General features: G+C 60.2%; 52 protein-coding genes, 7 pseudogenes and 1 riboswitch (2 of these 60 only partly in view). Of the genes and pseudogenes, 42 read left to right on the forward strand and 17 right to left on the reverse strand.

All coding sequences use genetic code 11. From position 1 onward, the window contains the following. The 6 genes in view from bioB to panD are tightly spaced (at most 58 nt apart) and all read left to right on the forward strand, a layout consistent with a single transcriptional unit that may run on beyond the window. On the forward strand, window positions 1-284 hold the 3' portion of the coding sequence (bioB, locus tag JN302_RS34360; RefSeq protein ID WP_202330565.1) for a biotin synthase BioB. 712 nt of this gene lie to the left of the window's left edge; the window shows 284 of its 996 coding nt (coding positions 713-996); the start codon falls outside the window, past its left edge; the stop codon is at window positions 282-284. After that, the gene (locus tag JN302_RS34365) at window positions 281-1,420 is read left to right on the forward strand and encodes an 8-amino-7-oxononanoate synthase (protein WP_202330566.1); all 1,140 of its coding nucleotides are present in this window, start codon (window positions 281-283) and stop codon (window positions 1,418-1,420) included. The genes bioB and JN302_RS34365 overlap by 4 nt, the downstream gene beginning before the upstream one ends. Further along, window positions 1,417-2,052, forward strand: coding sequence for a dethiobiotin synthase (gene bioD, locus JN302_RS34370; protein ID WP_202308801.1), 636 nt, complete (start codon window positions 1,417-1,419; stop codon window positions 2,050-2,052). The genes JN302_RS34365 and bioD overlap by 4 nt, the downstream gene beginning before the upstream one ends. Next, window positions 2,052-3,317 carry an adenosylmethionine--8-amino-7-oxononanoate transaminase gene (locus tag JN302_RS34375; RefSeq protein WP_202308802.1) on the forward strand — a complete coding sequence of 422 codons (1,266 nt, stop codon included), beginning with the start codon at window positions 2,052-2,054 and terminating at the stop codon, window positions 3,315-3,317. The genes bioD and JN302_RS34375 overlap by 1 nt, the downstream gene beginning before the upstream one ends. Beyond that, window positions 3,314-4,297 carry a beta-ketoacyl-ACP synthase III gene (locus JN302_RS34380; RefSeq protein ID WP_202308803.1) on the forward strand — a complete coding sequence of 328 codons (984 nt, stop codon included), beginning with the start codon at window positions 3,314-3,316 and terminating at the stop codon, window positions 4,295-4,297. Before JN302_RS34375 ends, JN302_RS34380 begins: the two co-directional genes overlap by 4 nt. A gap of 58 nt (window positions 4,298-4,355) precedes the next feature. Continuing rightward, a complete protein-coding gene (gene panD / locus JN302_RS34385; RefSeq protein ID WP_010913542.1) occupies window positions 4,356-4,808 on the forward strand; it encodes an aspartate 1-decarboxylase in 453 nt (150 codons plus the stop codon). A gap of 941 nt (window positions 4,809-5,749) precedes the next feature. Here panD and JN302_RS34390 read toward each other — a convergent pair. From JN302_RS34390 to JN302_RS34410, 5 genes and pseudogenes are all read right to left on the reverse strand, one after another. Then, window positions 5,750-5,914 (reverse strand): annotated as a pseudogene (locus tag JN302_RS34390) (SDR family NAD(P)-dependent oxidoreductase); the annotation flags it as partial. Window positions 5,915-6,206: 292 nt separating this feature from the next. Beyond that, window positions 6,207-7,417, reverse strand: a pseudogene (locus JN302_RS34395) (beta-ketoacyl-[acyl-carrier-protein] synthase family protein). Then, window positions 7,418-7,713, reverse strand: a pseudogene (locus JN302_RS34400) (acyl carrier protein). It lies immediately after the preceding pseudogene. 290 nt (window positions 7,714-8,003) lie between these two features. Beyond that, complete coding sequence (locus JN302_RS34405; protein WP_244742538.1) at window positions 8,004-9,521, reverse strand: radical SAM family RiPP maturation amino acid epimerase; 1,518 nt, start codon at window positions 9,519-9,521, stop codon at window positions 8,004-8,006. Window positions 9,522-9,562: 41 nt separating this feature from the next. Next, window positions 9,563-9,940, reverse strand: coding sequence for a hypothetical protein (locus JN302_RS34410; protein WP_199201475.1), 378 nt, complete (start codon window positions 9,938-9,940; stop codon window positions 9,563-9,565). A gap of 104 nt (window positions 9,941-10,044) precedes the next feature. Here JN302_RS34410 and JN302_RS34415 point away from each other — a divergent pair. Continuing rightward, a pseudogene (locus JN302_RS34415) lies at window positions 10,045-10,304 on the forward strand (MFS transporter); the annotation flags it as partial. A 65-nt stretch (window positions 10,305-10,369) separates the two neighbouring features. Here JN302_RS34415 and JN302_RS39455 read toward each other — a convergent pair. Further along, window positions 10,370-10,555 (reverse strand): hypothetical protein, encoded by a 186-nt coding sequence (locus tag JN302_RS39455; RefSeq protein WP_202362419.1) that lies wholly within the window; start codon window positions 10,553-10,555, stop codon window positions 10,370-10,372. Between JN302_RS39455 and JN302_RS39460 the strand changes: the two genes are divergently transcribed. From JN302_RS39460 to JN302_RS34455, 7 genes and pseudogenes are all read left to right on the forward strand, one after another. Next, the gene (locus tag JN302_RS39460) at window positions 10,524-10,985 is read left to right on the forward strand and encodes a hypothetical protein (RefSeq protein ID WP_244743673.1); all 462 of its coding nucleotides are present in this window, start codon (window positions 10,524-10,526) and stop codon (window positions 10,983-10,985) included. The two genes, JN302_RS39455 and JN302_RS39460, sit on opposite strands and share 32 nt — an antisense overlap. A 274-nt stretch (window positions 10,986-11,259) precedes the next feature. Further along, window positions 11,260-12,579 (forward strand): oxygen-independent coproporphyrinogen III oxidase, encoded by a 1,320-nt coding sequence (gene hemN, locus JN302_RS34425; RefSeq protein ID WP_010913532.1) that lies wholly within the window; start codon window positions 11,260-11,262, stop codon window positions 12,577-12,579. A gap of 325 nt (window positions 12,580-12,904) precedes the next feature. Beyond that, on the forward strand, window positions 12,905-13,717 hold the full coding sequence (locus JN302_RS34430) for an arylamine N-acetyltransferase family protein (RefSeq protein ID WP_010913531.1): 813 nt from the start codon (window positions 12,905-12,907) through the stop codon (window positions 13,715-13,717). A gap of 268 nt (window positions 13,718-13,985) precedes the next feature. Next, window positions 13,986-14,477: pseudogene (locus JN302_RS34435) on the forward strand (Tn3 family transposase); the annotation flags it as partial. Window positions 14,478-14,841: 364 nt separating this feature from the next. Next, window positions 14,842-15,138, forward strand: a complete 297-nt coding sequence (gene groES, locus JN302_RS34440) for a co-chaperone GroES (RefSeq protein ID WP_010913529.1) — start codon at window positions 14,842-14,844, stop codon at window positions 15,136-15,138. 65 nt (window positions 15,139-15,203) lie between these two features. Then, window positions 15,204-16,862 (forward strand): chaperonin GroEL, encoded by a 1,659-nt coding sequence (gene groL, locus JN302_RS34445; protein ID WP_096453558.1) that lies wholly within the window; start codon window positions 15,204-15,206, stop codon window positions 16,860-16,862. Between the two features lie 551 nt (window positions 16,863-17,413). Further along, the gene (locus JN302_RS34455) at window positions 17,414-18,907 is read left to right on the forward strand and encodes an NAD-dependent succinate-semialdehyde dehydrogenase (protein ID WP_010913527.1); all 1,494 of its coding nucleotides are present in this window, start codon (window positions 17,414-17,416) and stop codon (window positions 18,905-18,907) included. A 306-nt stretch (window positions 18,908-19,213) separates the two neighbouring features. Here the strand turns inward: JN302_RS34455 and JN302_RS34460 are convergent, their stop codons facing one another. Further along, the gene (locus JN302_RS34460) at window positions 19,214-19,897 is read right to left on the reverse strand and encodes a transposase (protein WP_244742543.1); all 684 of its coding nucleotides are present in this window, start codon (window positions 19,895-19,897) and stop codon (window positions 19,214-19,216) included. Between the two features lie 626 nt (window positions 19,898-20,523). Further along, window positions 20,524-21,609, reverse strand: coding sequence for a cytochrome-c peroxidase (locus JN302_RS34465; RefSeq protein ID WP_096453556.1), 1,086 nt, complete (start codon window positions 21,607-21,609; stop codon window positions 20,524-20,526). 677 nt (window positions 21,610-22,286) lie between these two features. On the opposite strand from JN302_RS34465, the gene JN302_RS34470 reads away from it, so the two are divergent. Continuing rightward, window positions 22,287-22,658 (forward strand): transcriptional regulator, encoded by a 372-nt coding sequence (locus tag JN302_RS34470; RefSeq protein WP_244734336.1) that lies wholly within the window; start codon window positions 22,287-22,289, stop codon window positions 22,656-22,658. Between the two features lie 1,020 nt (window positions 22,659-23,678). Here the strand turns inward: JN302_RS34470 and JN302_RS34480 are convergent. From JN302_RS34480 to JN302_RS39845, 3 genes are all read right to left on the reverse strand, one after another. Then, window positions 23,679-25,094: a mannose-1-phosphate guanylyltransferase/mannose-6-phosphate isomerase gene (locus tag JN302_RS34480; protein WP_010913522.1), complete on the reverse strand. Its 1,416-nt coding sequence runs from the start codon at window positions 25,092-25,094 to the stop codon at window positions 23,679-23,681. After that, window positions 25,094-26,527 carry a phosphomannomutase gene (locus tag JN302_RS34485; protein ID WP_202296399.1) on the reverse strand — a complete coding sequence of 478 codons (1,434 nt, stop codon included), beginning with the start codon at window positions 26,525-26,527 and terminating at the stop codon, window positions 25,094-25,096. Before JN302_RS34485 ends, JN302_RS34480 begins: the two co-directional genes overlap by 1 nt. Before the next feature lie 470 nt (window positions 26,528-26,997). Beyond that, complete coding sequence (locus JN302_RS39845) at window positions 26,998-27,213, reverse strand: hypothetical protein (protein ID WP_052292096.1); 216 nt, start codon at window positions 27,211-27,213, stop codon at window positions 26,998-27,000. Here JN302_RS39845 and JN302_RS39850 point away from each other — a divergent pair. The 11 genes from JN302_RS39850 to JN302_RS34535 all read left to right on the forward strand — a co-directional run bounded on the left by JN302_RS39850 (window position 27,121) and on the right by JN302_RS34535 (window position 35,460). Beyond that, window positions 27,121-27,363: a Fic family protein gene (locus JN302_RS39850; protein ID WP_244673241.1), complete on the forward strand. Its 243-nt coding sequence runs from the start codon at window positions 27,121-27,123 to the stop codon at window positions 27,361-27,363. The two genes, JN302_RS39845 and JN302_RS39850, sit on opposite strands and share 93 nt — an antisense overlap. Next, complete coding sequence (locus JN302_RS39855) at window positions 27,285-27,617, forward strand: hypothetical protein (RefSeq protein ID WP_342216000.1); 333 nt, start codon at window positions 27,285-27,287, stop codon at window positions 27,615-27,617. The genes JN302_RS39850 and JN302_RS39855 overlap by 79 nt, the downstream gene beginning before the upstream one ends. A 413-nt stretch (window positions 27,618-28,030) precedes the next feature. Next, window positions 28,031-28,729, forward strand: coding sequence for a 7-cyano-7-deazaguanine synthase QueC (gene queC, locus JN302_RS34495; RefSeq protein WP_096453546.1), 699 nt, complete (start codon window positions 28,031-28,033; stop codon window positions 28,727-28,729). Further along, complete coding sequence (queD, locus tag JN302_RS34500) at window positions 28,729-29,085, forward strand: 6-carboxytetrahydropterin synthase QueD (RefSeq protein WP_044548957.1); 357 nt, start codon at window positions 28,729-28,731, stop codon at window positions 29,083-29,085. The genes queC and queD overlap by 1 nt, the downstream gene beginning before the upstream one ends. After that, window positions 29,082-29,819 (forward strand): 7-carboxy-7-deazaguanine synthase QueE, encoded by a 738-nt coding sequence (gene queE, locus JN302_RS34505; protein ID WP_202296411.1) that lies wholly within the window; start codon window positions 29,082-29,084, stop codon window positions 29,817-29,819. The genes queD and queE overlap by 4 nt, the downstream gene beginning before the upstream one ends. 281 nt (window positions 29,820-30,100) lie before the next feature. After that, window positions 30,101-30,217, forward strand: a riboswitch (TPP riboswitch). Between the two features lie 103 nt (window positions 30,218-30,320). Next, the gene (gene thiC, locus JN302_RS34510; RefSeq protein ID WP_202330567.1) at window positions 30,321-32,156 is read left to right on the forward strand and encodes a phosphomethylpyrimidine synthase ThiC; all 1,836 of its coding nucleotides are present in this window, start codon (window positions 30,321-30,323) and stop codon (window positions 32,154-32,156) included. Further along, a complete protein-coding gene (gene thiO / locus JN302_RS34515) occupies window positions 32,153-33,154 on the forward strand; it encodes a glycine oxidase ThiO (RefSeq protein ID WP_202324443.1) in 1,002 nt (333 codons plus the stop codon). The genes thiC and thiO overlap by 4 nt, the downstream gene beginning before the upstream one ends. Continuing rightward, the gene (gene thiS, locus JN302_RS34520) at window positions 33,123-33,320 is read left to right on the forward strand and encodes a sulfur carrier protein ThiS (protein WP_202296417.1); all 198 of its coding nucleotides are present in this window, start codon (window positions 33,123-33,125) and stop codon (window positions 33,318-33,320) included. Before thiO ends, thiS begins: the two co-directional genes overlap by 32 nt. A 3-nt stretch (window positions 33,321-33,323) precedes the next feature. Beyond that, window positions 33,324-34,097 carry a thiazole synthase gene (locus tag JN302_RS34525; RefSeq protein ID WP_202308812.1) on the forward strand — a complete coding sequence of 258 codons (774 nt, stop codon included), beginning with the start codon at window positions 33,324-33,326 and terminating at the stop codon, window positions 34,095-34,097. Continuing rightward, window positions 34,094-34,699: a thiamine phosphate synthase gene (locus tag JN302_RS34530; protein ID WP_202308813.1), complete on the forward strand. Its 606-nt coding sequence runs from the start codon at window positions 34,094-34,096 to the stop codon at window positions 34,697-34,699. The genes JN302_RS34525 and JN302_RS34530 overlap by 4 nt, the downstream gene beginning before the upstream one ends. After that, entirely contained in the window at window positions 34,690-35,460 is a 771-nt protein-coding gene (locus JN302_RS34535; RefSeq protein WP_202315244.1) for a hydroxymethylpyrimidine/phosphomethylpyrimidine kinase, read from the forward strand. Before JN302_RS34530 ends, JN302_RS34535 begins: the two co-directional genes overlap by 10 nt. 255 nt (window positions 35,461-35,715) lie before the next feature. Here JN302_RS34535 and JN302_RS34540 read toward each other — a convergent pair whose 3' ends face one another. The 3 genes and pseudogenes from JN302_RS34540 to JN302_RS34550 all read right to left on the reverse strand — a co-directional run. Then, the gene (locus JN302_RS34540) at window positions 35,716-36,744 is read right to left on the reverse strand and encodes an LLM class flavin-dependent oxidoreductase (protein WP_069091003.1); all 1,029 of its coding nucleotides are present in this window, start codon (window positions 36,742-36,744) and stop codon (window positions 35,716-35,718) included. A gap of 126 nt (window positions 36,745-36,870) precedes the next feature. Beyond that, complete coding sequence (gene hisC / locus JN302_RS34545; protein ID WP_202330568.1) at window positions 36,871-37,980, reverse strand: histidinol-phosphate transaminase; 1,110 nt, start codon at window positions 37,978-37,980, stop codon at window positions 36,871-36,873. Between the two features lie 615 nt (window positions 37,981-38,595). Continuing rightward, window positions 38,596-38,838, reverse strand: a pseudogene (locus tag JN302_RS34550) (GAF domain-containing protein); the annotation flags it as partial. Window positions 38,839-38,944: 106 nt separating this feature from the next. On the opposite strand from JN302_RS34550, the gene JN302_RS34555 reads away from it, so the two are divergent. From JN302_RS34555 to JN302_RS34565, 3 genes are all read left to right on the forward strand, one after another. Further along, window positions 38,945-39,292 carry a hypothetical protein gene (locus tag JN302_RS34555; protein ID WP_202330569.1) on the forward strand — a complete coding sequence of 116 codons (348 nt, stop codon included), beginning with the start codon at window positions 38,945-38,947 and terminating at the stop codon, window positions 39,290-39,292. Window positions 39,293-39,447: 155 nt separating this feature from the next. Continuing rightward, window positions 39,448-40,551: an IS5 family transposase gene (locus JN302_RS34560; protein ID WP_202330570.1), complete on the forward strand. Its 1,104-nt coding sequence runs from the start codon at window positions 39,448-39,450 to the stop codon at window positions 40,549-40,551. Further along, window positions 40,548-40,892, forward strand: a complete 345-nt coding sequence (locus JN302_RS34565) for a hypothetical protein (protein WP_202330571.1) — start codon at window positions 40,548-40,550, stop codon at window positions 40,890-40,892. The genes JN302_RS34560 and JN302_RS34565 overlap by 4 nt, the downstream gene beginning before the upstream one ends. Before the next feature lie 416 nt (window positions 40,893-41,308). On the opposite strand, the gene JN302_RS34570 is transcribed toward JN302_RS34565, so the two are convergent. Continuing rightward, the gene (locus tag JN302_RS34570) at window positions 41,309-41,467 is read right to left on the reverse strand and encodes a hypothetical protein (RefSeq protein ID WP_167434506.1); all 159 of its coding nucleotides are present in this window, start codon (window positions 41,465-41,467) and stop codon (window positions 41,309-41,311) included. Window positions 41,468-41,846: 379 nt separating this feature from the next. Between JN302_RS34570 and JN302_RS34575 the strand changes: the two genes are divergently transcribed. Beyond that, window positions 41,847-42,815: an IS5 family transposase gene (locus JN302_RS34575; RefSeq protein WP_202328731.1), complete on the forward strand. Its 969-nt coding sequence runs from the start codon at window positions 41,847-41,849 to the stop codon at window positions 42,813-42,815. Between the two features lie 385 nt (window positions 42,816-43,200). On the opposite strand, the gene JN302_RS34580 is transcribed toward JN302_RS34575, so the two are convergent. Then, complete coding sequence (locus JN302_RS34580; protein WP_165779807.1) at window positions 43,201-44,139, reverse strand: XRE family transcriptional regulator; 939 nt, start codon at window positions 44,137-44,139, stop codon at window positions 43,201-43,203. A gap of 91 nt (window positions 44,140-44,230) precedes the next feature. Here JN302_RS34580 and JN302_RS34585 point away from each other — a divergent pair, with 91 nt between their 5' ends. The 3 genes from JN302_RS34585 to JN302_RS34595 all read left to right on the forward strand — a co-directional run bounded on the left by JN302_RS34585 (window position 44,231) and on the right by JN302_RS34595 (window position 47,276). Then, on the forward strand, window positions 44,231-45,196 hold the full coding sequence (locus JN302_RS34585; RefSeq protein WP_161633534.1) for an SEC-C domain-containing protein: 966 nt from the start codon (window positions 44,231-44,233) through the stop codon (window positions 45,194-45,196). Between the two features lie 908 nt (window positions 45,197-46,104). Then, window positions 46,105-46,491, forward strand: coding sequence for a hypothetical protein (locus JN302_RS34590; RefSeq protein WP_031260607.1), 387 nt, complete (start codon window positions 46,105-46,107; stop codon window positions 46,489-46,491). A gap of 110 nt (window positions 46,492-46,601) precedes the next feature. After that, window positions 46,602-47,276, forward strand: coding sequence for an excalibur calcium-binding domain-containing protein (locus JN302_RS34595; RefSeq protein ID WP_244846096.1), 675 nt, complete (start codon window positions 46,602-46,604; stop codon window positions 47,274-47,276). Window positions 47,277-47,996: 720 nt separating this feature from the next. On the opposite strand, the gene JN302_RS34600 is transcribed toward JN302_RS34595, so the two are convergent. Next, window positions 47,997-49,730, reverse strand: a complete 1,734-nt coding sequence (locus tag JN302_RS34600; protein ID WP_202330572.1) for a tetratricopeptide repeat protein — start codon at window positions 49,728-49,730, stop codon at window positions 47,997-47,999. Between the two features lie 133 nt (window positions 49,731-49,863). On the opposite strand from JN302_RS34600, the gene JN302_RS34605 reads away from it, so the two are divergent. From JN302_RS34605 to JN302_RS34640, 9 genes and pseudogenes are all read left to right on the forward strand, one after another. Next, window positions 49,864-50,430, forward strand: coding sequence for a YybH family protein (locus JN302_RS34605; protein ID WP_202330573.1), 567 nt, complete (start codon window positions 49,864-49,866; stop codon window positions 50,428-50,430). Between the two features lie 432 nt (window positions 50,431-50,862). Then, window positions 50,863-51,267 (forward strand): annotated as a pseudogene (locus JN302_RS40105) (GAF domain-containing protein); the annotation flags it as partial. 132 nt (window positions 51,268-51,399) lie between these two features. Next, window positions 51,400-52,146, forward strand: coding sequence for an adenylate/guanylate cyclase domain-containing protein (locus JN302_RS39470; RefSeq protein WP_244846097.1), 747 nt, complete (start codon window positions 51,400-51,402; stop codon window positions 52,144-52,146). Window positions 52,147-52,415: 269 nt separating this feature from the next. Further along, complete coding sequence (locus JN302_RS34615) at window positions 52,416-52,574, forward strand: hypothetical protein (protein WP_202330575.1); 159 nt, start codon at window positions 52,416-52,418, stop codon at window positions 52,572-52,574. Between the two features lie 319 nt (window positions 52,575-52,893). Then, window positions 52,894-53,730 carry an IclR family transcriptional regulator gene (locus tag JN302_RS34620; protein WP_202308819.1) on the forward strand — a complete coding sequence of 279 codons (837 nt, stop codon included), beginning with the start codon at window positions 52,894-52,896 and terminating at the stop codon, window positions 53,728-53,730. A gap of 9 nt (window positions 53,731-53,739) precedes the next feature. Further along, entirely contained in the window at window positions 53,740-54,498 is a 759-nt protein-coding gene (locus JN302_RS34625) for an ABC transporter permease (protein ID WP_202330576.1), read from the forward strand. Window positions 54,499-54,577: 79 nt separating this feature from the next. Then, a complete protein-coding gene (locus JN302_RS34630) occupies window positions 54,578-55,576 on the forward strand; it encodes an ABC transporter substrate-binding protein (RefSeq protein ID WP_202330577.1) in 999 nt (332 codons plus the stop codon). 131 nt (window positions 55,577-55,707) lie between these two features. After that, a complete protein-coding gene (locus JN302_RS34635; protein WP_210382573.1) occupies window positions 55,708-56,472 on the forward strand; it encodes an ABC transporter permease in 765 nt (254 codons plus the stop codon). A gap of 53 nt (window positions 56,473-56,525) precedes the next feature. Next, window positions 56,526-57,046, forward strand: the 5' portion of a protein-coding gene (locus JN302_RS34640) for an ABC transporter ATP-binding protein (RefSeq protein WP_244846098.1). Its footprint extends 301 nt past the window's final position; 521 of the gene's 822 nt are visible here — the first part of the coding sequence; it begins with the start codon at window positions 56,526-56,528; its stop codon lies off the right edge, out of view.

A 57,046-nucleotide genomic window follows, 5' to 3' on the forward strand; every position in this document is an offset into this window, starting at 1 on the left:
TCCCGATCGAGGGCACTCCGCTGGCCGAGGCCAAACCCATCGAGCCGATCGAATTCGTGCGCGTGATCGCGCTGGCCCGCATCATGATGCCGAAATCGCATGTCCGGCTTTCGGCCGGCCGCACCGCCATGACCGACGAGATGCAGGCGCTGTGCTTCTTTGCCGGCGCCAACTCGATCTTCGTCGGCGACACACTGCTGACGGCGAACAATCCCGGCGAGGACAAGGATAGCCTTCTCTTCCGCCGTCTCGGCATCGAGCCGATGGAACTCGAGGCGCAATGAACGGGGCACCGCTTGCCCGCTATGACGCGACCTTGCAGGGACTGGCGCGCAAGGACCGGTTGCGGATACTGGCGCCGCGCGCCGGCCTCGATTTCTCATCGAACGACTATCTCGGGCTCGCCGCCTCGAGAAGGCTTGGCGACGCGGTTGCGGCGGCGATCGCGCAGGGCACGCCGGTCGGCGCCACCGGGTCGCGGCTGTTGCGCGGCAACGCGCCTGAGCACGAGGCCCTGGAGGCTGACGCGGCGGTGTTCTTCGGAGCTGACCGCGCGCTGTTCTTCGGTAGCGGCTATGTTGCCAACTTCGCCCTGCTGACCGCCCTGCCCCAGAAGGGCGACTTTTTGGTCCTCGACGAGCTCGCCCATGCCAGCATGCATGAGGGGGCCCGCGCTGGCCGTGCCGAGTTCAAGCTCGCCGCGCACAACGACGTCGATGCCTTCGAGGATGCGATCACGCGCTGGCGCGCCGAGGGTGGCACCGGACGCGTCTGGATCGTGGTCGAAAGCCTTTACAGCATGGATGGCGACCGCGCGCCGATGGAAAGCCTGGTCGCGCTTGCCGATCGGCACGAGGCATTCATCGTCGTCGACGAGGCGCATGCCACCGGCGTCTGGGGACCGGAGGGCCGAGGCCTTGCCGCTGCTTTCGAGGGCCGCGACAACATCATTGCGCTCCATACATGCGGCAAGGCGCTCGGTGCGTCCGGTGCGCTGGTTACCGGGCCGGGACTGCTGTGCGATTATCTCGTCAACCGCTGCCGGCCATTCATCTACTCCACCGCGCCATCGCCGCTGATGGCCGTGGCAGCGCGCGAGGCGATTGCCATGCTGTCCGATGAGCCTCAACGCCGTGTCCAGTTGCGGGCGCGCGTTGCCTTCGCGGGCCGCCAATTGGCCGAGCGCTGCGGCGTGGCACCCAGCGGCTCGCAGATCCAGCCCTTTGTCATCGGCGACAACAGGCGCACCATGGCCGTGGCGGCGGCGCTGCAGGCACGCGGTTTCGACATACGCGGCATTCGTCCGCCGACGGTGCCCGAGGGCACGTCGCGGTTGCGCATCTCGCTGACGCTCAATGTCGACGAAGCCGACATTTGCGCCATGGTCGAGGCGCTCGTCGAGGTGTTGGCCACGGCATGACCAAGCGCATCGTTATCACCGGAACGGATACCGGCATCGGCAAGACGGTGTTTTCGGCCGGGCTCACCGGCCTGCTCGACGGCTTCTACTGGAAGCCGGTGCAATCGGGGCTCGACGAGGAGACTGACAGCCAGGTCGTGGAACGGCTCGCCGGCCTGCCGATGGGGCGGATCCTGCCCGAAGTGTATCGCCTGAAGGAGCCGCTGTCGCCGCATCGTTCAGCTGAACTCGACGGCGTCGCGATCGACGTCGCAGAGCTCTCGCTTCCGGACTTGCCGGGTCCGATCGTCATCGAAGGTGCCGGGGGACTGATGGTGCCGCTCAACCGGCGCACCAAGTTCATCGACATATTCGCTCAGTGGCGGGTGCCGGTCATCCTGTGCGCCCGTACCAAGCTCGGCACCATCAATCACACCTTGTTGTCGATCGAGGCGCTCAGGGCTCGTTCCATCCCGCTCATCGGCATTGCCTTCATCGGCGATGAGGTGGCCGATACGCAGAGAACAATCGTGGAATTCAGCGGCGTGCGCCAGCTTGGCAGGCTGCCGCTGCTCGATCCGCTGACGAGCGGGACGCTGCGGGAAGCGATGGTTGCCGGCTTCGACCTCACAGCGATCGCAGGAGGCGAATGATGTCGCAGTCTCAAGTCTGGCATCCGTTCACCCAGCACGCGCTCGAGCAGGCGATCCCTGAAATCGTCCGGACGGAAGGCGCCTACCTCCACAAGGCCGACGGCACGCGCATCCTGGATGCCATTTCCTCCTGGTGGGTCGTCACCCACGGCCACCGCCATCCCCGCATCATCAAGGCCATCGAGACGACCGCAGCGAGCCTCGACCAGATCATCTTCGCCGGCTTCACCCACGAGCCGGCCGAGCGCCTGGCCAAGGCGCTTGTCGGTCTCGCTCCGCCCGGCCTCGACTGGGTGTTCTACTCCGACAGCGGCTCGACCTCGGTCGAGGTCGCGCTGAAGATGGCGCTTGGCTATTTCCGCAACATCGGTGCGCCGCGCTCGCGCATCGTCGTCATGGAGCACAGCTATCATGGCGACACGATCGGCACGATGAGCGTCGGCGCCCGCGGCGTGTTCAACGCTGCCTACGAGCCGCTGCTGTTCGAAGTCGACACCATCCCCTTCCCTGCCGCCGGGCGCGAGCAGGACACGCTGGACCGGTTCGAGGCCGTCTCCCGCGACCGGCACGCCGCCGCGCTGATCGTCGAGCCGCTGGTGCTTGGCGCCGGCGGCATGCTGATGTATCCGGCCTGGGTTCTCACCGAGTTGAAGAAGATCGCCGAGGCCTCTGGCACGCTGCTGATCGCCGACGAGGTTATGACCGGCTGGGGCCGTACCGGAGCCATGTTCGCCTGCGAGCAGGCAGCAATCTCTCCGGATATCCTGTGCACCTCAAAGGGCCTGACCGGCGGCGTGATCCCGCTGGCGGCCACGCTTGCGACCGATGCCATCTTCCAGGCCCATTATTCGACGGACCGGAAGAAGACGTTTTTCCACTCGAGCTCCTACACCGCCAATCCGATGGCCTGTGCGGCGGCGCTCGCCAATGTCGAGATCTGGCGTGACGAGCCGGTGGCCGAGCGTATCGCGGCGCTGAGCGGAATGCAGACCGCTGGGCTGCAACGCTTTCGGGACAATCCGTATTTTACCGACTGCCGCGCCACGGGCACGATCGCAGCCCTCGATCTGCGCACCGGCTCCGCCGGCTATCTGGCCGAGATCGGACCGAAGCTGCGCGCATTCTTCCTCGAGCGCGGGCTGCTGGTGCGCCCGCTCGGCAATGTCCTCTATCTCATGCCGCCCTATTGCATCACCGGCGACGCGCTCGACGGACTCTACAACGCCATCGAGGAGGCCGGCGAACGCTTCGGCGCCAAGCCGTGAGCAAATCGGCGCGCCTTCTCGGGTTCGGCCATCATGCGCCGGCACGCAAGGTCGAGAACCCGGAAATCGAAAACAGTCTCGGGCTAGAACCCGGCTGGATCGAGCGGCGCACCGGGATACAGTCGCGCTTCTGGGCCACGGACGAAGACACGCTGTCGGGCCTTGCCGCGCAAGCCGGCGACATGGCGCTGGCGAGCGCCGGTATCGACCGTGGCGACATCGGTCTTTTGTTGCTCGCCACCTCGACGCCCGATCACCTTCTGCCGCCCAGTGCACCCTTGGTCGCGCACAAGCTCGGCCTTGGCCGCGCAGGCGCGGTCGATCTGACCGGCGCCTGCGCCGGCTTCGTCTATGCGCTGATGTTCGCGGACGGGTTCACCCGCCTGCACGGCAAACCAGCGCTGGTCATCGCCGCCAACATCCTCAGCCGCCGCATCAATCCAGCCGAGCGCGCGAGCTCAGTCCTTTTCGCCGATGCCGCCGGCGCCCTGGTGATCGGTCCTTGCGAGGATCCCTATCAGGGTATTCTCGGCGCTTCGGTGGATTCCGACGGCTCGCGCTACGGGCTGATCCAGATCCCGGCAGGCGGAAGCAACACCCCGTTCCATGGCGAGCTCGATCTCGAGCAGACCCGCATGACGATCACCGACGGCCGCGAAGTGTTCGCCAAGGCGGTTGAGATGATGACTGCCTGCTCGCAGGACGCACTCGCGGCGGCCCGGATGCGGCCGCAGGACATCGATCGGTTCGTACCGCACCAGGCCAATGCCCGCATTTTCGATGCGGTCGGGCGAAACCTCGGCATCGCCGATGAAGCGATCGTCAAGACGATCGCCGAGTATGGCAACTCTTCCGCCGCGACGATCCCGCTCTCGCTGTCGCTCGCCCATCGGGCGGCGCCGTTCCGGCCGGGGGAGAAGGTTCTTCTGGCGGCCGCGGGTGCGGGTCTTAGCGGCGGTGCGCTCGTCGTTGGAATTTAGCCGCGCGAACCGAACTGCCAAGACTGACCTTGAACGATGAATACAGGGACAACGACCAATGCGAAAACTAGTCGCCGGCAAGCTGCACGGCATCCACGTCACAGAAGCGAACCTCAACTACCATGGTTCGATAACGCTCGACCCCGACCACTGCGAGGCAGCCGGGATCCTGCCGATGGAATTCGTGGAGATATGGAACAAGAATTCCGGTGCGCGGATTTCGACCTATGTCATCCTCGGCGAGCGCGGCTCACGGTGCTGCATCCTCAACGGAGCGGCGGCTCGCACCTGTCAGCCCGACGACCCGATTATCGTCTGCAACTCCATCTACCTGGACGAAGCGCATATCACTTCGCTGAAGCCGCGCATCGTCACGTTCGACCAGGATAACCACATACTCGACCGCCTGAGCTACTCCGTCGATATTGACACAGACGGCCGTTACAGTTTCGCCATTCTTGACGAGGCGGATGAGCCTTTGGTCATTCCTGCCCTGGTCTCCGGGGCGTGAGCCGCGCTCCACAGATGTGCGAGCCTCGGCACTGAAGAGCGTCTGGTCCAAGACTCGACGAAGTTGCTGATGCTCAGCTTCGAAAGGCTGATGCCCACCACGCCTTGGGCACCGTGGGCCTTCGTGGGATGGCGCAATGTCTCGCAGCTGCTGATCCGCGAACAGCGGTTTGCATGTCTGACCCTTGTCTCAGGTTACTTGCGGTGGCGGCTTGCAAATTCTTGCTGCTTTCTCAAGCGCCGCGGCCGGGTCCTTGACGACCTGGCTTTTCATGATCTTTGCCGCCGTGTCGATCAAGCAGGCTACCGTCTTCCGCATCGGCAGCGGTGCCAACCATCATCGCGAATATGGCTAGCCGAACGGCCGCAAGCAGCATTGAGGTGGGCCTTCGGCAAGTGTTTCCCGCCGGCGCCAAGGCTCACCAGCCATCCGACGCCTGATCCGGTTACATATCAGGTTCGTCGATCGGTGGCTTGGCAGCAAGACCGAGCCTGGCTCGTTGGCCATCGGCGTAATTTTCGGCGGGAAACTGTGTCTTGAACCGAAGAACTGTCAGTTTGCCGTCCTCGACAATATGAACAACCCATCCCCCACCACAACGCTTGACGCGCACGTCATTAGGTTCGCCAGCCACCATTGCTGCCCCTCATTTTCGTCGCCCTTGGGCTGAGACTGGAAGTCGTTCCTGCACATCGGAAAACATAGGACCTTACGTAACGTCAAGCCCCGATTTTGGGATAGCCGATGCCTTGTCGATTTCAGGGTGACGGCGATTCTGGTCCGCAACGTCCGTGAGTGCTCAAATCGATTTAGATGCGCAGATTTTGCATGTTAATTCAGCCTTGTTATCCACAGCTAACGTGAATGGGAACGCGTATTCAGTCCGAGTACCTCTGCAAAAAATCTGCCGCTCTGGTGCCTCAGCGCGATCACCCGGCAATCGCCGGAAACAGTCTTGTCCGCCCGCCAAGCTCGGCAGCCAACATCTCGAGCTTTTCGACACGCGTGCCGTGCAGGCCGACGGTTGCGCCCTGCGCGTGCAGCGTCCGCGCCACGGCCTCGCCGATTCCACCATTTGCTCCGGTGACGAGCGCGTTGCGGCCGGTCTTCCACGGAAGCGGTCACTGGCGGCCATGCGCCTTTCAGATATTATCGGATACAGCTTTGGACAGGCCATCGAGCCGAACTCGAAGGGCTCGCTTAACCTTCCGGGTAGCGGTACGTCGACGTCGCTTCAACAGTTGAGAATTTTGCAAAGGATGGGGCCCCGGCTTGTCCAGCTTCCGCTGCCAATTGGCGCATTCACCGAGGCGGTCCAAGGGCACGTCCTTCACAATCGTGATCCGGCAAGCATTTGGAAACGAGAGATAGAGTTACTGGAGGCATCTCGCATGCCTTCTACACTTGCTTGAACGCCAGAACTGCGTTCATGCCGCCCATGGCGAAAGCGTTGCTCAGTGCCACGCGCACCTTGCGCTCGCGCGCCACATTGGGCGTGACGTCGAGATCGCAATCGGGGTCTGGCTCGCGATAGTTCGCGGTCGGCGGCACAATGCCCTCCTGGATCGCCATCACGGAGGCGATCATTTCAAGTGCGCTCGCTGCGCCCAGGCAATGCGCGTACATGGACTTGGTGGACGAGACAGACATCGAATAGGCATAGTCTCCGAAGACGCGCTTGATCGCCGCCGTCTCAGTCTGATCGTTGGCCTTGGTGCCGGTGCCGTGGGCGTTTAGGTAGTCCACGTCCTCCGCATTCAGCCCGGCGTCGGCAAGGCAAGCGCGGATCGCGGCCTCCGGCCGCTCGACAGACGGCGCGACGATGTGGAAGGCGTCGCCGGAAAGGCCGATGCCTGCGATCTCGGCAAGGATTGTGGCACCGCGCACGGCGGCATGCTCATAGCTTTCCAGCACGGCCATGCCCGCACCCTCGCCTATCACCACTCCCTTCCTGTCGGCGGAGAAGGGCCGGCACGTATCTGGAGCGAGCGCGCGCATTGCTTCCCATGCCTTCATCTGAAGGCATGGGAAGCAATGCGCTTCGGCGCCTCCGGCAAGCATCACGTCGGCCCGGCCGAGCTTGATCTGATCCGCGGCCGAAGCGATCGCATGGTTGGCTGATGCGCATGCGGAGGCGATGGCAAAGACCGGGCCGCGCAGGCCGAGACTCATGCTGACCTGGCTGGCAGCGGCGCTCGGCAACCCCCTTGGTGCAGTGTAAATGCCAGCACGCTTCGCGCCGCCCAAAAGGAGGTCACGGTAGGTTTCTTCGACCGTTCCCCAGCCCCAGCCGCAGACGCCCACTGTCGCGCCGAAGCGATACGGATTTCCCTTATCGCAGGAAAGTCCGGCGTGCTGCATGGCTTCACGCGCTGCAAGCACAGCGAGCAAGCTGTGGCGGTCCATGGAGACGAGCTGGTTGCGGCCGATGTCGTGCTCGGGCAGCTCCTTGATCTCGGTACCGACAGTCCCCTTCATCTCATGAAGCGCGGAAGTGACCATCGGGCGGATGGCGGAGCGACCTTCGCGCATCTCTTTCCAGATAGAGGCGGCGTTGTTGCCTAGCCGCAAAGCCCCCCTATCCCAGTAATGACGACTCGCCTGTCCAATCAGACCTCCTTCGCGAGCAAACCGCGGACGGCTTCCACCATGTCGCCGACATTCTTGAGATTCGACCAGGCGTCAGCCGCGTCATGTCGATCTTGATGTCGTAGGCCTGCTCCACATCCCAGAGGAGATCCGCCAGACCCAGCGAATCGACTCCGAGCGAGGTCAGTTCCGTGGCAGTCGTTATTTCGCCGATGGTGGACACACTCTCGCCGCTCTCCGATTCGACGCGGTTCCCTGTTGCGCCGCTTTCGGTCGCGTGGCTCAGGGGCTTCGCAGCCCCGCCGGGAATGGTCATCAGCCGCTTCACGCCTTCATCCGCGAGAGCCGAGCGGGCAACATCGCGTTCGATGACCTGGAGGTGGGACCAGATGATCCGTGAGGGGAACGCCACGCCGGCCTGGCTCGCCAATGACTTCAATGCCAACCGTCGGCATAGAGCGGTCCGGTAAGCTTGGCGCCATTGTCATTGGCGAAGCCTTCGGCGAGCACCTCGATTTCGTCGAGGCCGGCCGCGATAGCCCGCTTCACCCGAGCGGGACGCAGGGCAGTGGCGTTGCGGACAAAAAAGCCCGCGGCCCGCGCCCGTCATCCCGTTTTGCCAAGCGAAATGTCGTCGAGGTCCTCTTCGATCACCCCAGCCGCGTATAGCTGATCGAGCAAGTCGGCGACTGCAAGGACGCTCGCTCCGTCCGTGGCCCGCATAATCAGCTCCGAGGCTGTACAGTTCCCGCTCGCGATTAGATGGCCAATGGGAATCGGAACCACCCCGTCGAGCACTCGATGCTCACTGTTGCGTGAGCGGAGATGGAAGCAGTGGTCCCCTGCCTCGTATTGCAGGTCTCCGCGGAAGCGAATTGGCCGGTTGGGAGCGGGGCTTTCGAGCATATTCTCGTCGATGATGCTATCGAGACCTTCCCGGAACTCGTCGGGCGTGCTGAAGAAACGTTGAGCCACGATTCGGTACCCGAGAGGCCAGCGTTCGCTACCCGGTACCGGCGTCACCAGTTGTAAACGTCCCTGCCGCATGTTCACGAGAAAGCCAGAAACACAGGCGATTGTCGTGGGACAGCCCTCCGGCACGGCGATTGCGGCGTCTTTGCCGGCTGCCCTGAGTTTCTCCTTCCGCGCTCGTGCGCGCCCGGTGAAAGCCTTTGCGGTCGGCCCGTCCTTGCCCTGCAGGATGAGTTCGACCCCCATCAGGTCCTCGGGCGAAAACGCCGCGTGTATCTGATTAAGATGGTCCGTGCTTAGCACTGAGAAACGATTGGTCACGCGACCGTAGCGTTCGAACAGTTCGAGCACGCGGTTGGTGAGTGCCTGATCCTTGAGCGGGGCCGCCGTCGTCGTTTGTGGCAATTCGCCCGTGATCTGATGGTAGTCGAACAGAAAACGGTCGTACTCCGGGTTGTCGATCGGGTCTGTGGCCCAGTAACAGAAGCCAGTGCGGACTGCCGAACCAAACATTTCGCTCGCCGCACGGAGCACGCCGCGCCAAACCTCTGCATGCTCCTCAGTGTATTCATAGTAACCTTTGAAGGTACCCGCCGAGAGGCCACAGAACCAGCAACCGACGGTGCAGCCTTCGCTCAGCTCGAAAGCGATGACAGAGTGCGCGATTGACGGCGCCAATTCGCCCATTTCGTCGTTACAGCGCCGGATTTGGCGCTCGCGCCAGGCATGAAAGCGAGGATTGATAGTCGACATTTCGCCTTGGCCGCGCAGGAGGTCGCGATGGCGCAACATCTCCCGCGTATACTCATCCCACATCATAGCCAGCGGCCACGGGGCAGACTCCGGCTTGAAGCGATACTTCAGGTAGTCACCGCACCAGAGCGGCAGCATCTCCATTGGGTCAACTTCGATGCCGTATCGCGCGGTCACTATCCGAGGGTTGTCGAGGTTCTCGGAAAGCGCCGTACGGAATTTCCCATCACCGGCCAGCCGCTCCATGAAGCGCTTGATATGTGACAAACTGCGCCGTTCCTTAGGCGTGCGCCGATCAAAAATCTGCCGCCAGCGTTCGCTCCGAGGGTAGAGATGAGCCCTTGCAGCGGTCCCTTGTCCGCCTGATGGCATTATCTCGTTGACAAGCTTTGCGATCATGTTCTCTTCAGACCGGCTCCTTCGAGCCAATGCGATCAGAGCTAGCTCGCGACAGCTACAACTATCACAACAACGACAACGACCGCGACCGCTGCAGTTTTTCCATCGACTTTAACAGGGCTCATGGACGTACACGGAGCGCAATTAGCCAACGCATTGGTGTGTACAAGGCTGGTCAAGGTCGAAACACTCGAACCACCCTTGCGGCCCGCAGTCGCGCGAAGCTTCTTGCTATTTGGTTTTTCTCGGCTGTTCGATCGGATAAAACCTTTAACCTCGTCGAGTGTGATGTTGTAGTCGAGGTCCTTTGCAAATTCTACAATCGATGCAAGCCCTCCAGCACGCCGTTTGAGGTTTTCAAGCGGACTGCCTTTTTTTCCCAACTCGTTGATGAATCGCTCTACGTCAGCTCGCGCCATAGCTAATTCCCGCCTCTGCTCAGTGTCCGAGCTATCCAGCCATCTCGCTCTCACAAGCGATCGGCTGATGTACCAGCAAGCTCCGTACCAACCTCACATCTCTGATTTTCGGCTTGGCCAGCATTTCCATACTGGCGCTGCTCCCTCTCGTCGTCCGGAATCAATTGAAGAGCGGACGGATCGTCTACGGCATTTTATTGGCGGCTTCGGCACCGGTGCTTTCATCGCGGGCATGAGCAACGGCTACCTGAGGCGAATCACGTCTCAAAACAAGCTGGTGGCGTTCGCCTCTGTCGCTTGGGCAGCATGCTCCCAAGCGACAAGCGTGTCGCGCTTGCGACAATTACGGTGCGACTTATCCTAGACGGCCGCCCACCGCCCCAGAATAATCCATCGAATTCAAGCGTGTCTTACTGGCACAGCTCTTGCCTAGAAGAGGCGAAGCGGTTCATTTCCATCGCTTCGGCTACGTTTTTCGAGGCTTTCGAAAGAGCTAACCATCAGCAGTACATCTATGAACAGCTTAATGACGGCGACGGCCTTAGCTACGGCGACCGCCATGACGGCTTCCGCCCAGCCCCAGATGACCACCATCGCCAAGGCGATCGGTTCCAACCCCAACGAGGCTCCTAACGATGCCACCGACCCCCGCGCCTATCTGAACGAGGTCGACGACGTCGAGGCGATGACCTGGGTCAGGGCGCATAACCTATCGACCGTCAATAAGCTGTCGAAAGATCCGCGCTACAGAGAATACCAAGCCGACATTCTGAAGATCCTACAGGCCACCGATCGTATTGCTTCGCCCGGCCTTGCGCAAGGCGACATGATCGACAACTCTGGCAGGACGGGACGCACGTGCAAGCCTTGTGGCGGCGTGCGAACTGGGAATCCTACAGGTCAGGCAAGCCGCAATGGCGCACCATCCTCGATGTCGATGCACTGTCCAAGGCCGAGGGCAACCTGCAGGGATACGCCCGCCGTTACGCCCTCGAATACACCCACATGTCTCAAAAACTCATGGACAATAGTGCGCAAGCCTTAGGACCGTGTGGATTGAAGCGAGATGAAGCCGGCGGCGAGGGCGGAGACGTGGCGCGCACTACGGGTGGAATCGAACACCTGCACCAGATGCGCCGACCAAATCCGCCCTTCGCCAACAGCGCCCCAATAAAGCGCACCCGTGCGCGCTTCCATGGAGACTATTGTACACAGGCTAATTGGCACGACGGAAATACAAGTTGCGCCGCGACAGTTGAAGATCAGAGACATAGGAGAGCGCGGCAGGTATGGAGCTAACATCAAGATGAGAAACGGCTATGCTACAGACAAAACATAGCGAGGCGTGCCTGCCTTGGTATTTCAATTATCCAACTGCACCGCAGTTCTCCGCAGCGATCGGCGCGGAGGCCTATGGGGAATGGCTCGGCGGCCTATCGGCTAACGATCCCGTATCGCTCTATATCCATATTCCGTTCTGCCGGTCGATGTGCTGGTATTGCGGCTGCCCTACTACCATCACCCAGCGGGACCCGCCGAACCAAAATTACGTGGCGGCGCTGCGCGGCGAGATCCATTTGGTCTCAGAGCTAACGCCGCAGGCGCTGCCCGTGAGCGACGTGCACTTTGGCGGCGGAACGCCCACGCTCCTTGAGCCAACGGAATTCCTCGCCTTGACGGAGCTTCTACGCCGCCGCTTCGCGTTCAGGCAAAAGACCGCCATCGCCGTCGAGATCGATCCGCGCACGTTCACCGCGGAGATGGCCGAAGCCTTAAGTGCAGCCGGGGTGAACCGCGCGAGCCTCGGCGTGCAAAGTTTCGACCCCAGTGTTCAAAAAGCGATCAATCGTATCCAGAGTGTAGAGCAGACGGCGACTGCCGTCGAAAACCTGCGCCAGCAGGGAATAAACCGCATTAACATCGATCTCATCTACGGTCTTCCCAATCAGACGATGCAGTCCTGCGTCCAGACCGCCACGGTGGCGGTGGCGATGCGCCCGCAGCGGATTGCCGTGTTCGGATACGCTCACACGCCGTCTTCTAATAAACATCAGCGCCTCATCGAAAAGGCAGGACTACCGGACAGCGCTGCCCGCGCCGAACAAGCTGCGGCCGTCGCCGAGACGCTGGTTGCTGCCGGCTACCGAGAGATTGGGGTCGACCACTTCGCCTTGCCGGACGACGAGCTCGCATTGGCTCAGAAAACCGGTCGCCTGCGGCGCAACTCCCAAGGTTACTCTGCCGACACCTGCAAAACCCTGATCGCCTTTGGTGCGTCGGCTATCGGGCGTGTTGGAGAGGGTTACGTCGAGAACGCAGGCGCGCTGGAGGCCTATAGTCAGCATATCGCAGCTGGTCGCTTGGCAACGTCGAAGGGCTACCGTCTCATCGGCGAAGACCGCGTCCGAGGCGCAATCATCGAGCGACTGATGTGTGATCTCGAGGCCGACGTACCGGCAATCTGTGCCGCCCACGGATTTGATTGGACCCATTTTCTCGATTCAGCTGAGCGCTTGGCGATGCTGGCCGACGACGGGATAGTGGACGTCGAGAATGGCTTCATCCGCGTGCGGCATGGCCATCGCATTTTGCTTCGCTCTGTTGCTGCCGCGTTCGACGCTTATCTCGACCAATCGTAGTGAGCCACAGCGAGTCACCATGAGCGGAGGCCTGAGAAGGTCGACTGTTGCAATCCGCTGTGGATCGGAAGTCCTTTGTGTACCCGTTTTTGCAGCACCGTGATGTTCAGTGCCCTGTACGAGCAATGCCCGCGTTTCCGGATCACGAGGGGTATTTGCAGCGCTCGAAACGCCGCTTTGGTTCAGTGCGAACACGAGGAATGGTCGGCATGTTCACTTCTATAGGGGGAGATGGCCACCTTACTCTGCTCCGTGAACCCTGGGACGTCATCGCGCTTTCGGCAGGCGTTCAACGAATACGAATCCTAGGTGTTAAGGACATCCCATGGCATTCAATATTGCGATCTATCTGAATCGTATCGGCCTTGCTCGAGTGCCGACAACGGTCGACGGTCTTGTTGCCCTTCAGCAGGCTCAAATGCGCGCGATTCCCTTTGAAAACATCGATGTGCTGTTGGGTGATATACCCAATCTGACTGAGAATTCGATCTGGGCCAAACTGATCAATGCCCGGCGAGGGGGGTATTGCTTCGAATTGAACAAGTTGTTTGGCTTGGCGCTCGAAGCACTCGGTTTCACGATCCAGCCCATCCTTTGCAGAGTGCGTATGGGTGCTGCGGAGGGTGGGCCACGCACACACCAGGCATTCATCTTAACCATCGAGGGCGTCGACTGGCTCGCCGACGCTGGCTTCGGTGGTCCAGCACCGATTGCACCGCTACGGATCGATACAGAGGAACTGCAAACAGCTGGCCGTGACGTGTTTCGCCTGCGAGCTGACTCCGCCAGCGGAGAACTCGTCGTTGAACGCAAGAACGGGAATGAATGGTTCCCTCTTTATGGTTTCGATCGAGCCACCGCCTTGCCCTCAGATTTTGAGGGCGCCAACTTCATCTGCGCTCGCTGGGACCGTTCGCCGTTTCCATCCAGCCTCATGATGAGCGTGCTGACAGCCGAAGGGCCTGCGAACTTGTTCAACAAGGATTTCAGCTTGATTCGGAACCAAATTGAGGAAACAGAAACCCTCAAAACGAAGAGCGAACTGCAGCGAGTCTTGTCCGATGTTTTTCGGCTGCACCTTCCTCGGTCCACGATTGATTCGTTGTGGGAAAAGCTTGGGTCGCGTGGACGGGTATAGGAAAGAAGGCCGTCAAGCCTTGCACTGCGGCGGTTTTCAGCAGTCGGATTTGCCCTTTTTGCAGGCACCGTGTGTGGCATCACTCGAAGCCCCATACGTAAATGACCCTGCTCGCTTAAGACCGCTCACCAGCCGTCAGCGGTGGCAGCCAATCGGCAGCTCTAACCATGATCTCCGAATTGGAAAGGTGAGCGTCGGTTACGGTGTCGCCACAAGCGATCAAGCATACCAGTCGACCCAGCATCAGGCTGCGCTGCCGTGTCCACCGCGCGCTACTAGCGCTCACCAGATCGGCTGGATGAGAACCTTCCATGCCCGGTCGGAGACCTATCGCGCGGCGCAAGCATGCATCACCGATGCGCACACCCGGCATCCACATTCTCGATTTTGGGGCAATGGAACGACCGCGTCATCCGATGGGCAGTTCTTTCGCGCGAGCGACCGAGCGGCGAAGCGCGGCGACGTCAATCTGCACTATGGCAGCGAGCCGGGCTCGAAGTTCTATAGCCATCTGTCAGATCAGTACGGCTACTTCAGCATCCTGCCGATCAGCCCGACCGAAAGCGAGGCAGCCTATGTGCTCGATGGGCTGTTCGACCAGGACACGATCCTCGACATCCAGGAACACTTCACCGATACGGGCGGCGCGAGCGATCACGTCTTCGGGCTGTTTGCCCTGATCGGCAAACGCTTCGCGCCGCGACTACGCAACCTCAAGGACCGGAAGTTCCGCACGTTCTCCGAAGCGATGAGCGCTCCTTTTGGCGATGCAACCCGAGGTTAGGGATGAATTGCAAAAGGCTCAAGACTGTTCGGCTGGCCGTCGATTCCGGCCGACTGCTCGGCCGTTAATTTCACATAATTTCACATTCCAAATAAGACACAAAAGTCGGCCCAAAGCTTACGGCCGAAACGCGCGTAGGCAGTGGGATTGCGCCGTAAATGGGGGTCCGGCTTCCGCGCCGATTCCACATCTTTTGCCCTCCGGTCCGTCCCCCCGCCCGTCTTGACTAAGTACGAACCTACAGCCTATCTCACGATCATCTTAGCACTCCCCAATAGCGAGTGCTAACCACCCTCCGGCAACGGAGAACCTTTCAACCTGCGCACCAGGGATAGTAAAAATGGCACAGTCGAATTTGCGGCCGCTTCATGACCGCGTGGTCGTTCGCCGAGTCGAATCCGAATCCAAGACCGCCGGCGGGATCATCATACCCGACACGGCAAAGGAAAAGCCGCAGGAAGGCGAGATCATCGCCGTCGGTTCCGGCGCCCGCGACGAAGCCGGCAAGCTCGTTCCGCTGGACGTCAAGGCCGGCGACCGCATCCTGTTCGGCAAGTGGTCGGGCACCGAAGTCAAGCTCAATGGCGAAGACCTTCTGATCATGAAGGAAGCCGACATCATGGGCATCATCGGCTAACACGCCGCTGCCTTTCATCCGTACCATCCAATCTGAATTTCGGGCGAAATGCCCAGGAGTACAAAATGGCTGCCAAAGACGTAAAATTCTCCCGTGACGCCCGCGAGCGCATGCTGCGCGGCGTCAACATCCTCGCCGACGCGGTGAAGGTCACGCTCGGCCCCAAGGGCCGCAACGTCGTTATCGACAAGTCGTTCGGCGCCCCGCGCATCACCAAGGACGGCGTCACCGTCGCCAAGGAAATCGAGCTTGAAGACAAGTTCGAAAACATGGGCGCACAGATGGTCCGCGAAGTTGCTTCGAAGACCAACGACATCGCCGGTGACGGCACCACGACCGCAACCGTTCTGGCGCAGTCGATCGTCCAGGAAGGCCACAAGGCGGTTGCTGCCGGCATGAACCCGATGGACCTGAAGCGCGGCATCGACCTCGCGGTTAGCGACGTCGTCTCGACGCTGATCAAGAACGCCACGAAGATCAAGACCTCGGAAGAGGTTGCCCAGGTCGGCACAATCGCCGGCAATGGCGACGAGTCGGTCGGCAAGATGATCGCGGAAGCGATGCAGAAGGTCGGCAACGAAGGCGTCATCACGGTTGAGGAAGCCAAGACCGCCGAGACGGAACTCGAAGTCGTCGAAGGCATGCAGTTCGACCGCGGCTATCTCTCGCCCTACTTCGTCACCAACGCCGACAAGATGGTTGCCGATCTCGAGGACGCCTACATCCTGCTGCACGAGAAGAAGCTCTCGAACCTGCAGGCGATGCTGCCGGTTCTCGAAGCCGTCGTGCAGACCTCGAAGCCGCTGCTCATCATCTCGGAAGACGTCGAAGGCGAGGCCCTGGCCACGCTGGTCGTCAACAAGCTGCGTGGCGGTCTGAAGATCGCCGCCGTCAAGGCGCCGGGCTTCGGTGATCGCCGCAAGGCCATGCTGGAAGACATCGCCATCCTCACCGGTGGCCAGGTCATCTCGGAAGACCTCGGCATCAAGCTCGAGAACGTCGGCCTTGACATGCTCGGCCGCGCCAAGAAGGTGTCGATCTCCAAGGAGAACACCACCATCGTAGACGGTGCCGGCAAGAAGGAAGAGATCCAGGGCCGCGTCGCCCAGATCAAGCAGCAGATCGAGGAGACCACCTCGGACTACGACAAGGAGAAGCTGCAGGAGCGTCTCGCCAAGCTCGCGGGCGGCGTTGCGGTGATCCGCGTCGGCGGTGCGACGGAAGTCGAAGTCAAGGAAAAGAAGGACCGCGTTGACGATGCGCTGAACGCGACACGCGCAGCCGTCGAAGAAGGCATCGTTCCCGGCGGCGGCGTTGCCCTGCTGCGCGCTTCGCTGAGCATCAACGCTGTCGGCGCAAACTCCGACCAGACCGCTGGCATCAGCATCGTGCGTCGTGCGCTGCAGGCTCCGGCCCGCCAGATCGCGGCCAACGCCGGTGCGGAAGCCTCGATCGTTGCCGGCAAGATCCTTGAGAACAAGGGCGCGACCTTCGGTTTCAACGCCCAGACCGGCGAATATGGCGACATGATCGCCATGGGCATCGTCGATCCGGTCAAGGTCGTGCGCACGGCTCTCCAGGACGCGGCCTCGGTCGCCGGCCTGCTGGTCACCACCGAAGCCATGATCGCGGAGGCTCCGAAGAAGGAGTCGGCTGGCGGCGGCGGCATGCCTGGCGGCATGGGCGGCGGCGGCATGGGCGGCATGGGCGGCATGGATTTCTAATCTAGCCTCTATCAGCTTTCGGATACCGAGAGGGCGGCACCGACGCCGCCCCCTTTTTTTTGGGACGGAGCCGGTCGGAAAAGGTTTGGGCTCGCGTGATATTGTCGTGCGCGCGCCTACACGGCCACACTACATCGTCGCAGTGGAGCTTTCGGGTGGCGAACTGAACAAACATGGCTTTGTGCGCGACTATCAAGACTTAGCAGCGCTTAAGCCACTACATCGATGGCACGTTCGACCATGGCGGTCGGTTTTCGATATGCCTGATATGAGCGGCCGTGGAAGCCGCTCAAAGAATGATACCGCAGTGCTGTTGCCAACGTCGGCGATTTCGATGATCGACTCCGCCTATGCCAGCTCTTCACGAGCTCTATCCGCGCTTGCCTGTTATGGAGCGAAAGCCTTAGCGCGACTCGTGATTGAGGCTGTCATTGCTATGGGCTAATCAGTCGGGAAGCTGCGCTTGCAATGACGGAGGGCCGGAACGATTTCGTCCGATCATCTGGCACAAGTTGTGCTTATTAGTACGTTGCGAAGCTAGTAACTTAACCATGAAGGGGGACGACGGTTTGACCGTGACACAGTCGCTGACGAGACGTCTCAAAAATCCCGAGCTATTTGACGATCTGGCCGGTGTGCCTGGTCGGAAGGCGGAGCAATCCACGAGGCGTTTTTCGGTGTTCAATCCCTCAACGGGCGAGCTGTTGGCTGAGCTTCCAGATATGGATGTCCGGGACGTTTCCAAGGCAATCGATAAGGCTGAAGCTGCGCAGGAACATTGGGCGGCGCTCACCGCGCGCGAGCGCTCCGACATCTTATGGGAATGGCACCAACTGATCCTCGACCACAGCGAAGATCTTGCAGCCATTTTGACGGCTGAAATGGGTAAGCCGCTTGCAGAGGCGAAGTCTGAAATCGCCCATGCCGCAGCCTACCTCCAATGGTATGCCGAGGAGGCCAATCGCATCTATGGCGAGACGATTTCGCCGCCTTCTAACGACAGGCGTATGCTGGTAATCAAACAGCCGATCGGTGTTGTCGGCGCCATTACTCCTTGGAATTTTCCCGCCTCGATGGTGGCTCGCAAGATTTCGCCTGCGCTTGCCGCCGGCTGCGCGATTGTTCTGAAACCCGCGGAGCAAACACCGCTTGTCGCGGGTGCTATGTTCACGCTTGCCCGGATGGCAGGTTTTCCCGATGGCGTTCTAAACTTGATCTACGCATCGGAAGGCGATGCGGTTGGGCGTGAACTTTGCTCGAACCCGAAGGTCCGCAAGATCAGCTTCACTGGGTCGACCGAGGTCGGGCGGCTACTCATGAGGGAGTGTTCGGATCAGATCAAAAGAACCAGCTTCGAACTTGGTGGTAACGCTCCTTTCATTGTTTTTGATGATGCAGACGTCGACGCTGCCGTCGATGGTGCGCTACAGGCAAAGTTTCGGAATGCAGGCCAGACCTGCGTTTCAGCCAATCGGCTTTACGTACAGTCCAGCGTGTATAATGAATTCTGCGACAAATTCACCAAGCGCGTCAGTGCATTGCGCGTCGGTGACGGTTTCGAGCCAGAAGTTGCGATCGGTCCCCTGATCGATAAGTGCGCGCTTGCAAAGATTGAAGATCATATTCGCGATGCTGTGCGGCAGGGTGGGAAGATCCGTTGCGGTGGCAACCGTATCGGCGAATCGGGAACCTTCTTCGAGCCCACGGTGATCACCGACGTCGAAAGGACAATGCGGGTCGCTCAGGAAGAAACCTTCGGACCGCTGGCTCCCATAATCCGCTTCAACGATCCCGACCAGGTGGTGCGCGAGGCGAATGACACGATTTACGGTCTTGCAGCCTACTTCTACGCTTCCAATCTAAAGCGCGTGTGGCGCGTGGCTGAAGCCCTCGAATACGGAATGGTCGGCATCAATACGGGACGCATGTCATCCGAGGCCGCACCCTTTGGCGGAATGAAGCAATCAGGGATCGGTCGTGAGGGGTCGCGCCACGGCCTCGAGGATTATCTCGAAATGAAGTACCTGTGCATGGGTGGGCTATAATCCCACAGCATCCGCGTCCCATTGACTTCGCCCTGATAATCCGCCGCGGCCATCGATGGAATGGTGGCCTTCGATCAAGGCCCAGCGTAAAACCTTGATGCTGTCATCCTTGCCTTCGGCCGCGTTCACCGATCCCTGATTGACACGTGCTTGCCATGTGCCGCTTCAATCCGCCGGGAGTGGTTTGTCCTGTCTCGGCCGCGACAGATCAGGGTGCTGGTGCGCAAAATCTCCGTCCATCCGACAGCCGGCGAGCCTTCGATCACAGTTCTACCGTCTGGTCGAATGGCGGCATCTTCTGAAGCCTTATTGCAGTCCTAGCTTCCTCTTCAGTTCCGCGTTCTCTGTGCGTAGGCGTTCCGCGAGCAGGCTCTTCAATCGCTTGTTTTCTTTCTCGAGGGCGACCAGGTCCTTCAGATCGTCGCCATCGGATCTAGGCGCCGCGGCCTTCTTCCAGTGATAATAGGTCTGTTCCGATATACCCGCCTGCTTTACGGCGCTCTTGAGAGTGGTGCCGCCGCTGATCGACGTCTCGACCTGAGCGAGCATTTGGGCGCGCTCTTTTCCGGAGTAGACCTTCCGGGCGTTCCGCACGGCCGCTGCTGTTGCTGTTGCTTCCGCCGGGGACGCCGCATTGGCGCCATTCTTGCGACCAGGATCAGTCTTGGCCTTCCGCGAAGGTTGGGTTTTCTTCTTCGTTTCCGGCGTCCTTCCTTTGGGAGCGTGTTCGGTTGCAGCTTCTACTGATTCAGCTTCTAGGGGATTTGCCATGAGATACTCCGCTCGCGGTTTGTGGGCGTGTTCAGCATCAAGGGCTATGACATTAGAGTCAATCAGCCGACGATTTGGCAGATCCATATCTTTGAGCTCCCTTGTTGTGTCGGCTATAGCCGCGGAGAGATCGACATCGCTCCAGATGGAATGGCCCCGTTTTTGATAATTGCGCTTTTGTTTGACCTCCACAGTGAACGGTCGGGTCTGCCGCCTCATAGTTTCTTCCTTGTTAGAACGAATTGCACAGGAGGTCGCGGCTGACGATGACTGAACAACTGGCGCTTCCTCTGTTGCGCCGAGCTATATGGATGAGATAGCCCGAGAGCAAGCGGCACTTGCGGTGTGCATTGACAAATGCTCGGGCCACGTCGCTGGCTGGCCGCAGCTTTGTTTTCATATCGATGCGTTTGCAGAGCTGGAACAGCGGCTCGCGCGTCGCAACGCCATCGAGCACGTTTTGAAGGGGTGGATCTGAAGGCATCCGGTTTCTGCTGGGCGCACGCCAGCGGCTCGCGGAATATTGTCCGCGATGGCTCGATCAGGTGGTTGCGAGCTTGTCAGCGGATCTAAAGCGGGGGTAGGGGGTACATGTAACGACACATCACGACACAGTCGGCTAGTCGGAGCGTCTGATCGACGTGGCCGGCAAGGCGGGTCATGCTATCGTGACGCAAGTGGGCGTCGACGGGTCAGGTTTTCATTTAGCGTTTCAATTGAATTCGGAAATGAAAGTCCCCCTAGCTTTCCAGTTGGATAGGCCTCGCCGGAAGTCATGATCGTCTCGTCCCAGTGGAGGTCGCAATCATTCGTGATTGCGACCTTCACTAGCCAGCTCCGGCCAATCATTGCGGGAGGATATGCAATACAGGTCGAGGCGTTGTCGGCGTTTCGGCGGGTAAGACGGGATAGGCGACCTCCGGTACTTTTCCGGTCAGCGAATTAAGGAAGGCAACGAGCAGGTCGACTTCTTTTTCCGTCAATTCTTGGCCGAGCTGGGTGGTCCCCATAATGGCGACGGCCTGTTTCAGATCCCAAACCTTGCCCGAATGAAAGTATGGCGCGGTGAGTGCTACGTTGCGCAACGGCGCCACGCGGAAAACATAGGAATCGTCGGCTTCATGGGTCACGGCAAATCGGCCTTTGTCGTTTTCCGGCAGGACATCGGTGTTGGGCTTTTCAACGAGGCCGAATGGGGAATAGCCCTCCCCACCCACGTTGATACCGCCGTGGCAGGACGAGCAGCCTTTGTCCATGAAAAGCGTCAGGCCCTGTTTCTGCTCGGAAGTCATAGCGGCGTCATCGCCGTTGAGGAAGGCATCGAAGGGCGCCGGTGTGACCAGTGTCGCCTCAAAGGCTTCGATTGCCTTGGCGACGTTTTCGAAGGTGACGCGATCGGCTTCGCCCGGGAAAGCTGAATTGAACCACTCGACATATTGCGGCATCGACTTGAGCGTGGCGATGAGTTGACCTGGTGTGTTGGCCATTTCGACAGCGGCTTGGATCGGTGCCTTGGCCTGAACCTTCAGGTCTTCAGCACGACCATCCCAGAACTGCGCTATGTTGAAGACAGCGTTCAGTACCGTCGGCGCGTTGCGCGGTCCCTTCTGCCAACCATGGCCGATCGAGCTTTCTTGATTGTCGTCGCCCCCGGTGGCCAAGTTGTGGCACGAATTGCACGACAAGACGCCTGACGCCGAGACGCGTGGATCGAAGAACATTGCCTTGCCTAGGGCTATCTTCTCCGGTGTGATCGGGTTGTTGGCGACTGTCGGCGTGATGGATGGTAGAGGCTTGAAGGTGGCCCGTGCTGTTTCTCTGAGGTATACGGGGATCGTTTGCGCAGCAAAAGCGATGGCCGGCAACGCGACAGCCACCGTAGTGAATAGGATTTTCACAAGTGATCTCCCTGCGTTTTGCACGGAAGCCATTGTTGATATGCGGTTCGTGAACGCCTTGCGCTAAAGGCGGCAATCCTCTTTGAATAAAATCGATTCTGACGCGGACCTGACATATTGTCTTCCTTCGTTGCATTGCGCGATATCACCCACGATGAACGCCCAGTCGGTATCTCCTGTCGCCTCTCGAGAAGCATCAAAAGTCGTGCCAACTGAGCAGAAGGAACCTCCGGGGATTTTCTGGTCATCATTCAATAGGTTGAAGGAATCCGCAGCAAAGCGCAGCCCTACTCCGGTGTCGCGGATCTGACAGCCAACAGTCGGGCTGAAACAGAGAGATGTTGGTCCCTCAGCGTCTTGTCCGATGGGCACCCGGCCTCCTGCATGGGTGGGAGGGGACCACACGGTATTAAAGCTCAAGATGAACGCCGCCGGCAAGCATCGCTAGACAGTCCCCGCAGATACTTTGACGCTGGTCCGCGAGCTGGTGCGCCTAGTGCCCGACCGCCAGATCGCGGCTCCTCAATCGCGCCGCAAGCCGACGGCGCGTTAAAGCGGCCGCGCAATCATCGATGTGAGCGTGATGACGGCGCTGCGCACTGTGTCGTGGAATTGTGGCCACTGGAGCAATCCTCGTAAAGCGAGCCAAGGTTCTTGATCTAAACGGCGGCGGCCGCCATATTAGCGTAGCGCCTCTCACACGTTCGAGAGTGATCGCATTTTTGATGCCGCCGGCTCGGGCCGTTTCGGCATCCTATTTCAACATCGGCCGCCGCTTGTTTCGAGTCATCGAATGGCCGTTCTCTGCATTTGGAGGCAAAATGACCGCAACGCCTTTCGCGCTGCCCGAGGCAGTGCTTACCGCAATCTCAAACGGAAAACCCGTAATTCAGGCATATCGGGAACATCTTGGCTATTCGACCGAGGACATTGCCGTGACCAGCGGTCTGACAGTCGAGGAGGTCGGGCTGATCGAATCTGGCCATTGTTTCGACAAGGGCTATCGCGATCGGATCGCTCGGGCGCTTGGCTTGGCTGAGAGTATCTTCGATGAAATCTCGGGTATCCCGAACGCTGCCTGACGTCGGCCTCTGAAGACTACCCGCCGCCTGCCAGGTCGGATCAAAATCCCAAGGGTATATCAATACCCTTACGGCGGCGGGGCGGTGGCAGAATTCTTATTTCTACGGAATCCATTCGCTCTGCGGAAGATCGGCCTCATGCTGGGCGACACGGATGTAACTTTGGCCCGCACGAGAGGCCAGATCTGTGGATAGAGAGAACCGGCTAGCCGGTTGATGGTACGAGGGCATGTGGACAAAATATCCCTACCCGATGGTGGCGCCGAACTACGGCACAACGATCAGCGCTTGCGAAGTCGAGCGCTTAGACGAAAGATTTCGGCGAAACCACCCGAGGCCATCAGGAAGGTTCGTCACGATGAAAGCGATCCCTTGCCCGTTCTGCACAAGCTGCGAGGTTAGGCCATATGAGACGGACGAGGCGCGCGTTGTGATGAAATGCGAGGACTGCGGTGCATCGGGGCCGGTCTGCATCGACGAAGTCAACGCCGTCGAAAGCTGGAATTACCGTCCATCTGCCGAGCCCGAATAGGATTGTCCATGTGGCATGGCGATAGCGATGCGCCTACGCCTAATGGCCCCGGTCCGTCACCGGCGCGCAGAGCGTATTATCTTCGTCAGCCGGTGCCGCGTTTCTCTTGCGAGCCCCCGCCAGTCAGGCCCGGCGCATGCTGGCCTACCCCGTCAGAGTGCCAGGCCGCTCATGTCGCGCCTGCCGTACATGGCAACGAACCTTATCGCGCATCTGATCGACTGATATTGCCGATCACCTTCCGCAACTCGAGCGGCTGTAGCAGCGCATGCCGTTACATCGGATGCGCAAGTGTCGTCTGACAATCTCGCCGGAAAACTGCCGTCTCAACAATTCGGCCAGCCTGTCATTGCGACATCGCTCACTAGCCATACTCATGAAACCTGTTCTGGTTTGCCTCGCCTTGCCTAGCCGCCGGTCGCCTGACAGCCCACATGCCGACGCAGGTTCGGTCTGCCAGCCACCGTAGGGCATGTGACGTTGGACTGTCACGTTCGACCGTATACGTCCTCAAGCCGCACGATGTCATCTTCGCCGAGATACTCGCCGCTTTGGACCTCGATCATCACCAGTCCGATATTGCCGGGGTTTTCGAGCCGGTGTTTGTGGCCGCAAGGGATATAGGTGGATTGATTAGTGGTCAGGAGTAGCTCCTGGTCGCCGTTGACTATTTTCGCAGTGCCGCTGACCACGACCCAGTGCTCGGAGCGGTGATGGTGCATCTGCAGGCTCAAGCGTCCGCCCGGCTTCACCTCGATGCGCTTGATCTTGAAGCGCTCGCTTTCCTCCAGAACCGTGTAGGTGCCCCAGGGCCGGTGCACGGTACTGTGAAGCAAATGCGCTTCATGTCCCGCAGCCTTGAGTCCCTCGAAGAGTTTCTTGACGTCCTGGACGCGATCGCGGGATGCAACCAGCAATGCATCGGGGGAATCCACGATCACCAGGTCGCTGATGCCGACGGTGCCGATGACGCGTTTGTCCGAGCTTATGTAACTGCCCACGGTGTCGACCACATGGACATCGCCGCGAATCCTGTTGCCGCTCCCGTCAGCGGCGACCAGTTCGGCCATTGCGTTCCAAGATCCAATGTCGTTCCACCCCATTTCGCAGGGAACGACAGCGAGATTGTGGGTTTTTTCCATCACCGCATGGTCGAGTGAAATACGCGGCGCCATGGCGAAGTGCTCAGATGAGAGTTCGACGCTGGCAACATGTTCGCCGTGGCTGACGCGAGCATTATCATAGCTATCGAGAACGGCATCGATCACCTGCGGGCAATGCGCAGCCATTTCGTCGAGCATGACCTGCGCCTTGAAGCAGAAGATGCCGGCGTTCCAGAAGAAACGTTTGGACGCGACATAAGATTTGGCAGTCTCGGCGTTCGGTTTCTCGACGAACCGGACAACTTTCTCACCGTCGGCCTCGATGTAGCCGAATGCGGTGTCTGGCCTATCCGGGGTTATCCCCAAGGTTGCGATACGCCCCTGCAGCGCCTGTTCGATTGCCCGGTTCATGGCGGTTTGAAATGCGGGCAGATCACCAATCATATGGTCGGCGGGAAAAACACACAGAACAGCATCGGGACCCTGTGTTGCCTTGGCATGGACGGTTGCCGCAGCGACGGCGGCGGCGGTATCCCGACCCTCAGGCTCAAGCAGAAAGGTGCGTGGCAAAACAACGGAATCCAGCTCGTCGAAAACGTCTTTCGTAAGGAAGAGGTGCCCCGTGGACGTCACGGTAACAAGCTCCACGACATGCTGCATCGAAGCGGCGCGCAACACGGTGTGCTGGATGAGCGAAAGTCCATCCGCCACCTTGAGAAAAGGTTTGGGGTGCGATTGCCTTGAGGCGGGCCAGAGCCGCGAACCAGCTCCACCGCTGATGATGACCGGAACCACTTTCATCAAAGGTCCTCTATCTCGTCTGTAAGCGCGAACGCATGTGCCCCTTGCAGCGTCGAGGCGACGATCGCCATGGCCCTGCTCTCGGTCGAAGCTTCCGAGTAGCAGCGCAGTTCCGGGGCATTGCCGGAAGGCCGCAGATGTATGATCTCACCTGAAAGCATCCGCGCCCTGAGGCCATCGGTTTCGTCAATTTCGGCGACGGTCCCGAACGAGGCAAGAAAGTGCTGCAGTGCGTTCCGGCTTGCGAGATGATCCATCAATCTGCGCGAACTTTCCGCGGGGAAGTTCTGAAGCCGGTCACTGGCGCACACAGGAAGATTCCAAAGCCCGCGCAGTCGCGACAGCTTCTTTTTTGTCGACGCCATGGTACTGAGCACGGCCAAAATCGGGAGGAATGAGTCCCGCGTCGGCAGTGCAGTCAATGTCTTCCCATTCACGACACAATCCGAGCCCAGCAGAACACCACCATTGGCCTCAAAGCCGACGATGACGCCGCCGGCGCCGTGTAATGCTTCCATTGCTTCAATGACAAATGGAGACCCGACTTTCGTCCTCTGGACCGCGAAACCCAAGGCCTTCGAAATTCCCGAATTGGAGGTCACTGGCGTCACGATCGTGTCTGCCTTCAGGAAAAGAGCCGTTGCAAGCCCAACCAGGTCGCCGCGAAGAAGATCGCCGTTTTCATCAGCGATGAGTGGCCGATCAGCGTCCGCATCGGTCGACACGATGGCATCGAGACCGAATTCGCGGACCCACTTCTTCAATTTTGCGATTGTTGCTGCGTCCACGGCTTCGGTATCGACAGGTACGAAGGTCCCGGTTTTCCCGACGGCGACCACGCTGGCACCGAGCGATCGAAGAACCTGTACCAACAGTTCCGCCGCGACCGAACTGTGCTGATAGACACCAAGTCTCATGCCGGAAAGTGAGCCCGGCTCCAGCATGTCATGGGCGCGCTCTCGATAAGAGGCGATCGCTTCTTCACGGTGCATAGGCCACGTCGTTCCCAGACAAGCCGTTGGTAAGCAATACGCAATTGATCTTTCGGCTACAAAGCGCGTAATCGCGGCCTCATCCGCCTTGCTGATTTCACCATTCGGGCCATAGAATTTGATGCCATTGCGATCGGCTGGAATGTGCGACCCGGTGACCATAAGAGCCGCCGCGCCGTGTTTGCATGCATATAGTGCCAGGGCAGGCGTGGGTATGGTGCCGCAATCGATCGGCTGGAAACCATTTGCGGCCAACGCCGCCATGCAATTGTTGGCTATCGCCTGACTGCTGTCACGTAGGTCGCGGCCTATGAAGACTGAACTATTCGGCTGAACCCGGCTGGAAATCAAACGCCAAGCGAAAGCTTCGGTATAAAGTCCGCTGGCCTTGCCGACCAATTCCGAAGCCAAACCTCGAACGCCGCTTGACCCGAATTTCATGATTTCGCTTTGCTAGTGGACAGGCAGGGTGGGGTAATGTTGCAATGGGCTAGTACTTTCTACTGCAAGCGCCATCGTTCTCAGGCACCTGCTGTTCAGGTATGCGGTCTCTACAACACGGTGTGGCGTAAGGACCCCTCAGAGTTCCGCCGAACAGCAGGGCATCCACTGGCACAGGGGCATCCACAGTTCTCCTTCTAATGGAATCTTTTGGCGGGCTCATCTAATGATCAAGGAAGTGGAGTGATCGATCGGTGCCTGCCGGTATTTCGCTATGCAGCATCATGACAGGTCCGTAAACTTGGTTGTTTGGATGGAACGCATCCATGGCATGGATAGGGCTAGAAAGCCGTCTCGATCAGCGCAATGGAACCCTGTGATTCTTGGGTAATGGATTAAGGTCAGCCAGAGCGCTCGCCGACCATGGCGTCGCCTAGGGCGCTGGACCCAAGCAGGAACCGATGCTTGGATCAGTTGGGGCGACGATCAGCGCCGACAATGTCTTGCCTTGCGACGCCCTTCAGAAAGTTGTTTCTGGAATTGCGTTCGATCAAGGCCCAGCGCAAAACCTTGATGCAGTCGTCGCCGTCGCAATCTTCGCCTTCGGCTTTGTCTACATCCATCCGTTCGAGGACGGAAACGGCCGCATTCACCGCTACCTGATCCACCACGTCCTTGCCATGCACAGCTTCAATCGCCGGGAGTGGTGTTTCCCGTCTCGGCCGCGATCCTGGACCAGATCGACGAGTACAGGCGCGTGCTGGAGAGCAATTCGAAGCGCCTTCTGCCATTGGTCGAATGGGAACCGACGCCGCAATTCAACGTCCGGGTGCTGAATGACACCGGGGATTTCTACCGATACTTCGATGCAACCCCGCACGCCGAATTTCTTTATGCCTGCCTTCGGCGGACGATCGAACGGTACCTTCCTTACGAAACAGCTTTTCTGCAGCGCTACGATCAATTCCGGCAACTGGTGAATGCCTTTATCGACACGCCCAAGCGGCTGATCGATCTGCTCTTCCGTTTCCTTAACCAGAATGGTGGCCCCTATCGAGCCGCGCCCTCGGAAAGGAATTCCCGGCTCTGACCAATGACGAAGCGCGGGCGGCTCGAGGCGATCTATGCGCAGACCAGAAAACGGCAAAGCACGCGGCAGAAGCCTTTCCCTGGGACTGCCGGTCGACCCTTGCGTTAGCGCCGAAACTCGGGACGTCAAGTTCTGGGGCAAACCGGACAAGCCGAAGGTGTGTCGGGAATGCTGCTGCGCCACGGCAGTGATTTCTGCATCATCTATACGCCTATATACGCAGTGCCGGCGTCAGCACCCCAGCGGTCGAAGATACGCGACAAGTCGCGTGCAAGTCATCTTGGGGACGCTGACAACAAGGTACGTGCGCTCAATCGCGTCCACCCCATTCACAAAACCGGCTCCGTGGAGTAGTGGGAACGCAGAGAAATCTCCGGTCGCAGCCTTACCCGGTCAAAACAAGGATTCAAACCATGAATGCCCTCGTCATCTGCTCCGGCGGATTGGACTCTGTTTCGCTCGCTCACAAGGTGGCGACCGAGCAGAAACTCATTGGCCTGCTTTCGTTCGATTACGGCCAGAGGCACAAAAAGGAACTCGGCTTTGCCGCTATCTGCGCCAAGCGGCTGGCTGTTCCGCACCAGATCGTCGATATCCGCGATGTTGGCCGGAACCTGAGCGGCTCGGCGCTGACTGATAATGTGGACGTGCCCGACGGGCACTATGCCGAAGACTCCATGAGGATCACGGTGGTGCCGAATAGGAACGCCATCATGCTGGCCATCGCCTTCGGGGTTGCCGCCGCGCAGAAGGCCGATGCGGTGGCCACTGCCGTCCACGGCGGAGATCATTTCATCTATCCCGATTGCCGGCCCGCTTTTATCGACGCCTTTCAGACGATGCAGAACCATGCCCTCGCAGGCTACGCCGATATCCGCCTGTACGCTCCGTATGTGAATATGTCGAAGGCCGACATCGTCAGCGAGGGGGCAAAGTACGCCACACCGTTCGAGGCGACGTGGTCCTGCTACAAGGGCGGTGCACGTCATTGCGGTCGCTGCGGGACATGCGTCGAACGGCGCGAAGCATTCGATCTGGCCGGCATCACCGACCCGACAGATTATGAGGACGCAGACTTCTGGCTCCACGCTATCCAGACAAGGAGCGCGTGATGTTCCGCATTACCAAAGAGTTCCACTTCTCGGCCTCGCATCAGCTCACCTCCTTGCCACCAGATCATCAGTGCGCACGTCTGCACGGCCACAACTACATCGTCGTAGTGGAGCTTTCAGGTGGCGAACTGGACGAACACGGCTTTGTGCGCGACTACCAAGATCTGGCGGCGTTCAAGCACTACATCGATGGGACGTTCGACCATCGGCATCTTAACGACGTGCTGGGGCATGACCATGCCACAGCGGAATGTCTGGCCAGGCACTTCTACGACTGGTGCAAGGTGCGGCTACCCGAAACCTCCGCCGTGCGGGTGAGCGAGACGCCGAAAACCTGGGCGGAATACCGACCATGACTTGCGCGTTGCATCCCGGAATCCGGGTGAGCGAGATTTTTGGGCCGACCATTCAGGGCGAAGGCGTGCTGATCGGCTTGCCGACGGTGTTCGTAAGAACCGGCGGGTGCGATTATCGCTGTTCCTGGTGCGACAGCCTGCATGCGGTGGACCGTCGCTTCCGCCATGATTGGGAGATGATGTCTTCCGACGCGGTTTGGCAAAAGGTCATTGCACTTTCCGGCGGTCAGCCCGTGATGGTATCGCTGTCGGGCGGCAATCCGGCCATCCAGCCGCTTGGCCAGTTGATCGACCGCGGGCATGGTGAGGGGTACCGTTTTGCATTGGAAACCCAAGGTTCGGTGTCTAAGCAATGGTTCGCGGATCTCGACGTGCTGGTACTCAGCCCCAAGCCGCCCTCAAGTGAAATGACGACAGATTGGGCCGCGTTCGACGCCTGCTTAGAGGCGGCGCAGGATAAGCCGCAGACGGCGCTCAAGCTCGTCGTCTTCGACGAAGATGACTATGCCTATGCCAAAGACGCCGCGGCGCGCTACCCGCAATTACCCGTCTATCTGCAGCCCGGCAATCACACGCCGCCGCGTCCCGGCAACGAAGACGCGTTCATCGACATGGCCGGTGTGATGAGGCGCATGGAATGGCTGGTTGAAAAAGTGACCCGTGACATGTGGTTCGAGGCGCGTGTACTGCCGCAGCTTCATGTTCTGCTCTGGGGAAACAAACGGGGCGTCTAGCCGAAGGGGAAGGATTGCCGACGATGAGCAAGACAGACCTCTATAGCAATCTCACCCAACTGGGCGGCAGCAGCGTCGTTCCGGAAAGCCCCGAAAACACCGTGCTGGAAAAGGCACCGAAATCCGCATGAGGGCTCGCCTTATTGGGGGCGCTTCACCGCTCCTCTGGAGCGTGACTTGCTGTCGATACTACCATGCTTTTCCGCTGGGTTTGTTTGGTCGCCGATCACCGCTGCGGGACGAATGCGCTTGACAAAATAGCGAAGGGCCGTTCAATTCGATGCATTCACCAGGGGAGTCCCGGCAAGGGGCTGAGATACTGCTGGCTTTCGCGGCGCAGTGACCCGTTGAACCTGATCCAGTTCATACTGGCGTAGGGACGGTGCAAGCGCTTTGCGGGAGTTTACGCCCGAGGTCCTGTTTCGGCAGGTCGGCAGAAGCGTCTTTTCATCCTTCCGGCACAGAACTGGGTCTCCAATGCATGAGCAAAGGAGCCTCACGATGAATGCCCTCACCCCCGCCGTATCGACGGGACCCCTGCCCGCCTCGCGCAAGATCCACAAGACCGGCGTCCTCCATCCGCAGATCAGGGTGCCGATGCGCGAAATCTCCGTCCATCCGACGGCCGGCGAACCGCCCATCACCGTCTACGATCCGTCAGGCCCCTATACGGACCCTGCTGTCGAAACCAACATCGAAAAGGGCCTTGCCCGGCTTCGCCACGAATGGGTCACGGCGCGCGGCGATGTCGAAGCCTATGACGGCCGCCATGTCCGGCCGGAAGACAATGGATTCGTCACGGGCGAGCGCCTGACGCCGGAATCTCCCATTCGCAATCGGCCGCTCAGGGCCAAGGCAGGCAAGGCGGTCACGCAGCTAGCCTATGCGCGCGCCGGCATCATCACGCCTGAAATGGAGTTCGTCGCCATCCGCGAGAACCTCGGCCGCGAGATCCTGCGCGGCAAGCTTGAGCGCGACGGCGAAGCCTTCGGCGCGGCGATCCCCGACTTCGTCACGCCGGAGTTCGTGCGCGACGAGGTGGCGCGCGGACGCGCGATCATTCCCGCCAACATCAATCATCCCGAGAGCGAGCCGATGATCATCGGCCGCAATTTCCTGGTGAAGATCAACGCCAATATCGGAAATTCGGCGGTCACCTCCTCGATGGCCGAGGAGGTCGAAAAGATGGTCTGGGCGATCCGCTGGGGCGCCGATACGGTGATGGACCTCTCGACCGGCCGCAACATCCACAACATCCGCGAATGGATCGTGCGCAATGCGCCGGTGCCGATCGGCACGGTGCCTCTCTATCAGGCGCTCGAAAAGGTCAACGGCATCGCCGAGGATCTGAGCTGGGAGGTCTACCGCGACACGCTGATCGAACAGGCCGAACAGGGCGTCGACTATTTCACCATCCACGCAGGCGTGCGGCTGCACTACATCCCGCTGACGGTCGACCGGGTCACGGGTATCGTGTCGCGCGGCGGGTCGATCATGGCCAAATGGTCCCTGCACCATCACCGGGAGAGCTTCCTTTACGAGCATTTCGCCGAAATCTGCGACATCTGCCGCGCCTATGACGTGTCCTTTTCGCTCGGCGACGGCCTTCGTCCCGGCTCGATCGCCGACGCCAACGACGCGGCGCAATTCGCCGAGCTGGAAACGCTCGGCGAGCTGACGAAGATCGCCTGGGCCAAGGATTGCCAGGTGATGATCGAGGGGCCCGGCCACGTGCCGATGCACAAGATCAAGGAGAACATGGACAAGCAACTCGCCGTCTGCGGCGAGGCGCCTTTCTATACGCTTGGACCGCTGACGACCGACATCGCGCCGGGTTACGACCACATCACCTCAGGTATCGGCGCCGCCATGATCGGCTGGTTCGGCACCGCCATGCTCTGCTACGTCACACCGAAGGAACATCTCGGCCTTCCCGATCGCAACGACGTCAAGATTGGCGTGATCACCTACAAGATCGCAGCACACGCCGCCGACCTGGCGAAGGGGCATCCGGCGGCGAAAGTCAGGGATGACGCCCTTTCCCGCGCGCGCTTCGAGTTCCGCTGGGAGGACCAGTTCAACCTGTCGCTCGATCCCGAAACAGCGCGGTCCTTCCACGACCAGACCTTGCCCAAGGAAGCGCACAAGGTGGCGCATTTCTGCTCGATGTGCGGGCCGAAATTCTGCTCGATGCGGATTTCCCACGACATTCGTGCCGAAGCGCAGAAGGAGGGCATGGCGGCGATGGCGGCGAAATACCGCGAGGGCGGCGATCTCTACGTGCCGGCGGACGAGACCGGCACACCGCTGGTGCCGGAGGCGCATGAGCGGTCATGAGGGTGCTGGTCAAAGGGGCCGGCGTCGCCGGTCTCACCGCAGCCTTCGAACTCGCCACGCGCGGCGCGGCGGTGACAGTTGCTGAGACAAGACATGGCCTCGGCGGCAATGCGTCGTGGTTCGCCGGCGGCATGCTGGCGCCATGGTGCGAGCGCGAAAGCGCCGAGCAACCGGTGCTGGATCTCGGACGCGATGCCGCCGACTGGTGGGAGGCGGCAACGCCCGGGCAGGTGACGCGGGCCGGAACACTGGTCGTGGCCGCGCCGCGCGATGCGGGCGAACTCGACCGGTTCGCCAGCCGCACGTCGGGTCATCGGCGCGTCGATGAGGATGAAATCGCGTTGCTCGAGCCCGACCTCGCCGGCCGCTTCCGCCGCGGACTGCTCTTCTCCGACGAAGCCCATCTCGACCCGCGCCAGGCGATGGCGGCACTTCATGACAGGCTGGCGGCGATGGGAGTCGAATTCCACTTCTGCGCCGATGCCCCGGCTGTTTCCGGGTTCGGTCGTCAAATCGACTGCACGGGAATGTCCGCCGTCGATGGAAGGCTGCGTGGCGTTCGTGGCGAGATGCTGATCCTGCGTACGCCTGATGTCTCGCTGTCGCGCCCGGTCCGGCTGCTTCATCCGCGCTTTCCGCTCTATATGGTGCCACGCACCGACCACCGTTTCATGATCGGCGCGACGATGATCGAGAGCCAGTCCACTGGACCTGTCACGGCTCGTTCAATGATGGAGCTTTTGGGCGCGGCCTATGCCCTCCATCCGGCCTTTGGCGAGGCCGAGATCGTTGAAACCGGTGTCGGCGTTCGTCCGGCCTTTCCCGACAACCTGCCCCGCGTCGAAGCGAGCGGAGACACCGTCGCGATCAATGGGCTCTATCGTCACGGTTTTCTCCTCGCCCCCGCCATGGCGCGCCAAGCTGCCGACCTGGTTTTCAATCAAGACGGAACCAAGGAACCTACTCATGAAACTGATGGTCAACGGCGAAGCGCGTGAGGTTGCCGCCACCACGCTGGCGGAGCTGCTTGCCGCGCTCGACTATGAAGGCGATTGGCTCGCCACTGCCGTCAACAGCGACCTCGTGCACAAAGCCAACCGGGCGGAATTCCAGTTGAGCGACGGCGACCGGATCGAAATCCTCTCACCCATGCAGGGAGGCTAGACCATGTTCGAGCTTTATGGAACCGAGCTTCCGTCGCGTCTGCTTCTCGGCACCGCTCAATATCCTTCGCCGACCATCCTTGCCGATGCGGTCAACGCATCGGGCACGTCGGTGGTGACCGTCTCACTGCGCCGTGAGATGGCAGGTGGCAGGGCCGGCGAGAAATTCTGGTCGTTGATCCGCTCGCTGGGCGTCAGAATCCTGCCCAACACTGCCGGCTGCCACTCCGTAAAGGAAGCGGTCACCACTGCGAACATGGCGCGCGAGGTCTTCGGTACGAGCTGGATCAAGCTCGAAGTGATCGGCAACCACGACACGCTGCAGCCAGACGTGTTCGGCCTGGTCGAAGCCGCCCGCATCCTGTGCGAGGACGGCTTTGCGGTATTTCCCTACACCACCGACGACCTTGTTGTCGCCGAGCGGCTGCTTGCGGCGGGCTGCAAGGTCTTGATGCCGTGGTGCGCACCGATCGGTTCCGCCCTCGGGCCGATCAACATCATGGCGCTGCGCTCGATGCGCGCACATTTCCCAAGCGTCCCGCTGATTGTGGATGCAGGGCTCGGACGGCCGTCGCACGCGGCGACCGTCATGGAACTCGGCTTTGACGCCGTGCTCCTGAACACGGCGGTCGCCAAGGCGGCCGATCCGGTCGGCATGGCGCGTGCTTTCGGCAAGGCGGTCGAGGCCGGCCGTGAGGCTTTCGGTTCGGGAATGCTCGAACCGCGCGACGTCGCCGTGCCATCGACACCGACGATCGGCAGGGCAGTTTTTTCATGAAGCTCGATCCCTTCTATCTGATCGTCGAAAGTGCAGCCTGGATCGATCGGCTGGTGCCGCTCGGCGTCAAGCTGGTGCAGCTTCGCATCAAGACCATGGGCGAAGCCGGATTGCGCGCTGAGATCCGCACAGCGAAGGCCTTGTGCGCGCGATACGGGTGCCAGCTCATCATCAATGATTACTGGCGACTGGCCATCGAGGAAGGCTGCGACTTCGTTCATCTCGGTCAGGAGGATATGCAAACCGCCGACCGTTCGCGGGTTCGGGTAGCCGGCGTGAGGCTCGGACTGAGCACGCATGATGGTGTCGAACTGGGCACGGCGATGGCCGCCGAGCCCGACTATATCGCGCTCGGCCCCATCTACCCGACCATCCTGAAGACGATGAAATGGGCGCCGCAGGGACTCGAACGGATCAGAGAATGGAAGCATCGGATAGCGCCAATCCCATTGGTCGCCATTGGCGGTCTCAACCCTGACAGGCTCGACGGAGTTTTCGCGGCTGATGCCGACAGCGCGGCGGTGGTCACCGACATCACGCTGAATGCCGATCCCGAAGGGCGCACACGAGAATGGATCGAAAAGACGGAGCGATGGCGCTGAGGCGAGAACCGCATGTGCTTGTCGTTGGCGGGTCGGACTCCAGCGGTGGAGCTGGAATTGCCCGCGATATAGAAACGGTTTCCGCCTTCGGGCTGCGCAGTTGTCTTGCCGTCACCGCCGTGACAGTCCAGACGCACTCGGCTGTCGAGCACGTCAAGCTTGTGCCGTCGGAGCTTGTCGCCGCTCAGATGCGCGCCGCGTTCGCTGCCAACGCTGTCGCGGCCGTCAAGATAGGCATGATTGGGACATCGGCGGCTGTTGAGGCAGTCGGCGCTGTTTTGGTCAACCGCCAAGTGCCTGTGGTACTCGACCCGGTCCTGGCCTCTACCTCGGGACGCAATCTGCTGGCGGACGATGCCATTAACATGCTGCGCCACGATCTGATGCCGATCTGCCGGCTTGTAACGCCTAACCTGGTCGAGCTGGCCGCGTTGACCAGCTCGTCACCGGCCGCGGACGAAGAAGGGGCTTGTCTTCAGGCTGAAGAGCTATCGAGGACGGTGAGGACCGCCGTACTCGTCAAGGGCGGCCATGCACAAGGAACCCGTTGCGTCGACGTGCTTTTGCAGCCGAACAAACCTGCAGTTCGGTTCGAGGCGCCCCGCTTGCCGCGTGGGATGCGCGGAACGGGTTGCATGTTGGCCAGCGCAGTCGCCGCCTCGCTTGCTCTTGGAGCGTCGCTGGAAGCGAGCGTGCGCCAAGCCAAGCAACATGTTTTCGATGCGCTTGCCGGATCGAAGGACATCGGGCCGAAAAGCTGATCGGGCCGAACGTATCCAACGCTCCGATCAGGTCTGGCAGGCGATCGTGGGTCTACTCCTAGGACATGAAGGCCCTATCCGAGGGGTGCGGCATACACGGTCGCTTTCGCCTATGAACAACACGCCGCGTTGAGGAGGAAGCCGCATGCCTCTGTGCCAACCGGTTGATGGGTCATCCGAAACCCGCACCTAGTCGTCGCTAGCGACCGCATGCCGCTTGGCACGTTGTTGGGTGAGCGAACGTTCGAACCGGGGTTAGCCAACTCGAGCCATAATTGCGGATTGAATCGCCGTTGCGGTATATAGGGAAGCATCTAACGACAGATTCCCAAACGCCGGTTGACAAAGGAGGTAGTTTGCACCTGCCGCTTCCAGCTGATCAAGAAGAGCTTGTCCCGCAGAAGCTGCCGTTCCTACTACGCACAATTCCTTCTCGATTGCTGCATCGAAGGTCAGCGGCAGGTTTGGTGGAGTCGGCATGCCATTGAGATCATAAAGGAATTTAAAGCTCTTTAGCCACCGTTCGTAAGCAGGTGCGGCGAGTGAACGTGCATCTGTTTCAGAACGCCCAATCACGACCATTCGGAGCAATCCAAGAAATGGCGTTTGGTCGTCCGCCTCACTGGTGTGCTCTCGACCGGCGCGGAAGGCATCAGTGATTCTTCGAACGGAAGAGGAAGGTCCCACGCACGCGATGTTCACGCCATTCGCAGCGGCCCAGACTGCCGATTCCGGTCGATTGGTGGCGATCCAAGTCGGCGGATGTGGACGCTGATGAGTTCTTAGCGTCAGCGGAACGCTGTTCAACTCAAAATGGCGACCTTGATAGGATAGCGTGCCGCCCTTCAGCGCATTGATAAGAATTTCGCTGGCTTCCGCATAGTGGTTTGGCGCCGCGTCCGAGCCAATCCCGAAGTAACCCAATTCGATCGGGAGCGAGCCGCGCCCTATCCCAAGTTCGAGCCTGCCACCGCTCAATTGGTCCAGCATACAGATCTCTTCGAACGCACGTAGCGGATGATAGAGGGCAAGCAGCATTACCAATGGGCCGACACGAAGGCGCCGGGTTCGCTGGGCTACGCTCGACAAGAACAGATTCGGTGAGGGACCTCTCCCATGTGGGGTACAATGGTGCTCTGCGAGATGATATGCATAGAACCCAAGGTGATCGCACGCCTCCGCTAACATCAGGCGATCTTCGTACTGTCGGGCGATATCGGGGCCGTCCTCGTCCAGATGATCGAAGATGCCGACAGCTAGGCCTGAAGGAAAGGCCTTATCCATGATATTGTCTCCATTTTTGACGCAGAAAGTCCGGTTGCTTGCGTATTCCAAGCAATTTAAAGATTTCTCGCTCGTGTAATCGCTCGGATTATTGCCTGCGAAATGCTAAAGCAGAGCCTTAGCAACCTAATGCGGGGGTGTTGACATATTCAATATTCTGCTAATACGACTAGCGGCACGAAGAAACGCATCCATTTGCTCTTTTGTACCGATGCTGACGCGGATGTAATTTTCCAAACCTTTATCTGGAAAGACGGCAACAAGTATTTTTTGCCTTGCGAAGGCTGATTGCCACCATGAGCCGTCCTGTGCCGTTGGCACGCGGGAAAGCAAGAAGTTTGCGTGGGAAGGGATTACGGAAAATCCAAGTTGCGACAGCGCGAGCGTCACTCGCCGTCGTTCATGCCTGATGTGTCTGTGGTTGTCTGCATAGGCGGCGCGGTGCGCAAGGACGCTGATACCAACCGCCTGCCCGATCACATTCATGTTGAAGACGTTCTGGATGTTGCGTAGCCTGCCGATAATTTCAGGATGACCGAAACCGAAACCGACGCGAACGCCGGCGGCAGCATAGCTTTTCGAAAATGTCCTTAAGACCAGAAGGTTCGAATAGCGATTGATGAGGCGTAGACCATTCTCGGGTGCAAAGTCGACGTAGGCCTCATCCAGCACGATCAAGCGGTCCGATTTCGCTACCAGGCGTTCGATATCGGCCACCGGAACGAACGTTCCAGTCGGATTGTTCGGATTGGCTAGCAGAATGAACTTGGCGTCCTTTGCAGGACCGAAGAGCAATTGCTCCATCGGCAAGGAATGGTCTTTGCTAAATTCGATTTCGACAAATTGAGCACCCTGCAACGTTGCAAGTTTGCGGTTGAACGAAAAGCCTGGCGACATCATCGCCACGCTATCCCCCGGGGTAAGGAATGCTCTGTAGACAAGTCCAAGCAGTTCAGACGATCCGTTGCCGGCGATCACCTGATCCATGGAGACGCTGTAGGCATTCGCAGCTGCTTCTCTCAAGCTGATGTTATCGTCTTCTGGATATAGATACTGCCGTTCGAGAGCTGCAATCGCACTTTGCATTATGATTTCCGGAAGCGGGAAAGGGTTCTCATTCGTGTTTAGTTTTACCCAACTTGAATCCGGCGCTGGTGTATCGGATGGCAGAGCATCTAACTGTCTCGCCACTTGCGAAAGAGACGACAGCACACTCTGAAGTTTTGCATCGGACATGTTTTTCTCCGTTTCAGTCGCAGAGGGAATCCGGGATGAACTGATGGTCTGAGCACATGGCCGACCAACAGTGCATTCACACCGCCGTTGTCAGCACATTGACCCCGCGAGGTCGGGCGGGCTGTCCTCCCGGGTCGGATTGGCCCGACGCTCAGTCCGCATCCTCTCGTCATCGGGCCAAGGCTCCGCCAACCACCAACGCTTGATTTGTCCCTGATATTTGCCTCGGTCAGCCTTTCAAGGACGCTTGATCTGATGCCGTATTTCCTCAGCGTGTATCCAATCTGGCGCGGCGTCAGTCCAAGCAGGCGCCGCCTTTGCCTGCACCGAGCCATCTCTCCACGGCCGCGATGACACGCTCGCGATTTGACATACTCGTACCTTTAAAGAGGCTGCGCTGGCAGGCGCCAGCGGTGCCTGGTCCCTGACGACGGACGGGACCGTAGCGGCGGCCCAAGGAGCAGCCTCAGTCGGCCGCGTGGCCGGCCTTGTCTGGCATCATCGGCCCCAGTTGCAGCACCTTGGTGCCCGGTCCGCTCTTCCACGGCGTTGCGGAAAACACTGTCCGTGACAGCAGTCAAAGTCGTTTCAGCCGATTGAAGCTCCCGCTGCCAGGAACATGCGATGCAGCTTCACTGTCTGCCCAACCCGATTGGCGATTGTGGTGAGGAGGCGGAGGTCGTAATCGAGGAGGGAACCTGATTTGTTGTCCAGAATGCGGTCGATGGTCGGCGTGCCCACGACGTTCGCATCGACGCGAACGGGTACGCCGATGAACGACACTTTCATGTTGTCGGACGCCCCGAGCACGTCCTTGTCGGCGGCGTTGAAAGCCGGATCCACCGCTTGGTTGCGGATTTTGACTGGTCACGGGCAAGCGCGAAAAACGCCCTGGCCGTAAGTCGGGGCGCCGCAACGTGGTCGAGTGCACAGCGGAGCGATGCCTTGCCATGGGTTTCCTTTCATGAATCGCGACCGTCGACTGACTTCTGCACGCCGCAACCGCACGTTGATTCACGAGACCGGAATGGGGCGGGAGAGTCAATCGAGCTTTCTTTCATTCGCGAAAGGAAACTCTGCGCTCATGATAGAATTCCATCAGTTTCATATAGCTCCGGTAGATGATATCGAACGGCAGAATGTCTGCCCCGGCGTCCCCGCGGTGCCGGTGCTGATGGCACGGGCCATCAGCCTAATCAGCTCCTGGCAAAGCTGGCACAGTGGCGTGGCGACCGCCATCGCGACGATGTCATCTAAGTGGGCCGACCGCGAATTCGGCGTGATTTCATTCACAATCGCGACAAGGTCTTGACCTTGCCCACCTCGCGGAGCGGCTGATGGCCGCCTGCCCCGCCGACCAGCTGCGCTGCGCCGTTTCCCAAACGTCTAGCAGGCTGTTGAAAAAGTGGCTCGCAGCGAGGCTGTGAGCGTGATTCAGTGTCTCCGGAGAGATTCGGAGAACGAGGCATGCGCGGCGGAGACGAACGGTCTGGCGAACTGTTCAGTTATGTTGATCTCGAGGCTCGGGTGCGGCGCGATCATCCGTTGCGCCGCATTCGGGCGATTGTGAACGAGGCGTTGGCGGCGCTGGAGCGGGACTTGGCGGCGCTGTATTCGCCGATGGGGCGGCCTTCGATCCCGCCAGAAAAGCTGCTGCGAGCGATGTTGCTACAGGCGTTCTACTCGATCCGCTCGGAGCGGCTGTTGATGGAACGGCTGGAATACGACCTTCTGTTCCGCTGGTTCGTCGGCATCGGCGTCGATGACGCGGCCTGGGACCATTCGGTGTTCTCAAAAAACCGCGACCGGTTGCTGGAAGGTGATATCGCGGCGAAATTCTTAGGCGCAGTGCTGGCGCAGCCCAAGGTGAAGAAGCTTCTGTCTACGGACCACTTCACGGTCGATGGCACACTGATCGAGGCGTGGGCATCGATGAAGAGCGTCAAACCGAAGGACGGCCCAAGCGGTGGTCATGGCGAGCCGCCGGCTGAAGGGGGCGGGCGAAACGCGGAAGCGGACTTCCATGGCCACAAGCGCTCCAACGACACACATGCCTCGACCACCGATCCGGATGCCCGGCTCTATCGCAAGGGCAAAGGCAAGGAGGCCAAGCTGTGCTTTATGGGACATGGCTTGATGGAGAACCGCCACGGCCTGCTGGTCGACGCCTGCCTGACACTGGCCGACGGACATGCTGAGCGGGTGGCCGCACTGCACATGATCGAACCTCGAGCGGAGCGGCCACAGGCGATCACGCTCGGCGCCGACAAGGCCTACGACGCGGAAGACTTCGTCAATGAGCTGCGCTCGATGAGGGTGACGCCGCATGTAGCGCAGAACACGAGCGGTCGCAGTTCGGCGATCGACGGGCGCACGACGCGGCATGGCGGCTATGCCGTCAGCCAGCGCATCAGGAAGCGCATCGAAGAGGCATTCGGTTGGATCAAGGTCGTAGCCGGCCAGCACAAGACCAGGTTCCGCGGTCGCGACCGTGTCGGATGGGCCTTCACCTTCGCAGCCGCTGCCTACAATCTGGTGCGACTGCCAAAGCTCATGGCGGTGCCAGCATGAGCGCGCCCGCAGGCTGCCAGCTGGTCGGCCACTGGCGCATCGTCGAGGCCGATCTGTGGGACCGCGGCTATCTCAACCTCTGCGGTCCGGCCACGATCACCATCGGCGATGACAACAACGGCGAGATTACCTTTGGCGCCCTGCAAGCCGGCCTTGATCTCAGTTACGGCCCATCAATGGTCTTCTTCACCTGGAACGGCTGCGACGAGATGGACGAAGTCACAGGCGATGGCCATGCCGAATTGCTCGACGATGGCTCCATCGAAATCACGTTTGCCTATCACAACGGCGATGAGGCCATCCTCAAGGCCGCGCGACATACTTCTTCAACAGCCTGCTAGGTCACATTTTCGAAGTGCGTGTTGGAATCGGTGATTCCGTATCACATTATCGCCACGTTTTAGCCGCGACGTGGTCGCAATGTCCCACCAGAAAGCCGGCGTTGCCCTGACAGTTCGGTCCGGCATCGGCTCAAACCAGCCCCCCCCGCTTAAGGGTCAGTGTCGGATCGAACGCTTCTTGCATCTCTTTTTGAAGGAAATCAGGTGCGACGCCCGAAAAGCATACGGCGGCCATTAGAAGCAAGCTGATCCGCTCCATTGATCGATACATGGTCCGCCAAATTGCACAGGCGCCAAGGATCTGCAAATCAACGATGGTTTGAGGCGGCGGCTGCCAGGCGAGACACATCTCGGGCCGGCAGGGCCATTCCGAGCGCCAGCGCGCGAGATGCTTCGGATCGGAAGTGTTGCGCAGCTCACTTCTCGAGGATCGATCCCGGTCGCAAAGACGCATCACGGATCGTCGTGCTCGACCAGTAGAATTGAAACATTGTCGGCCTAAGCATCTCGATCTTGTCGGCGACCTCGGCTTTTTCGGTCGCGTTTAAGCCGGCCAGTGGCTCGCCCAGCGGCATGATACGAGGTCCAGCCGCCAAAGCTGTCGAGATGCTAAGCATTCGACGGAGCCCGCCAGAAATTCCCGCCGAACTAGGTCGAGCACATGACGGCACTGACGGAACGCGATACTCAATACAGCGCGTGCATGAAGATAAATGACGTCGCCGTCGACGGGCCTGACGCGTGGGCCGTACAGTCCCGGCAACATCATGAATTGAATCGATATCAGGAACTGGACGGCCCTTATGCGCGCATCACTAGTAGCCGTGACCGTCTTGATAGTTTTCGCTGCACCGTCTTATGCCGGCGGCACACTGGCAGAGAAAATACGGGAGAGCGCTTTTCAAAAGTCCCAACTCTATGATTCAATAGAGAAAAGTTAGGATTGATTCGGCTATGTCTCGTCGTAACTTGGCGCAACCTTCACTCGCCGATGCATTGGTGCGTGACGTGAGCAGGGGTAACAAGTTTCTGGAAGAAGTGCAGAAGTTGATCGATTGGTCGGCTTTCGAGGTGCTGTTCCGGGAAATCCATAACGATGCTCTGGGGGCGCCCGGCTACCCGCCGATAGCAATGTTCAAGATTGCGCTCTTGCAGCAATGGTACGGCCTGTCCGATCCGGCGGCGGAAGAAGCGGTGGCCGACCGGCTGTCGTTCCGCCGCTTCTGTGGGTTTCCGCTCGATCAAAAGACACCGGACCACATGTCGATCTGGCGCTTCCGCCAGAGGCTGGTCGAACTGGCGCTTCAAGATAAGCTGCTTGCCGAATTGAACCGGCAGTTGGAAGGGCGCGGTCTTCTGGTAAGGCGCGGCACGCTGGTTGACGCCACCATCATCTCGGCGGCGGTGGCCAGGCCCGACTACGAGAAGGGCCAGGTGTCGGCGCGCGATCCGGATGCAGGCTTCACGCACAAGCACGGCAAGACCTATTTCGGCTACAAGGCCCATCTCGCCGGCGACGCGGAGAGCGGGCTGATACGCCAGGCGGAGATGAGCTCGGCCGATCTGCATGACAGCCAGATGGGCGCTGTGCTCATTCAAGGTGACGAAGAGGCCTATTACGCCGACAAGGCCTATGACAGTCAGGCGCTGCGCGACGAACTGGCGGATCGAGGCATCAAGGACCGGATTGCCTACAAGGCCAAGCGGGGCAAGCAGCAGCCGAATTGGCAGAAGTGGATGAACAAGGTCGCCGCCAGCGTGCGGGCCGGCATCGAGCGGACCAACGCGACGATGAAGAACTGGTACGGCATGGCCCGGGTTCGCTATCTCGGCCTGGCGCGCAACCACTGCCATCTGCAGCTTGTCGCCTGCGCGATAAATGCCAAACGGGCGCTCGTTCTCGTCAAGGCCGGCACGGCCTGAGGGGAAGGCTGCGTCCAAAATCAGGAAATCGAGGGCAAAATCGGGAGCAAGTGAGCAGAAACTGAGCCGATAGGCTGGAGAAAGTTGCGCGGATCGGCGGCGACGGGCCGCTGATGCCCGCCACATACGGGCGAAGAACGTCTAAGGGCGGGACGCCCCAACTTTAGAAAAGCACTCCGGGAAAATCCGACCTGCCAGCAGTTCAATGACGGATGCAGTATCTGCAAGATCAGCGAAGGCGTCGCGTCATGCTCAAGTCCCGCGATCGCCTGTATCAAAACCGAGTGGCGTTGCACGTTCGATCATTCGAAGACTGGCCAATCAGGGGGCGAAAAGCTTCCCTCTGCAATGATCGGAAAACCGGGTAACGACGCATTGTAAAACGTCAATAGGGTTTGGCGAGGCTCACTTTCTTTCCAATATGATCTCGCCATAGCCCTAGCCGCTTTATTCGATATTCAACAAGTTCCGGTGAGGTCCCGAAGAAGGACGCGATCTCGGGGGCACTTTTGCCACCCGAGACCATACGCTTGATCGGGTCTCGTGGAAGCAAAGTTGCCGATGCCAAGAAATACGCGTCGTGCTCTTCAGCGCTATCATATGTTCGACCGAAGCAGCCAGCAATCTTAGCTATCTTGGTTAGCTTGTGCCCGGCAAGAATATGCCAATATTCCTCAAGGAGCGTCACTCTTTGTCTCTCAACGGTATGGTAGTCGTTTAAAAAGACAACCCACCTATCCTGATCGGAATTTAAGGGAACGCTCATAGCGGACCACTCGCCTCGCGACGGTCCAGCAAGTGTGTTCTTTGCCTTTCCAGTAATACAGGAGGTATCCCGCAATCGCTCTACCATAACAGAATCAACAACCAAATAGAATGGATCTAGCGGGTCGCTTTTCTTCAGCCCTAAATCTTTTCGGAAATCTTCGGCCGTCTGCTCCAGCTCTTCCTTTGACATGGCGATAACTTCGGCATCTATCGGCGCGCTGCTCGGTTCTGATATGTCACCCTTAGTGTAGTGCTGACGAAGACACACGGCAGCGTCCAGTAGGGTTTGCACAGTCTTGGAGGACGCGTTTTTGCCAGCGCGGAAGTGAACGAATGCCACCCGATCAAAGCCAAGCTCGTGTTCATCGGCATCGGGGCCGAGCCACTCGAGCAGCCTAATTTTGGAATTGTTGTCGGGCGACCCGTCGCCCCGCTCGATGCGGGCCAGCGTGGAGAAGCTGATTCCCACAATCCCCGATAATGCCCTTATACTAAGACCTTCGCGTTCCCGCTTCTCGCGGACCGCCCCGACGAGCTTTTCTTCGAATTCGTTCATGTTCACCATTGTGCGATCAGCACACCTTGACACGCTTCGCTCCAGAATGCATCCTGTGCTGGTGACACAGACTCGCACATTGGCAAGCAAAATGAAAGTGTTGTTGACCGACGATGCGCGGGCTGAGTTGCATCGGATTGGCGTCGGTTTGGACGCGCGCCGGCCCGTGCGGGTGAAGGACGGGGGCATCGTTATCCTCGACCCACAGCCCACATCACCCACTGTCCAGGAGAAAAGTAATGAGCAACAGCAAGGAGCGGGAGGACCCGCAGCCCGATCATGGCAAAGGTCCACCCGGCGGCAAAGGTCGTCCGGTAGATCACGGGCGCCCCGTGCCGGATCACGGATCGTCGGCCTCGCCGGCAACTACGCCGGGCAGCTAGAGAATGTGCAACGGGCATACCCCGGCGCAACTCTCCTCCCCGATGACCATGGAGTATGGCTTCTCGCTCGCAGCCAAGTGATAGATGGCTTATCGCGAGAAGCCATATTCCTTATTGCCCTACCAGAAACGCCAGCGGTCGAGCCGCGTGGATGGGCGTTCTGGCAGCAAGATGGGCAGGTCGAATGGATCGGCCCGCGACATACCAATTTCCCTGACGGCTCGGTGTGCGCTTATCACCCCATGCTCGATAAAGCTTGGTCGCCAGGCAGTGATTTGTGCACGTTGCTGGACCTTTATAGCGTATGGGCGCTTCGCCAGCTTCATTTGGTGGTGTTTGATCGGTGGCCGGGACGCCAGTATGCGATGCTGGATGAACTGGGCCAAGCTGATCCCTATTATCGGCTAACCCAGTTTAAGGAGGCCGAGCTTTGCAACTGCGGATCAAATCGGCGCTATGGCGAATGCTGCCGGCCGCATGATCTGAAGCTACCCTTCCCGTCGATTCTGCACGCCTTCAAAAGCCGCAATCTCGGTCTCGGCATCTTTGATCGAGCCCCTCCCGCCGAAATTGCAGTGTTGATCGCCGAAGGAGGACAAAATCCCCCACCCCCCATGCTAGGGGTTCACTCTACTCTGCGGGCTCATGTCGCGGACGTAAGGGGGAATCCTTAGCTCTACATCCCGTAAGAGATGCTCGATCGGGTCAGAGGGAAAAGCATTCCGCTTCTGACGAAATCCCCAATGCCAGGTGCCGACGACTTCCGAGCCGTCGAACCATGTCGAGAAGTTCAGCTTCGGAAAATGCAGCAACACGCGGGCCGCCCACCATATTTTCTCAATATCGTGATCGCCTGGACCCTTTGCCCATGGGGTCCAGCCCTTGCATAGCCGTTGCGCCAATTCGCTGTTTCGCAACTTCAATCCCACGGAATGATGGATAAAATAACGGGGTATATCCGTCGTAATAGGGAAGTCTACGAACTGCCAGCAGGTGGAATTTACCAGATTTGTTCATCACTCTTGCACCAAATTCAACTTTAGGAGATGCTAACTCGGCCTTGGGAGGGCTGGGGGATGAGAATAAAAGCATTTGTGGCACTTGGTGCCACGGCAGCGCTGGGCGGCTGTCAAACAAGCGATCAAGCCGACTACATGCAAATAGGCTACGGGCCTAGTTTCGACGTCGCCCACGCTCAATGCGAAATGCATAAGGGGTCGGTTGACCAAGGCTATATTGCTATCGGGTCCCCGGGCTTTGTTGCGGGGGCCGGAATCGGCAATGCCCTCGGCAACTTGGCTGCCGAAGACCAGTATATGAAGAACTGCCTCATCCTAAGCGGGTGGAAGCGTGCCCCGCATGGCCAGGGTGCCACGGCAGCTCCAGCCGTTGCTGGTGGCGCGCCACCGACACCCTATGGGATCCAGCGCGCACCTGGCAGCTGGATCAATACGGCGCTGCTGGACTGGTCAGACGCGAATAACAAGTGCGTCGCCGGCGACAAGGCCGCGTGTGGGACTCGAGCGAAGCTTGGTGCGCAACTGAGAGCCGCCGGCATAAACCCGGCGCCGGTCTAGGGGCCATGCAGTGGAACCTGGCGATCTGCCTTGGCATCGTTCTGGCATTGAGCGGCTGCGCAGCGGATTATCTCAATCACTATGACAGCGTGACGCTCTCTGCCGGCGACGCCAATCGCGCCAATAGTCTCGCCCAGACAGTCGACCCGTTCAACCCGAACAGTCAGAACACGCATATCGAGGGCGACGGCCAGCGAACAGCTGGAGTCATCCAGGCCTTTCGCGGAATCCCGCTGACACCGCCAGGCCAAGGTGCGCGCCAAGGTGGCGGCGGGGACTCTGGCAATCATCCATGCGATCTGCGCAATGGGGTTGACAGCCTAGGCCGGGCTTGTGGTGAACGTGCCGCCGAAGCGAAACCGGGCGGCCGCACCGGACATGAGGCGAACTAGCAATGCTGCGTAGAATGCGATCGCCTCGCCGGAGGCCACTTGGCGTGGTGCAAAGGCGCCTGATCTTGGTGACGGTGGCCGCGGCTGGCGCTCTGGCTGCGCAAACGGCCATGCAACACAGCGACCACATGCCCGAGCTCCATCTGCCGAATTGGACCAGCGCGCGCCTGGCGACGATTGCCGGCGTGGCATCCGTCATCGACGGCGACACGATCGAAATCCACGGCCAGCGCATCCGCTTCAACGGCATCGACGCGCCGGAGAGCCAGCAGCTTTGTAAAAATGCGAGCGGGGCCGAATATCCTTGCGGGCGGCGATCGGCCGCCGCGCTGGACGGCTTCCTGGCAGCCTCGAAGCCGGTGCAATGCACCTTCGTGACCTGGGACCGCTATCATCGCTATGTCGGCGACTGCCGGCGCGCCGATGGCGCCAGCGTTGCCGCCTGGATGGTCGAGCACGGCCAGGCGCTGGATTGGCCCCGCTACAGCCACGGCACCTACGCAGAGAAGCAGGCGACGGCCGAGGCGTCGAAAGTCGGCATTTGGGTCGGCAAGTTTCAGTCGCCGTGGGATTGGCGCACGGAGCATGCAGACGGCGCGGCTCCGTCGAGCCAGCCGCTCGGCATCAGCCGCCACCAGGTCGCGCAGAGCTATTCGTGCCAGCCACGGCGGACCTGTTCGCAGATCGGCTCCTGTGAGGAAGCCCAATGGTATCTCAGCAACTGCCCTTGGGGCCGGAAGCTGGATCGGGACGGCGACGGCGTGGCGTGCGAGACGTTGTGCTAACGCGGCGCCCTGAGTTGCGCTTCAAAGGCCCCAGCCCCACCGACATGGTCGAGACCCACATCGAGACCAGCGCCGAGGTCAGGGTCGAGCGGCGATGCTACATCTCCTCTCGCATCCTCACCGCAAAAACTTTCGCCGAGGCCGCCCCTTGGGGATCGAGAACGGGCTACGCTGGGTTCTCGATGTCCAATTCAAGGATGATCAGTCCCGCCTGCGCCGCAGCCACGGCGCCACAAACATGGCCATGGTCCGCCACCTCGCCCTCAACCTCATCCGAGCCATGTCCGGAAAACAATCCATCAAGGGAAAGCGAAAACTCGCGACCTGGGATACCGACTACCTGATTGCAGTTCTCCAATTCCGGGTGGTCGACCCATGCCAGCATAATGGGAGGATATTTGCTGCTCTTTCCTCGTCCCGCTATTGGAGGAAACGGCACCGCGACCTTGATGCAGTGTCATGGATGGATAGGGCATTATTCGGGAACCGAACCAATCCACAGAAATATTTTGTTGGTATTTTTGTTGGTCCGCGCTGCTATTGCTCCATGCCGAGGCAATTGAAAACGAATTCAAATTTCCTCTACTTGGATTCCGCCTCTGGCACCAAAATTCGCCTAACGTCTTGTAAATCCTCGAGAGTGGTATCCAGACCGATTCCGGTGGGGCACTCTGCGCGAACGATCGTGTGTGGCTCCGTCTGCGTCTGAGCCCGGAGCGGTCACTCCCGCAAACCCGCCTTCCTCAAGCCGTCGAGCAGCAAGTTCAAGTCGTCCGTGCGTCTGTAGGCCGCGATGGTCCGAACCCACGCAATTGAGAAATCGGGACTGATCCGCAGAACCTCCGCCAAGGCGTCGCGCGCAAGAGCGGTCTCTCCAAGTTGGCCGTAGGTCGCGGCAAGATAGAAGTGAGACGGCAGATGCTGCGGATTGTGGGTGACGCTCCGCTTGATGAACGCCGCCGCCTCCCTGAAGCGGTGCATCGTGAGATGAGCCTGGCCGAGATAGAGGGTGTAGTAGAACGGATAGAATGGATTGAGGCGCTTTGCCTTCTCGATCAAACCGGCGACCTGCTCCGGCTCGCCTGCGAAATTCAGGATGCCGGCGAGATTGGCATAAGCCTCGGCGTTGCCGGGCTCAACCTCGACCCACCGTCTTGCGGCCACCAGGGCCTGGTCGTGTTGCCTCTTGAAAAGATGAACGGAGCCCAGCGCTTCGTAGACCAGGGGAATTGACGGTTCGAGCTCCTTGGCTTTCAGCGCCAGATCGAAAGCCCGGTCCAGCGCCTCGGTGGCACCCGCGAACCAGTCATGCAAGTACGTCTCTGCCAGGGCCGCGTGCGCTGCAGCATAATTCGGGTCGAGCTCGATCGCTCTCTCGTAAAGCCGCCGTGCGGCCGCATTGCCGTTCTTCGAGAACAAGCGATATTGCTCACGTCCGCGCAGGACACAATCGTAGGCTTCCGGATTATCGGTTTCGATGCGAGGCGCGCACGCGTCGTCCCCCTTCACGAGTTTCACCTCGAGGCTGCGCACAATCCGTTCCGTCACGTCGTCCTGCACGGCGAAAATGTCTGCGAGCCCCCGATCGTAGCGCTCGGCCCAGAGATGCCCTCCAGAGCGTCCGTCAATCAACTGCGCTGTGATCCGCACGCGCTCACCGGCCTTTCGTACACTGCCTTCCAGAATGTAGCGAACGCCGAGATCGCGGCAGACATCCTGCGCTTTGACCGCCTTTTTCTTGTAGGTAAAGGTGGAATTCCGCGAGATCACCACAAGCCCGTGTATCTTCGAGATCTCGGTAATGATGTCCTCGGTGATGCCATCGGCGAAATATTCCTGCTCCTGATCGCCGCTCATGTTGTCGAATGGCAGGACGGCAATGGAGGGCCGGTCGGGCGGGGGCATCTCGGCAGGCGCCGTGACTTCAACCGCCGCTTCTTGATCCGGGTGCCAATGCCACACTCTCAGCGGACGGTCGATATTCTTCACTTCCTTGAGCCCCTGGTCCTCGAACCGGAGGCTGATGCGATCCCGCACTTGTTCGTAGACGGCCTCGGAAATGCAGATTCCGCCGGGGGTTGCGAGGCCTTCAAGCCGCGTCGCGACGTTGACGCCGTCACCGTGGATATCGTCGCCGTCGATCACCACATCGCCCAGGTTGATCCCGGCGCGGAACTCAATCCGCTTGTCGTGCGGCAAGACGGCGTTACGTTCAGCCAGGCCCTTTTGTATCTCGGCGGCGGCGCGCACCGCACCCACGACGCTCGCGAACTCCACCAGAATGCCATCGCCCATCAGCTTGACTGTTCGCCCGTGATGCTCGCTGAGCTTGGGATCGATGAGATTGGCCTGCAGGGCCTTGAAAGCCGTAAGCGTACCCTCTTCGTCGGCCCTGATCAGCCGCGAGTAGCCGACTGCATCGGCGGCGAAGATCGCGGCAAGATGGCGTTCCATAGGGTCCTGCCTCCACAAACCCCGGAATCGTAAGGGAGAACCTCTCCGCCGTTGGATTGCTGAGCGCTTGCAGCGGTTTCGAGCGGGGCACTCTACCACGCGGCAGCGTAAGCAACTATGATGAATCGTGGCCATGAGTACGTTCGCGAGCACCAGAAGTCTCGTCAAGAATGGAACCGCACACCTTCAGACAAGGCAGGCTGAAGATGATCAGGCCAAGATCATGATCGATGGTACACGTATACGCGTCAGGGAGGTGCAAATCATGACGACCGAGGATGAAGTCCGCAAAGCATCAGAACAATTCTATGCCGCGCTGAATCGCATGACCAAAGGGGACAGCGGTGCGCTGGCCGACATATGGTCGCATGGCGCGGCCGTCACGGCCATGCACCCGATCGGTGGCCGGGAAGTTGGATGGGACGCCGTCAGGGCGTCGTTTGACCGGGTGGCTCAACTCGCCTCCGACGGCAGGGTTGAACTGAAGGATCAACTTATTCGGGTCGCCGGGAATGTCGCATACGAGACGGGCGTCGAGCACGGGCAGGTGACGCTTGCCGGGTACGACGCCACCATCGAGCACCGCGTCACAAACATCTATCAGCAGGAAGGCGGAGCGTGGAGGTTGGTCCATCACCACACGGACACGTCGCCCGCGATGCTGGACATACTCAGTCGGTTGCAACCGCCATCAGGGTAAGCCGGGGCGCACATACGGGCAGCGCTGCCCGAGGTCCTGGCCCAGCTACCTGACGATGCGCCGGACTCCAAACAGGAGTTGTTCGGTGGCCGTCGCCCTTGTGGCAGCCGCCACTCGGGCAGCGTAGCGTCCGCGTCGAGCGGGCCGGTTGGCCTGACCCGCTGTCAAAGCTCAGGGATGGCGGCTCTGGTGGGACACTTTCAGCCAACCGTTCCCACAGCGCTCGAACGCGAGCCTTGGAAAATCGCTTCCGAGCCGATGCGGACCTTGGGGCTCTACCTGACGATGGTCGGCTTGGATTGTGAGCGGTCGTTCGCACAGAGCCTGCATTGCCCGCTAACCTCACCCCCGAAGATTTGATATCTTTCTGACATGTACGAAGAAAGCACGAGCCACGCGGCCGCCCAGGATTTATGACGGAAGGGGGCTGCGATGCCATACTCAACGCCCGCCAACGAGGCGGAACGGCTTGCTGCCGTTCGAGCGCTCAATGTCCTCGATACCGCGCCCGAGATCGCCTATGACGACATTGGCGAACTGGCTGCACAGATTTGCCAGTGCCCCGTAGCCTATATCGGCTTGATGGACGACGATCGTCTCTGGCTCAAAGCCAAGTATGGCCTTCCGCCGGACTTTCACCAGTGTCCGCGCGAAATCGCATTCTGCACAACCACGGTTTGTGGCAGCGAGATGGTCATAGCGCCGGATCTGCGCAAAGATTCCCGATTCAACCAAATCCCGACTGTCACGGGCGAACCGCACTTCAAATTCTATTGCGGCATGCCGCTTGTAACCGACGAAGGTCATGCGTTGGGGACGCTGTGTGTCATGGATTTCGAACCGCATCAGCTGACATTTGAACAGACACAGGCACTGCGCCGCCTTTCGCGTCAGGTGCTTTCCCAACTGGAACTTCACCGAAAGCTGATCGAATTCGACCAGGCATTGAAAAAGCTCGATCACGCGCACGTGGACCTTTCTGCAGAGAAAGCGCGTACCGAAGAACTGCTCGCCAATATCCTTCCGGTGTCGATCGCAGAGGAACTCAAGAAGAGCGGCAAGGTGCAGCCGAAATATGAGGCTTCAGCGACAATCCTGTTTGCGGATTTCAAGGGCTTCACGCTGCTGGCCGAACGCATGGAGCCCGCCACGCTTGTCGGGCTCCTGGACCAGTATTTCACGGCTTTTGACGAGATCGTGACGCGCCATGGGCTGGAAAAGCTCAAGACGATCGGCGATGCCTACATGGCCGTTGCCGGCGTGCCTCAGGCCAATCGCCGGCATCCAATCGATACTTGCCTCGCGGCGCTGGAAATCCAGGCCGTCACGGCCCGCATGAAGGCACAGCGCGAGAAGATGCGGCTGCCGGCACTTGAGTTGCGTGTCGGAATCCACACCGGGCCGGTCATATCGGGCGTCGTCGGCCGACGGAAGTTCACCTTCGATATCTGGGGCGATGCGGTGAACACGGCGGCGCTCATGGAGGAGAACGGCGCTCCTGGACGGATCAATGTTTCGGAAACCGTAGCCGGGAATGTCAAGACGCTGTTCGAACTGGAGCCGCGGGGCACCATCGAGACCAAGCACGGGCGCAGGCTCGAAATGTTCTTCCTCGACCGGCTGAAGCCGGAATATTCGCGCGATGTGCATGGCCACATGCCAGGCGAGAAATTTGTCGCCGAATGCAACCGACTGCTCGGCGGCTTTTCCGGCTAGTGACCTGGCGCCGAATTTTCATCCAGGGCATGGCGGGTCACGGTCGATCACAAAAAGCCGGCCCGTGAGGGACGGGCCGGAATTCGACGGGAACAGCGCGTCCCATCTGGATTGGGGATACAGAATAGACAGCCCCGCCGTCGCGCCGCATTTAGGCCGGCGACGGTGACAGGCGCATTCCCCAAATGGGGAAAAAGCGCAAAAAAGGCCGCGCATCCGGCAGCGGAGACGCGGGCTCCGGCAGCCGGGGGAGTCTCGGAAGACCAAACGTGGAGGCCTTCGACCCGACCGTCGCGCGGGCGGCCGAGGTGCCTCTGCGTCGACTGCCGCCGATGGCGACGGATATCCATCTTGAAGCCGACGACCTGCCGGCAAGTCCGGGATCGCGCGACGAAGGGGCTGCCAGCGACGCGCAGTCGCGCGCGTGAAGAGTTCCCCGGTCTCGGTTCCTCATCGCGCACGTTGCGATCGAAATCTGCGAGGTAGAGCTCGATCTGTTCGTGGAGGCGATCGATCCCGCCATCCAGCGCGGCAATTTCGACGCAGAGGCCGTGCCGGTCGGGCGCACGGCTGCAAGGGTCTTCCGGAGCAATACACGAGGCGGCGCCCGGCCCAGGACAAGGGAACCGTCGACGCCCGATCCGGCTCACATCCGTTCCGTCGAAGCGTGCGAATACAGCTTTATGGAATCCTATTCCAATTTGGAATTCGATGTTGTAGTATCCAATCGCCGCACGGGAGGAACACGTGACAGTAGCAGCCGTAGACCGGTGCCTCATCATACTGGAGGCGCTTGCGGGAGAGAGCGAGCCGGTGGAACTCACCGACCTGGCCCACCGCCTGGACATGCCGGCCAGCGCGGTGCACCGCACGCTGGCGACTTTGGTCGATCGCGGATGGGTGGTGCAGAACAGGGGGACGCAGCGCTACGCGCTTTCCCTGAGAATGAGCACGCTCGCCTTCCGCAATCTCGATGCCCGCGCCGTTCCCGATGTCGTGCAGTCCGTGCTCGACAAGCTGGCGCGCGAAACGCGTGAATATTGCCGCCTGGCGATCGTCGAAGGCGAGGATCTGGTCTGGGTCGCACGGGCGCAGGGCGCGGTATTGGGCCTGCGCTACGATCCGGAGATGGGGCAGGAGATCGTCCTGCACGCCACCGCAAACGGTAAGGCGTGGCTTGCCACGCTGCCCGAGAGCGAAGCGTTGCGCATCGTCTGCGCGCGTGGTTTCACGGCGCGGCGTCCGCTCGGTCCGAACAGCGCCTCCAATGTCGACGAATTGCGGGCGCGGCTGGCCGAGACACGCGAGCGCGGCTTCGCCACCTCGGTCGAGGAAGCCGAAGCCGGCACCGGCGCCGTGGCGGTGCCCTTTTTCGTCGGGCCTGAGGTCGACGCGCCGGTGGCGGGCACGATGAGCGTCGCGGGGCCTCTCGTGCGCATCACGCCCGAGCGCTACGCAGAATTCGCCGAAGCGCTCAAACGCGCGGCCCGCGAGGTGTCGGAAATCTGGTCGCTGCGTGTGCGTCAGCGCAGCTACCGGCCCGCCGCCATTTCGGCCGCCGGGCGCGACAAGGTCGAGGCGTGAGCGGCAGCCATGAAAGCGCCGACCGCCATGCAAAGAGTAGCTGAACCGGCGCTGTGGTTCGCCGGTCTGCTGATCGTATGGGAAATCCTGGTCAGGCTGTTCGGCGTGCCGGTGTTCGTCCTGCCGGCGCCGTCGCAATTCCTTGCCCGCATCGTGGAGGATGGCCCGCGGCTGGCCTATCACGGCCTGATAACGACCCGGCTGATCGTCTACGGCTTCGTGGCCGGCGCCGTACCCGGCATCGTTCTCGGCTACCTCATCGCCCGTTTCCGGCTTGCAGAGCAGATCATCTATCCGCTGGTCGTTTTCATACAGGGCCTTCCCAAGATCACGCTGGCACCGCTCATGCTGGTGTGGTTCGGCTTCAGCGACTTCCCGAAGATCCTGCTCACCGCCCTGATCACCTTCTTTCCGATCCTGGTCGACAGCGTCACCGGCTTCAAGTCGATCGATCCGCGCCAGTACTATCTCAGCCGGTCGGTCGGCGCGTCCTGGTGGCAGACATTCAGGCTGTTCGAGCTCCCCTCCGCGGCGCCAAGCATTTTTTCGGGCTTCAAGATCACGATCGTCATCGCGGTCACGGTCGTGATCGTGGTCGAATGGATGAATTCGCAGAACGGTCTCGGCTACCTGGTGCTGCGGGCGATGGACGACGCCGACACCTCGCTGCTTTTCGCGGTTCTCGTCATCGGCTCCACGATCGGGGTGGTGCTGAGCTGGGGGATGGCGCTCCTCGAACAACTGCTTCTCCCGTGGCGGCGAAGGTGATGCCGCTCCGCCGTGCAGGCAAGAACCGGTGACGCCCCGAAAGCTGGGCGGCGCATATTCGATCAACAAGGAGGAAACAATGGACAGAACACTGAGACAGCTGGCATTCGGGGCGGTGCTGGCAGCGATGACCGGCACTGGCGCGCTGGCGCAGGACAAGCTGCAGATGCAGATGAACTGGACTGCCGACTCCGCGCATCTCGGCTTCGCCGTGGCGCAGGTGAACGGCATCTATGCCGACCACGATCTCGACGTGCAACTGGTCGAAGGCCGCGGCTCGGCTGTTGCCGCTCAGATTGTCGCCACCGGCCAGACCGAACTCGGCTATGCCGACACAGGCGCGACGCTGAACGTCGCCTCCAAGGGCGCGCCGATCAGGATCATCTCCACGATCTGGAAGTCCGGCCAGTTCGGCATCCAGTATCTGGCGGCTTCCGGCATCAAGGAGCCGAAGGATCTGATCGGCAAGAAGCTGGCGGTTTCGCCCGGTTCGGCCATGCTGCCGCTGATCCCGGTGTTCCTGCGCGCCAACGGGATCGAGGAATCGCAGGTCGAGATCGTCTCGGCGGCCGAAAGCGCCTTCATCGGCCTGCTCACCTCCGGCCAGGTCGACGCCGTTTCGCAGACCCCGGAGAACATCGTGGTGCCGCTCAAGGCGCAGGGCGTCGAAGCGGGGAACATGTATTTCTACAATCACGGTGTACCGATCGCGAGCCTGGCGCTCGTGGCGCGCGAGGACAAACTGCAGGCCAACCCGGATGCCTATAAGCGCTTCGTCAAGGCGACCGCGCTCGGCTGGCAGGAGGCGATGAAGAATCCCGAGGCCGCAGTGGACGCGCTGCTCAAGGTGTTCCCCGAAACAGGCCATTCTCGCGAGAACCTTCTCAAGTCGGCCGAATACAGCTTCGCCTCGGTGTGTCCGGGCGGGTCGGGCGACGTGATCGGCGTGACCGACGACGAGACCTGGGCGTCGATGTACAAGGTGATGACCACGGCTATGGAACTGCCGGACGCGAAGCCGGTCACGGACTATTACACGCTGGACTATGTCCCGGCCGACCCGGTGACCTGTCCCTGAGTGGCGAGCAGCCCTCGACGTGAACCGGGCGCGACGGTCCGCGTCCGGTTCAGCCCATTCCACGGAACCCGATGATGTCCCAATCAGCCAGCGCAGTCGCGGCCCCTTCCTCGCCGGCTCGAATGCAGTCCTTGTCCGCTTTCGGCGGCTCGTTCCTGTCGTCGGTGCTGATCGGTGCGGCGGCAGTGGTCTTCCTGCTCGGCCTGTGGGAAATGCTTCTGCGCGTCTTCGACGTGCCGCTGTGGCTCGTTCCCAAGCCGTCGGACTTTCTGGCGCGCCTCTATACCGACCGTGCGATGATCGCCGGCCACGCAGTCTCGACCTCGATCACCATACTGGAGGGCTTCGCCCTGGGCGTGATGATCGCCGTGCCGCTGGCATTGGCGATCATCTCCGTGGGCGCGCTGGAGCGGGGCCTCTACCCCGTCATCGTGTTCCTCAACATCATGCCGAAGACGGTCATCGGTCCCATTCTGATCGTGTGGTTCGGCATCGGGCCGCTGGTGGCGGCGCTGATCGTCTTCCTGATGTGTTTCTTCCCGATCCTGGTCGACAGCATGTCGGGCTTCCGGCTGGTCGACAAGAGGCTGTTCTACATCTCGCGCTCGATGGGCGCCGACCCGTGGCAGACCTTTTGGAAGGTACGGCTGCCGGCCGCCATGCCGCACATCTTCTCGGGCATGAAGATAGGCGTGGTGAAAGCGGTCGAAGGCGTGATCATTGCCGAGTTCATCGCCTCCAACAAAGGGCTCGGCTTCATGATCATGCAGGCCTCCGGCTTTATGGACATGACGCTGATGTTTTCGGGGCTGGTCGCAGCAGCATTGGTGGCGCTGGTCTTCAACGGCACGATGAGCATGATCGGCCAGTGGCTGATGCCGTGGGCGCGACACTAGAGCAATACGCCGTAGACAGACAGAGAACGACAATGGCACTGGCGGATACAATCATGGACAGAAGAACCGGCCTGCCGCGCTCGAGCGAAGGCGCGCCCGTCACGGGCGCCTCGATCCGCGCGCTCGGCCTGACCAAGGTCTATGGCAGCGGCGCAAGCGCCTTTCACGCGCTCGGGCCCATCGATCTGGACATCAAGCCGGGCGAATTCGTCAGCATCATCGGCCCGTCGGGCTGCGGCAAGAGCACCACGATGCTGCTGGTCACGGGCCTGGAACCGATGAGCGAGGGTGTCGTGGAGATCGACGGCGAGCCGTTGACCCGGCCGATCTCGGAGATCGGCATCGTCTTCCAGGACCATCTGTTGCTGGAATTCAGGACGGCGATCAAGAACGTCATGCTGCAGCAGGAAATCCGCGGTCTTGACAGGCAGACGCTACGCACCCGCGCCGACGAACTGTTCCAACGGCTGGGACTGAAAGGCGCGGAGAACCGCTACCCCTGGCAGCTTTCGGGCGGCATGCGCCAGCGCGTGTCGATCGCCCGGGCGTTGGTCCATGATCCGTCCATGCTGCT

The organism is Mesorhizobium sp. L-8-3, from assembly GCF_016756615.1.
Classification (GTDB): Bacteria; Pseudomonadota; Alphaproteobacteria; order Rhizobiales; family Rhizobiaceae.

Bases quoted from the DNA above. Each gene is read 5' to 3' on its own strand.
- JN302_RS34365 (WP_202330566.1), top strand. From the start codon at position 281: ATGAACGGGGCACCGCTTGCCCGCTATGACGCGACCTTGCAGGGACTG.
- bioD (WP_202308801.1), top strand. From the start codon at position 1,417: ATGACCAAGCGCATCGTTATCACCGGAACGGATACCGGCATCGGCAAG.
- JN302_RS34375 (WP_202308802.1), top strand. From the start codon at position 2,052: ATGTCGCAGTCTCAAGTCTGGCATCCGTTCACCCAGCACGCGCTCGAG.
- panD (WP_010913542.1), top strand. From the start codon at position 4,356: ATGCGAAAACTAGTCGCCGGCAAGCTGCACGGCATCCACGTCACAGAA.
- JN302_RS34405 (WP_244742538.1), bottom strand. From the start codon at position 9,521: ATGATCGCAAAGCTTGTCAACGAGATAATGCCATCAGGCGGACAAGGG.
- JN302_RS34410 (WP_199201475.1), bottom strand. From the start codon at position 9,940: ATGGCGCGAGCTGACGTAGAGCGATTCATCAACGAGTTGGGAAAAAAA.
- JN302_RS39460 (WP_244743673.1), top strand. From the start codon at position 10,524: ATGACCACCATCGCCAAGGCGATCGGTTCCAACCCCAACGAGGCTCCT.
- hemN (WP_010913532.1), top strand. From the start codon at position 11,260: ATGCTACAGACAAAACATAGCGAGGCGTGCCTGCCTTGGTATTTCAAT.
- JN302_RS34430 (WP_010913531.1), top strand. From the start codon at position 12,905: ATGGCATTCAATATTGCGATCTATCTGAATCGTATCGGCCTTGCTCGA.
- groES (WP_010913529.1), top strand. From the start codon at position 14,842: ATGGCACAGTCGAATTTGCGGCCGCTTCATGACCGCGTGGTCGTTCGC.
- groL (WP_096453558.1), top strand. From the start codon at position 15,204: ATGGCTGCCAAAGACGTAAAATTCTCCCGTGACGCCCGCGAGCGCATG.
- JN302_RS34455 (WP_010913527.1), top strand. From the start codon at position 17,414: ATGAAGGGGGACGACGGTTTGACCGTGACACAGTCGCTGACGAGACGT.
- JN302_RS34460 (WP_244742543.1), bottom strand. From the start codon at position 19,897: ATGAGGCGGCAGACCCGACCGTTCACTGTGGAGGTCAAACAAAAGCGC.
- JN302_RS34465 (WP_096453556.1), bottom strand. From the start codon at position 21,609: ATGGCTTCCGTGCAAAACGCAGGGAGATCACTTGTGAAAATCCTATTC.
- JN302_RS34480 (WP_010913522.1), bottom strand. From the start codon at position 25,094: ATGAAAGTGGTTCCGGTCATCATCAGCGGTGGAGCTGGTTCGCGGCTC.
- JN302_RS34485 (WP_202296399.1), bottom strand. From the start codon at position 26,527: ATGAAATTCGGGTCAAGCGGCGTTCGAGGTTTGGCTTCGGAATTGGTC.
- queC (WP_096453546.1), top strand. From the start codon at position 28,031: ATGAATGCCCTCGTCATCTGCTCCGGCGGATTGGACTCTGTTTCGCTC.
- queD (WP_044548957.1), top strand. From the start codon at position 28,729: ATGTTCCGCATTACCAAAGAGTTCCACTTCTCGGCCTCGCATCAGCTC.
- queE (WP_202296411.1), top strand. From the start codon at position 29,082: ATGACTTGCGCGTTGCATCCCGGAATCCGGGTGAGCGAGATTTTTGGG.
- thiC (WP_202330567.1), top strand. From the start codon at position 30,321: ATGAATGCCCTCACCCCCGCCGTATCGACGGGACCCCTGCCCGCCTCG.
- thiO (WP_202324443.1), top strand. From the start codon at position 32,153: ATGAGGGTGCTGGTCAAAGGGGCCGGCGTCGCCGGTCTCACCGCAGCC.
- thiS (WP_202296417.1), top strand. From the start codon at position 33,123: ATGAAACTGATGGTCAACGGCGAAGCGCGTGAGGTTGCCGCCACCACG.
- JN302_RS34525 (WP_202308812.1), top strand. From the start codon at position 33,324: ATGTTCGAGCTTTATGGAACCGAGCTTCCGTCGCGTCTGCTTCTCGGC.
- JN302_RS34530 (WP_202308813.1), top strand. From the start codon at position 34,094: ATGAAGCTCGATCCCTTCTATCTGATCGTCGAAAGTGCAGCCTGGATC.
- JN302_RS34535 (WP_202315244.1), top strand. From the start codon at position 34,690: ATGGCGCTGAGGCGAGAACCGCATGTGCTTGTCGTTGGCGGGTCGGAC.
- JN302_RS34540 (WP_069091003.1), bottom strand. From the start codon at position 36,744: ATGGATAAGGCCTTTCCTTCAGGCCTAGCTGTCGGCATCTTCGATCAT.
- hisC (WP_202330568.1), bottom strand. From the start codon at position 37,980: ATGTCCGATGCAAAACTTCAGAGTGTGCTGTCGTCTCTTTCGCAAGTG.
- JN302_RS34555 (WP_202330569.1), top strand. From the start codon at position 38,945: ATGAATCGCGACCGTCGACTGACTTCTGCACGCCGCAACCGCACGTTG.
- JN302_RS34560 (WP_202330570.1), top strand. From the start codon at position 39,448: ATGCGCGGCGGAGACGAACGGTCTGGCGAACTGTTCAGTTATGTTGAT.
- JN302_RS34565 (WP_202330571.1), top strand. From the start codon at position 40,548: ATGAGCGCGCCCGCAGGCTGCCAGCTGGTCGGCCACTGGCGCATCGTC.
- JN302_RS34570 (WP_167434506.1), bottom strand. From the start codon at position 41,467: ATGCCGCTGGGCGAGCCACTGGCCGGCTTAAACGCGACCGAAAAAGCC.
- JN302_RS34575 (WP_202328731.1), top strand. From the start codon at position 41,847: ATGTCTCGTCGTAACTTGGCGCAACCTTCACTCGCCGATGCATTGGTG.
- JN302_RS34580 (WP_165779807.1), bottom strand. From the start codon at position 44,139: ATGAACGAATTCGAAGAAAAGCTCGTCGGGGCGGTCCGCGAGAAGCGG.
- JN302_RS34585 (WP_161633534.1), top strand. From the start codon at position 44,231: ATGAAAGTGTTGTTGACCGACGATGCGCGGGCTGAGTTGCATCGGATT.
- JN302_RS34590 (WP_031260607.1), top strand. From the start codon at position 46,105: ATGCAGTGGAACCTGGCGATCTGCCTTGGCATCGTTCTGGCATTGAGC.
- JN302_RS34595 (WP_244846096.1), top strand. From the start codon at position 46,602: ATGCAACACAGCGACCACATGCCCGAGCTCCATCTGCCGAATTGGACC.
- JN302_RS34600 (WP_202330572.1), bottom strand. From the start codon at position 49,730: ATGGAACGCCATCTTGCCGCGATCTTCGCCGCCGATGCAGTCGGCTAC.
- JN302_RS34605 (WP_202330573.1), top strand. From the start codon at position 49,864: ATGAGTACGTTCGCGAGCACCAGAAGTCTCGTCAAGAATGGAACCGCA.
- JN302_RS34625 (WP_202330576.1), top strand. From the start codon at position 53,740: ATGAAAGCGCCGACCGCCATGCAAAGAGTAGCTGAACCGGCGCTGTGG.
- JN302_RS34630 (WP_202330577.1), top strand. From the start codon at position 54,578: ATGGACAGAACACTGAGACAGCTGGCATTCGGGGCGGTGCTGGCAGCG.